Raw genomic sequence first — 57,671 nt, forward strand, 5'->3', positions numbered from 1 at the left:
ATTATGATCGCACAACGGGTGCAGGCCATAGCGCCATCGGAAACCATGAAAATATCAGGTCGCGCAAAAGAACTGCAGCGCGAGGGAAAATCGGTTATCTCTTTGAGTCAGGGCGAGCCGGATTTTAAAACCCCGCCGCATATATGCGAAGCGGCCATTCAGGCTATCAAAGACGGCCATCACGGTTACACAGTCAATACGGGAAATATTGAACTGCGTGAAGCAATTTCAGATAAGTTGAAATCAGAAAACGGACTTGATTACACTCCGGATCAGATCATCCTTTCCAATGGTGCCAAACAATCCATCGGATTCTCACTGCTCGCAACCGTGGATCCGGGTAATGAAGTAATTATTCCCGCACCCTACTGGGTATCCTATCCGGAAATGGTCAAACTTGCCGAAGGCAAACCGGTGATTGTACCAACAGCTTTTGAAAATGATTTCAAGATGACGCCGGACCAGCTCCGGAATGCCATCACGGATAAAACGCGCATGCTGATTCTCTGCTCGCCATCGAATCCTACCGGCAGCTGTTACAGTGCTGATGAGCTGAAAGCTCTTGCGGACGTTCTGCGTGAATATCCTGATATACTTGTGCTTTCTGACGAAATTTACGAATACATTGTATTTGACAGCGAGCACGTGGGCATTGCCCAGGTTGCACCGGATCTGAAAGACCGCATTCTGGTCATAAACGGGTTTTCCAAAGGTTTCGCCATGACAGGATGGCGGCTGGGTTATCTCGCCAGCTCCGCCGGCATCGTGAAAGCTGTTGCAAAAATTCAGAGTCAGGAAACATCCGGACCTTCTTCAATTTCACAAAAAGCCGGAGAAGCTGCCTACACCAGCCCGCGTGATTCCGTCAAGGAAATGGTTGCTGCTTTCAGGGAGCGGCGTGACTATCTGGTTGATGCTCTCAACAGCATTGACGGCGTGAAATGTTTTCTCCCGGGCGGAGCGTTTTATGCATTCCCTGATATTTCTTCTTACCTGAATTCCGAAACACCCTCAGGCAACCGTATCACGAACAGCACCGATCTTTGCATGTTTCTTCTGGAAGAGCGCGGACTGGCTGCCGTGCCCGGCGATGCCTTTGGAGAACCCGGCGGCATCCGTCTGTCCTATGCTGCTTCGATGGATCATTTGCATGAAGCCGTCAAACGGCTTCGGGACGGCCTGAAGGCACTTGAAAAGCAGTCGTAAACGTTTTTCGGAATCTCAGCGTTATTTTTTATCGGATAAACACTAATCTTTACCGAAATACTTGAGAAATGCCTACGTATCAGTACAAAAGAGAAGACGGGACTACATTTGAAATCATCCAGAAGATTTCGGATGAAGCACTGAAAACATGCCCGCAGACCGGACAAAAAGTGCGCCGGGTCATAACCGGTGGCGGCGGTGTCGTGTACAAGGGAAGCGGCTGGTATGTTACGGACTACAAGAATAAATCCAACGGCAACGGGTCAGCCGCACAAAAAGCATCCGGCGGTGATTCCAGTGCCAAAACATCCGGCAACGCTGCAGGTGCCGCAGGTGCGAATGGGAGTTCAACAGCATCATCTGATAAAGCTGCTTCTGAAAACGGATCCAAATAAAACCGCAAATGAACAACGTTGAGCTCGGCAAACTGGGAGAAGACCGGGCTGCGGCGCATCTTGAAACCGGTGGCTATATTATTCTTGACCGGAATTACCGGTTTCTGAAAGCCGAGGTGGACATTGTAGCTGCCACCGACAGGGAAATTGTGTTTGTGGAAGTCAAAACCCGGCGATCCCGGACCTTCGGCGAACCCGAAGACAGTGTTGATGATGCCAAAAAAAAGCAGCTTTTCAAGGTTGCTGAAGCGTGGCTGCATGAACGCCGCATGGAAGGATCACCCGTTCGTTTCGATGTCATATCCATAATGAATCCGGGTGAAAAAAAAGAGCAGGTCCGGCATATTGAGGGTGCGTTCTGGTATCTTTAGATTCGTGAAGCCCATATGTGCTTAATACCATAAAATAATTTATTTTATATGGTATTATCACAATTCCCGTAACCTTGTCTTCACTCTTCCCGAATGAACCTCCGATTCCTGAATCCATTGCGCTGGAAACGTCCTTTTCTCTTCGGTATTCTGATACTGATGCTGATTCTCTGGTTCGGATTCTTTGACACATTCAGTGTATGGACACGGATGCAGCTGAATAATGAAAAAAAAGAACTTATCAGGGAAACCGAACAGCTTCAGACCGAAGCAACAGAATTCCGTGAAAAAATGGAAGCACTTGAGTCTGACCCGGACCTTCTCCAAACCCTTGCAAGGGAAGAGTACGGCATGAGAAAACCCGGTGAGATCATTTACCGGGTTCAGGAAAAATAGATGAAGTATATATTGTCACGAGATTCTTCAGCGGTACTTCTTCCTTTCCGGAATATCATCCTTAATCACTTATAAATCATTGCTGTCCGTACATTTTTTCCTGCAATCACAATCTGAAATAATTCTTTTAAACATGTTATCCATAGGTATTGATCTTGGCGGCACCAATATAAAATCTGCTCTAATACACCGTGATGAAGGGATTATAGCCCAGGATTCCGTCCCTACGGATGCCGGCCGCGGACCAGATTACGTTCTTGACCGTATTGCTGAGTCCGTTCAAAATACCCGGAATAAAGCCACGGAAGATCCGGTTGGTATCGGTATCGGATCACCGGGTATCATTTCCCTTGATCGTACCACAGTTTCTAATCCGCCCAACCTGCCGGGGTGGGATGTAGTAAACGTAAACGAAGAACTGAAAAAACGTACCGGACTGGATGCCGTCGTTGAAAACGATGCCAACCTGATGGCCCTGGGCTCTTCCCGTTATGGAGAAGGACAAGATCTTGACAGTCTTATCATGCTGACACTCGGAACCGGTGTCGGTGGCGGGATCATCATCAACCGGGAGCTCTACCGCGGTGCTACCGGAGCAGCAGCCGAACTGGGACACGTCATCATTAATTTTGACGGTCCATCTTCTAACAGCAAAGCAAAGGGTGGTGTCGAGGCCTACATCGGTCAGCGTTTCCTTATCCGCAACGCTTTGCCTCTCATCAAAAAGCACCCTGACAACACTCTGGCCAAAGAGTATCTCGACAAGCCGGAAGCGCTGGAGCCGGTTCACCTCAGCCGGGAAGCAGACCGGGGCAACAACCTTGCAGTTCAGATACTTTCTGAAGCCGGACGAATGCTCGGTTACGCCATCGTGAATTATATACATATACTTGATATACGCAACATCATCGTCAGTGGCGGCGTTGCCAAGGCAGGTGACTGGATCCTTGAACCTGCGCGGGCAGCGGCACGCGAACGGCTCCTGCCGCCATACCTGGAAGGTTTTCAACTGAGTTATGAATCGCTGGGCAATGACGCCGCACTCCTGGGCGCCGGCAGCCTTGCATTTGAGCTTCTCGCAAATCACCGCTAAGGTTTATTTTGTGCTCTCAGCACGTTTTTGCATCATAGTATTTCTGTTCACCGTCACTGGAATCACCCTGGCGGCCGGGATAAGCCATGCCCTTCCGGCACTGCACGATACCACCGTGACTACTCCTCCCGACCGGACTGATGAAGCTGACAGACAAATCGACCCCGATTCACTTCAGGAGCAGCCCGGGATTATTGATGATCCGCCCGCCGCAGAGGATGACCAGGCCGGTGTTGATGACAGGACTATCTCCGGCACCGGGGAAACCGGACAACCCGCTGAAGGTGATGATCCCGTCCACTTCTCCTCCAGCGATTCGCTTATCTTCAGCAACCGTGAAGAACGAACGGCTACGTTGTTCGGAAATGCCCGCGTCGGAAATCAGATGGGTGAACTGACGGCCGGCGAGGTGATACTCAACCTGGACAGGAACCTTATGAGTGCGCAGGCCGGCGAAGCTGCTGACACACTTTCGGAACCTGTACTGCAGCGTGGTGAAGACCGCGTCCGCAGCCAGAAAATCCAGTACAATTACAAAACAGACAAAGGCAAATTCGATGTTGCCAGAGTGTCACTCGATCAGGGAAATGTGACCGGCACCCAGGTAAAGCGCACGTCTCCGGATGTCGTCTTTGTAGATGACGGCATTTACTCTACCTGTGATCTCGACCATCCGCACTTTTATATCCGTGCAGACCGGATGAAGGTTGTTGGCGAAGATGAAATATTTTTTACCCGGGCACGGCTCTTTATTCTTGACATCCCCTATCCCCTGGTCTTTCCTTTCGGATTTGTTCCATCGCGGATCAGCCGTAAACAATCCGGTATTCTGGAACCGGAATTTACCTACCAGGAACAGCAGCAACGCGGAATTGGCCTGCGTAACCTGGGATGGTTTCAGTACTTCAACGACAATCTGACCGGTCAGGTCGACATGGATATCTTCACTTCCGGGACTTACCGTATCAGTACCAGAATGAACTACCGCAGAACCGACCAATACAACGGATCCGTTCAGCTTGAATTTTCCCGTGACCAGGGACTTGAGCCAACGGATCTGGATTTTACCAGAAGTGACCAGCGCAGGCTGGCTATTGACCACAGTCAGACCATAAACCCGTTTTCTTCAATATCAGCCCGGATCAATCTGCGTACTGCAGACTTTTACAACCGAAATTCCTATGATATTGACGACCGGGCGGAGGTCAGCACCAGTTCGCGGGTATCCTACAACTACAGTCATCCTGAAGGCTCTTACTCCTTTAATGTTTCATCAAACGTAAATCAGAATTTTGCGACTGATGCTACAACACTGACCGGACCTGATGCCCGTTTTTCCATGCGCAGAATTACGCCGTTTCAGTCATCCGGCCCCGGCCGCGACGAATCGTGGTACGAATCTTTAAGCATTCAATACAATGCACGGATTCAGTCCCGCTACAATTTCCGTCCCCAGGATACGGATATCGGATTCTTCGAGGCGCTGCTCAGTCCGTCAAAGCACGAAGAGGCTACCGGGGACTTCCGCCATATCAATGCCGGACTCCGTCAGGAGGCTTCTGCCAGTCTGCAGCTGTTCAGCAATGAATTCATCAATATGAATACCAATGTGCAGGCGCGGGAGTACTGGTATCCTGATTCCTATCGCGAGGAATGGGATCCGGAAGAGGCGCGCGTGGTCTCCAGCATGGAGCGCGGTTTTACTGCAGGACGTGATTTTCAGACCAGTGTTTCGGCCAACACAGCGATATACGGGATCAGTCCTACGGGCATCGGCCGGTTCCGCAGCTTTCGTCATACCATAGAACCCTCACTCAGCTTCAGCTACCGGCCCGATTTCAGTGATGACTTCTGGGGATTCTACCGGGAGGTTCAGATAAATGAAGAAGGAGATACACGACAATATTCAAAATTTGAGGGCGGCGTTGTTGGAGGCCCCGGAGCCGGGGAGCAGCGGTCACTCGGTATCAGCATATCCAATCGTCTCGAAGCCAAGGAAGTCCGGCGGGACACCACCGGTGAGCGCAGTGAACGGAATGTGCGTCTGATTGACCGGCTGAACCTAAGCACCAGCTACAATTTTGCCGCCGAGAATTTCAATCTCGCGGATCTTTCTGCGTCAATGACCTCTTCCTTCTTTCCCAATCTCAATCTCAACGCCAACGCCAATTTCAGTTTTTATGATACGGATGACGACGGTAACCGGATTGACCAATATTTATGGGAAGAGTCCGGGCGATTTTTGAGGATGACCCGTTTTACTTTTTCAGCGAGCACCAGTTTCAGCAGCAGCAGAGGCGGGCGAAGGGACGGCCAACGAACCGAATGGCATCACCCCGAGCACTATGATCCCTTCGACCAGGCCCGTTTTCATCCGATCGACCGTGCGATTCACGAGGGGCGGGTACAGCGTATCGATGTCCCATGGTCTTTCAGCGTCAACTTCAATTACCGGTGGCAGGAACTTCCCGGTGGTGATTCGCGTCAAAATGCCACGCTCAATGTAAGAAACATTCAGTTCCGGCTCACTCCGGAGTGGCAGGCAGGAACAAATATCGGGTATGATTTTGTCGAAAAAGAACTGACGCCTTCGAACTTCAGCATTACCAGAAACCTTCACTGCTGGGACCTGTCATTCCAGTGGAATCCGTTCGGCGATACCAAGTACTTCATGTTTCGCCTGACCGTCCGGGATTCTCAGATTCAGGGATTGCTGCAGAAACTGCCGGGGCTGAATAACCTTGAACGGACTTCCGGTCCAATCAACCGGTTCCCCCGCTGACAGCGGTTCTTCTGAAAATTCAGGCTCATCTCCGGAAGAACACTACCATAACGCTGCTGTTGACGATCTCCTCCGCAGACAACCTGGCCTGTCAAACCGACGTTTTCCCATCCGACAGGCATTTTATCGCACGCTCAAATTCCTGCATATTCACTGCTGTGTGAAACCTGAATCACGAAGCAGTTGCTCGGTCACACCTTCCCCGCTGCCTTTTTCTCTGTTTTGCATGTAGCGCAGCACATATTTGCCAAGAATGTCAAACTCGAGATTAACCCGGTCACCCTTTTTCCGGCTTTTCAGCACCGTATGATCCCACGTGTACGGAATGATGGCAATGGTGAAGACCTGCTTTTCTTCCCTTGCAATCGTCAGACTGATCCCGTCGACGGCAATGCTTCCCCGGCCTACCACCAGATCCTTCCACCCGGGATCGTATCCTATGGTAACCAACCAGTTCGTTCCCTCTTTCCGGATATCCTCAATTTTCCCGGTGGTGTCCACGTGGCCCTGCACAATGTGACCGTCTATTCGCTGAGACAGTGATAATGAACGCTCTAAATTCACTTCTGCTCCGGGCTCCAGATCACCCAGTGTCGTTTTACGGAGTGTCTCCTCAACCACCTGGACAGCGACATGATCCGGTTGCTGACGTACCACGGTCTGGCAGACACCGTTCACCGACAGACTGTTGTCAACTTCCAGTGAATCCGCAATTTTGCAGGAAATACCTATTTCTTTCCCTCCGCCGATATCTTTCACCGTAGTTACCTTTCCAAGTTCTTCGATAATTCCGTTAAACATAGCGCATCCGCTTTAGCTGATTATTGTTTGATAAGGTGTTACGCTGCTGGTGCTTTGATGTATGCCGCAATGGTTTCAGTAATAACTTCAGCAGTCATGGTGCTGATTTTTTCGGTCAGGTTCAAAAGTAGCCGGTATAGAGCATGTCATCTCCGAACTTTTCCCACCTGCCTTCACGAAACCCGATAACCTCGCTCATTCGTTCAATTCCCAGTCCCAGAAAACTGCGTGTTCCGCCCCCCAGCATCTTCGGAGCGATAAAAAGCTGGAGCTTGTCCACCAGATTTTCCCTGACCAGAGCCGATGCAAGACTGCTCCCCGCCTCAACAAGAATCGAGTTGATTCCCATGTCTCCGATTTTATTGATGGCCTGTTCCAGATTGCAGTGCCCGTTGATTTCGGAAACAGCGATATTGGCACCTCTGAAGTAGTCCGGTTGCAACATGCTGAGCGCCGGATCGGGCTGATTGTCTGCGAGCGACCGGTTATAGGTCACTCGTATGGTTTTATCCTCATGGATGTCACTGAACAGGTGAAGGTCATCGGGAAGAGTTCCCGGGCCGTCGATGACGATACGTTTCGGCTGCCGGCCGCTGACATGCCGCACGGTTAGCTTCGGGTTGTCGAGAAGCGCGGTATTGCGGCCCACCATCACAGCATCGTACTCGCTGCGCCACTTATGCACCATTTTACGGGCTTTGTCGCCGGATATCCATTTTGAACCACCGTCAGGAGCAGCAACGTACCCGTCCAGCGTCTGGGCCACTTTCAATATCACATACGGCTTGCCAAACCTCGTATTGAAGATAAAGACCTCATTCAGCCGCCGGGCTTCATCCTCAAGCAATCCTGTTTCCACCCTGATGCCTTTGGATTTGAGATGGGCCATTCCGTTGCCGTTTACCTGCGGGTTCGGATCTTTCATGGCTACAACCACCCGCTTCAAAGGATATTTCCCTAGTGTCTCGGCACAGGGTGGTGTTTTCCCGTGATGAGAGCATGGCTCAAGTGTCACATATACCGTTGCATCCAGAAGGTCTGAGGGGTCTCTGACCTTTTCCAGAGCATTGATCTCAGCGTGAGCTTTTCCGTATCGCTCATGGAACCCTTCACCTATCACACGCCCATCTTTTGAGCAGATTACACATCCGACCAGAGGATTGGGTGCAACGTACCCCTTTCCCTTCTCAGCGAGCCGCAAGGCTCTCCTCATTCTTTTACTATCATCGTTGGAAAAACTCATGATGCAGATGATATCATTTTTTTAGCAATCTCTTCACCGATACGAAATGCCGCTGTGGCAGCCGGACTCGGTGCATTAATGACATGCAGTTGTCTGTTCCCGGTTATCATGTGAAAATCATCTATAATCCGGCCGCCGGGATCTATCGCTGTTGCACGAATTCCTGGTGTGGTCATGACCAGATCGTCCTTTTTTAAATCGGGAACCAGCTCCTGCACTGCCCGGGTGAATGCTCTTTTGGAGAAAGATCGTTGCACTTCTTTCAGGCCGGTCTTCCAGTATTTTTGGGCAAGTTTGCGGAATCCGTTGTAGGTGAGCGCATCTTTTAAATCTTTTTTGTTAACATCCCACCGCGAATACCCTTCACGGGAAAGTGAAAAAACGGCATTGGGGCCGCACTCGGCTTCTCCATTGATCATACGTGTGCAATGGACACCAAGAAAGGGGAACCGCTCATCCGGAAGGGGATAAATCAGATTGCGGACAAGGTGCTGTTTCCCGGATTTGATTTTGTAGTATTCGCCCCGGAAAGGTATGATTCTTGCCCCGGGATCCTGTCCCGCCATAAGGGCGATCCGATCGGACTGAAGGCCGGCACAATTAATCAGAAACCGGGCATTCAGATCACTTTCACCACCACCGGGATGATTGACGGAACGCAGTTTCAGGCGAAGCCCGTCATGTTGTACAGCAACATCCGAAACTTCCTTTTCCAGATAAATACTTCCTCCATTCTGTCGAATCAATTCGGCCAGTTTTTGACATATTAGGCTGAAGTCGGTGATGCCTGCAGATCCCACCCTGATGGCAGCTGCTCCGCTGCAACCCGGCTCCAACGAACGCAGCCTGCGCGCATCCAGCAGTTCAATATCTTCAATTTTGTTTTCTTTGCCGCGTTCATACAGCTTATGAAGCTGATCAGTCTGAGACTTGCGGGTGGCAACTATGACCTTGCCGCACATCTCAAAGGGGAGGTTGTGCTTTCTGCAGAAGGCCACCAGCCGGTTCTTTCCGTCACGGCACCAGGAAGCTCTCTTTGAATCCGGACGGTAATAAATGCCTGAATGAATGACACCGGAATTATGTCCGGTCTGATGTGCGGCCGGACCTGCTGCTTTGTCCACTACCGCAACATGGTCACAGAGTTTGTTATCAAGCAGATGCCAGGCTGTGGCCAGGCCCACGATACCGGCTCCTACGATAACTGGGCCATCCACCACAATTTCATTGTTTGAACCGGTCTTGTGCACTCACAATCGGATTATTCTTCCGTGAACGGGATTACATTGGCCCGGCCGGAGCCTGAGGCTGCGCCATCCGCTGTTGCGTTCTGAAATCACGGATGTCCGCATCGTGCTTGATGCGCTCAGTCCACACATCTCCGAAAGCAGTATTTTTTCTCTGCTGCAGCTCTTCGCGAATCTGACGGCGCTCTGCTGTTGTCATATCACCCGGATCGGCCATTCTTCTACTGTCAACAGTTAGCACAAAAACGGCATTGTTGCCGGCTATAGCCGATGACAGCTGCCCTTCAGGCACTGAAAATGCAGCTCCGACCACTTTTGGTTCACGACCGGCTCCCGGCACCGTTGCCGAGCTAAGGCGCACCCGCTCAGCTTCCTGAATCGTTTTATCCTGCTGTGCGGCCAGTTCGTCCAGACTCATGCCCTCCTGCAGCATTTCATTTACTCTTTGGGTCAGAATTTCTTTGCGCTTCTGATCCCGTACAAGTGATTCAACCTGTGACCGTACTTCGTCAAGCGGACGCGTACCTTCCGGAATAACTTCATCAACGCGGAAAATCAGAAATCTGTCTTCGGTTTCGATCACATCAGAGATATCACCCCGTCTCATGGTTGCCAGTTCATTAAGGATCATCCGGCTTTGGCCCAGTCCGGAAATAAATGGATTGCCTTCCGTTGCCACGGCTTCATTCACTTCATAGCCGCTTCTTTCGGCTTCCTCCCTGAACCCGTCAGCTTCAGCGAAGTACTGAAAGTCTTCGGCGTCATTGGCAAGCATTTGTACTGTTTCAAACGGGTCTGCCTCGATATCCTGACTCAGATCCGCAAAACGGATATCCCTGTTGGTCCGGTCGACAACCATGTAAATAAAAATGCCGTCCTCATCCTCCATCGGATCAAGCAACGTTCCGGGCGAGGCATTGAAAATTGCGTTTGCACGTGCTTCCGGCTTGTCATCTCTGGTGATGTAGCCCATGTCACCGCCGTGCTCGGCTGAGCCGCTGTGAGTTGAGTAGTTTTCGGCAAGTCTGCTGAAGGATTCACCATCCCTGATCCGGTCTGTCAGGTCTGATGCAAGCTGCCGCCCCTCATCGTCAGCTGACAACCTGATTTGCCTGACTCTGGTATATGTCTGATCTGCGGGGCGCTCTTCAAGGAGCCTGAGCATGTGTGCGCGGTTTCTGTAAATAAACGGCTCGGAAACCTCGTCAATATCCAGTTCGAATGCCCGGAGGTGTTCACGTCTCACTTCAGAAGGCCTGAGAAAACTGTCATAGTAATCGGTTTCAGAATAATTCTGGGAAAGAAAGCTCTCGACATCCTCGGCTTCTCTGAAGGCATCCCTCATTTCTTCCATTGCCTGAAGTGTCCTGGCAGTATCCTCGGCAGTGGGGGAAATATCAAAACTTACATAGGAAAATTGCCAGGATTTGCTGCGCTGGAACCGGTGTTCATTATTCCGGTAAAACGATCGTATTTCGGAATCGCTGACTTCAATTTCATCTCTGCTGACATCGGAAAATGGAAACCGGACATATCTGAAGTCGGCCCGGCTGTTCTGCCCCTTGTAGTGCTGCTGAATTTCAAAATCACTTACTCTCAATGATGCTTCCAGATACTGATTCAGTTTTTGCTGGCGGCGCTGTTCGCGCAGCTGCTGTTCGATCATAATCCAGATTTCACGATTTTCAGGAGCTTCGATGGCATTTTGAAGTGCGGCCCGGTCAAGTGTTCCGTCTTCACGGGTGAACTGCTGACGGATGAACGGGTCCGGATTGTCACCGGTCACCATTTCAATGAGTTCGGAATCCGTTACGGCTATGCCCATATCGTGCATTTTCTGCTTGAGGATTTTGTCGACAACCAATTCATCCCAGGCCATTTCTTCATACTGTGCCCGGACCTCGCTGTCAGGGCTGGCTCCCGTCCGCTCTCTGTGCTGCTCTGTGTACAGATTTACCCTCTGATTGAATTCTGCCCATGAAATGGGCTCTTTGTTGACTTCACCCATATTTTGCGGGCCTGCCATCATGGCATCAAATACCTGCGTATCTGCAAGAACCCAAAGCAGTCCGAATGACAAGATGAGGATCCAGATGATGTATTTGGTTCCTCCTCTCAGTTTTTGCATCAAACCCATAACTTACCTCTGAAACGTGAAATTGAAAGATGATTTCGGCAGAATAATCTGACCATATAATAGCTTGAAAATATACGGGAATTACCGCGATTTACAAAGTCATTAGGTATAACGTCTGCATTTGTTGTTTCTTGTGATTTTACCCCGGAATACGGGATTAAGCCCCGTTAAAATATGTCAATTAACCTCATGTGTTTCAGGAAGTGATGAGGATCTTCCTCCATTTTCCTGGAGATGTTTTTGAGATTTATGGCCAGACTGTCAAGATTCTCATACAGTGACGGGTCCTGTATCAGCCTGCCGACCGTCCCGTCCCCGCTGTTAATATTCTGCATCATGGTGTTAAGTTCGGTGCTGACCCCTCCCAGTTCTTCCGAAATCAAGCCCAGCTCCTTGCTTGTTGTTTCCAGGTTGATGAGAATTTCATCCAGCTGGGTTTGCCGCCCATGACTCAGCGTATCGAGATTGGCCATGAACTTGCGCAGACTGACAATGGACTGGTCCAGATCTTCGCTTCTGCGTTCCAGCAGCGTGTTGACCTGCTGTGAAGAGCTGTTAAGTGCCACCAGTGCCTGATTGATATTTTCACGGCCACCGTCTTTCAGAAGCTGATCCACTTCTTCCAGTACTTCGGCAAGACTTTCGGTCGACCGCGTCACTCCCGGGCGAATTTCATCAGCAAAATGTTCCAGTTCTTCAATTCCGGTCCTCTCATACACCCCTTCAATATATCCGCCGTCTTCAACCATTTCGGTTTCGCGGGAAAACTGAATCCGGATGCGTTTTCCGCCGATCAAATCGGATGATTCGATAAAAGCTTTGGATCCCACAGGCACACCTTCGGTATAGGACAGGTTCATAACCACCAGAACACTGTCGGGACCTTCGAGTCTTACCCGGTTTACCGATCCGATTTTAACACCCGACATATATACGGAACTTCCTGCACTGATTCCGTCCACACGTTCAAATGACGTATTCAACTGCAGGCTGGGTCTGAATATGGGGATATCCTGCATCAGACGGAATCCGATGATGGCTATCAGCATCGCGATGACGATCGTCAGACCAATTTTTATCTCGTTATGAATCTTTTTCAATGTATGCTCCGGTAACTTTTAAATAGAATATTCGCTTGCCTTAATAAACTGGTTGAGGGACTTGTGGCTGCTGTTCCGCAACTCATCCAGCGTGCCGTACCAGCTCAGTTTCTGCTCATCCAGAAATGCCACCTTGTCAGCTACCCGCAGCACGCTGTGCATATCATGGCTGATAACAATGGATGTAATGTCGAGGGATTCGGCCATATTGATGATTAGATCATTTATTTCATCGGATGTCTGGGGGTCAAGTCCGGAAGTGGGTTCATCATACAGAAGATAATCGGGTTTGAGGACAATTGCGCGTGCAAGTCCAACCCGCTTCCTCATTCCTCCGGACAGCTCAGCGGGGGATTTGTTTCCGATTTTGCTCAGGTGAACCATTTCAAGTGATTCCAATACACGTTTTTCTATCTCATTGTCATCCAGATCTGTAAAGAAGCGAAGCGGAAACGCCACATTTTCAAATGCTGAAATCGAATCGAACAACGCCGCACCCTGGAACAGAACGCCGAAACGCTGACGCAGTTTTCTGAGCCGGGCATATCTCATGTGAAAAACATTGACACCGTCGATCAACACAGCGCCGGAATCCGGGTAAAGCAGCACATTCAGATGCTTCATGAGCACGGACTTACCGGAACCGGACTTTCCAATGATCGCCAGCGTCTCTCCGTCTTCTATGGTAAGGCTCACATCCTCCCAGATCAGATTGTTTCCGAAGCTTTTGGTTAGATTTTTAATTTCTATCATGGTAACAGATCAAACGTAAACTTATGGCGCGTAGCGTGTATAAAAGCTGTAAGTATTACAATAGCACAAAGGCGAGCACAAAATCGGCTATAAGTATGTAAATACAGCTCAAAACTGCGGCCTGGGTTGTTGCCTTCCCTACTCCTTCTGCACCTCCAGTGGCAAAATAGCCTTTAAAGCAGGAAATCGAGGTAATTATATATCCGAATACAAAAGATTTTATGATCCCGAAGCTGACATCCGCGGGTGAAAAGACCTGCCTTGCCCCGGTCATAAAATCGGCCACCGGCACTGTTCCTGTCATAATGCCTGCCAGCAGACCTCCTGTCATTCCGGCCACTGATGCCGCCACGTAAATCACCGGAAACATGAACACCCCGGCAAGCACCCTCGGCATGACCAGAAATGTCACAGAATTAAAACCCATGGACTCCAGGGCATCGATCTGCTCGCTTACGGCCATGGTGCCGAGTTCGGTTGCAATCCGTGCACCCACGCGTCCGGCAAGTACCAGAGCACTTATCACCGCCGCCAGTTCGATCAGGAGAGACTGGGAGACGATGGACCCGATTGTAGCCGGCGGTATGAATCCGGCCACGAGCTGATAGGAAGTCTGTATCGTCATTACCGCACCGGTAAAAAATCCTGCCAGCATGATAATCGGAAGCGAATCATAGCCGGTTTTGATCATCTCGGAAATCAGGTTCTTCCAGTACATGCCGAATTCCGTCGACGACCTGATAGCCTCGTAGATCAATCTGCAATAGCGCCCTACATCAACAAATAATTGCATGAAACAGCCGTTTACTTGATTATATCTTAAAGAGTAAATATAACGCCCGCCACAGAATTTTCTATAAAAGTTCTGCGCTTTCTCATATTTTCCTGTAACCTTCAGAAAAACATCCTGACACATTGAAACCCTACCTTCCGGATTTGAAGCACAAGGCCTGCACTATCCTCCTGATACTGTTCCTGTTGACCGGACTCAGCCCCGGGTCTTACGGCCAGAGCAGCAACGAAACGGTGTTCGGTTTTCTGAATGTTCCCGGCTCTGCCCGCACAGCTGCTCTCGGAGGCGAACATGTTTCTCTTAACAGTGGAGGAACAGCGATGTTTACAACCAACCCGGCGTATGTCAGTGGTGTCAATCACAAAGAGTTCAGTGCTTCCTATCTGAATCATCTCGCTGATATTTACATGGCCAATGCCCACTTTTCCTGGCATATCAATGAAATCGGCACTTTTTCAACCGGAATCCGGCTCCTGAACTACGGAAACATTACACGGGTTGACAGTGACGGTATTGAGGACGGTTCTTTTGGCTCATACGACTTTTCCTGGAGTGCTGCCTTTTCCCGCACCATTTTTGGCAATCTGCAAGGCGGCGCCGGCACGCGCATCATTACCAGCAGCTATGACACCTATCAGTCCACCGCCATAGCACTTTTTGGCGGGCTCTATTACACCTTTAATGATGATCTCACACATCTGGGAGTTTCATTCCGCAACCTCGGCTCCCAGCTTACACTGTTTGATGAAACCAGGGAAAAGCTTCCGTTTGATCTCTCTGCAGGCGTTACTCACCGCCTGATGCACCTGCCGCTGCGTTTTAACCTGACCCTCCATTCACTGAACCGGTGGGACCTGCCCGTCTTCGACGATGAAGAGGACCCGGGCATTTCCGAGAACCTGCTGCGAAGGATGCGTTTTGGAACCGAAATCCTGTTTTCCGATAATTTTCATCTGCGCCTCGGCTATGACCACCTGAAAAATCAGGAACTGAAGGGTGACCGGCGTATTGACTTGTCCGGCAGCGGCATCGGTCTGGGAATTGAAATCCGGGATATCTCCATTGACCTCAGCCGAACTTCTTTCAGTGAGACCGGCGGACTGTTTCAGCTCAGCCTTGCCACACAGTTCTGACATTCCTGATACTCCGTACAACAGGCAAACACAGTTCTCAGGGTTTTTCCCTATATTTACAGCCTGTTAAAAAGCACTTTTCGCACTGCTTTACTGCCATCACCCTGATAAGTACTTGCCAATGATTCGATATTTAACTGCCGGAGAATCCCACGGACCTGAGCTGACCGGAATCATCGACGGGCTCCCTGCCGGTCTTCCGCTTTCTGAAGATGCCATATCCAGACAACTTTTCAGAAGACAACAGGGTTATGGCCGGGGCGGGAGAATGGCTTTCGAGCAAGACAAGGCTCAGATCGTTTCGGGGGTCCGCTTCGGAAAAACCATGGGTCACCCCGTCGCACTGAAAATGATCAACAGAGCTTATCACAAGGACAAAGACAACTGGCCCGTGGTTATGTCCTCAGTTCCCGTCAAAGACCAGATTGAAAAAATCACTTTGCCCAGGCCGGGACATGCCGATCTCGTCGGAGTGCAGAAGTTTCGTTTTGATGATATCCGCCCGGTAATAGAGCGTTCCAGTGCAAGGGAAACCGCTATGAGAGTTGCCTGCTGTGCCGCTGCCCGTGAGCTGCTCGGCTTTTTTGGCATACAGATCGGCGGTCATATCATACAAATCGGGGAGAGCGGATATGCCTCCTGGGAAGCCGTCAGGGATACAGCAGATCCGGTCATTTCCGAAGGTGGCAATGCGCTCTCCGAAACAGCCGACAAATCGGAGGTTCGTTGTATTGATTCCGGAATATCTGAGCAAATGGTCGCTGAAATCAAAAAACGCCGGAAAGATGGAAGTTCCCTTGGTGGTATTTACGAGATTGTCGTTACGGGCCTTCCTGCCGGAATCGGAACGTACACGCAATGGGACCGCAAACTTGAGGGGCTTCTTTCGCAGGCTGTCATGAGCACCCAGGCAATGAAAGGTGTGGAAGTCGGAATCGGATTTGAAGCCGGTAAGCGCCACGGCCGCAACGTACATGATGAAATTACCTGGGAAGATGACCAATACGGCCGCAGGACCAATCGTGCCGGAGGACTCGAGGGCGGCATTACCACGGGTCAGCCGCTGATTATCCGCGGTGTCATGAAACCCATCCCCACCATGCTCAAACCATTGCAGACCGTGGATATTGTTTCGAAAGAGTCTCGTGAAACACGTTATGAGCGTTCGGATGTCTGTGCCCTGCCGCGGGCGCTGGTCGTTGTAGAAAATGTTATTGCCCCGGTACTTGCCAACGCTTTCCTGGAAAAATACGGCGGTGACTCCGTCGGGGAAATATCTGAAAGGTACCCGGCCCGCAACTGAAAAGTATTCAATTGCATTATCAGAAATGAGTCCGGACTATCGTTAGTTTGATAATTAAATCGTTGCGAAATGAATCAATCCAGAATGCAAAAGCTGGTGGGTTTTCTGAAGGAAAATCCGCAGGACAGTTTTTCCAGGTTTGCCCTGGCGCTTGAACAGCTCAAAGCCGGAGATGTAAACAAGGCGAGGGAGCATTTTGAGTTCATCCAACTCAACGACCCGGGATATGTCGGTGTTTATTACCACCTGGGCAAATTGTATCAGAACACCGGGAACCCTGAAAAAGCGATTAAAACATTTACCAACGGCATTTCAGTGGCCCGCAATGCTCAAAACCACCATGCGGCAAGTGAACTGGAACAGGCACTTCAGGAAATTGAAACCGAAGAGTAATCAAAACCATGCGTTTAAGACTGATCTTCTTTTTAATACTGGTACTGGCAGCGGGATATACTTTTGCACAAAGCACGCACCATACCGTTCGGGCCGGTGAAACACTCTTCAGCATATCCCGCCAGTACGATGTCTCTGTACAGCAGCTCAGGGAGTGGAATGATCTATCCGACAACGTTATCCGGGTCGGACAACGCCTTGTTGTCAGCACTGTTGACGACGAGGATCCGGCAGACACGCCGGCTGAAGATCGTGCGGCCAGCGAAGATGACGAAGAAGTTTCCAGTCACACGGTCAGAGCCGGGGAAACGCTTTTCCGGATTTCCCGGATGTATGATGTTTCGGTGGATGATCTGAAAAAATGGAATAATCTGGACTCCAACACAATCTCCATCGGACAGGAGCTTGTTATACGCGCTGACGAACGCATGGATGAGCCCGATGAAACACCGGATGACGAAGCACTTGCATCAGATGATGAAGGCGCTGCGGAAACAGAAGATGATGAAGAAGCTGAAGAGACCCCGGCATATTATGAAGTGCGTCCGGGTGACACTATGTATGCCATTGCAACACGCCACAACCTGTCGGTTGATGAACTCAGGGAGATGAACAACCTGGATGATACGACCCTTCATGTGGGCCAGGAGTTGCGTATTCGCCGCGGACCTGCACCACCGCCTTCTGTTACGGCTGAATGGGATATGGAAAGCACTCCCCAGGGCAAGTTTGTCACTTATACCTTCTCCGAAGAGGATACCCTTGACCAGTTGCTTCAATATCATAACATGGACCAGAGTGAGTTCAGGGCTCTCAATCCCGGGCTTTCCCCTTCTGATATCCGCACCGGTGACGACATAACGCTCCTTCTTTCAGCAACTTCCCGGCAGAAAAACCCGTACCGTAAAGATATTTCCGGTGAGGAATCTGCAGAAATGAGAGTCACACGATATCCGGAAGAGAGACGCGGACAGACAACTACCAGCGGAGATCTTTATAACCCCAGCGCACTGACAGCCGCACATCCCAGCCTTTCCCTTGGTTCCGTCGTCTTCGTGAAAAACCCTGAAACCGGCCGCGGTGTGTTTGTCCACATCAACGACCGGACACCTGAAAACCGGCTGCTGCTTTCTGACGCTGCTTTTCAGGCACTGGGCTACCATGACTCAACCCAATTGACAGCAAGAATTCATCAGGCTGATGATAATTAATTTAATTTATTCAGCATGATTTATTAACTTAAGCGATAAGGTTGTATGAGTATCAGTACTTTGCAACCATTTTGGCTTTTACCGGAATTGTGTTAATCATTGCAGTGTTTTTCTTCAACAAAGCATTTTCAGCCAACAAACTAATCAATTGTTTAATACCCGATGGCGCATTTGACAAGGGAGGAGTTTCAGAAACAGCAGGACTTTAATGATGAAATTCTTCCGCACCTTGATGCTATTTACAATTTTGCCCTGAAATTGACGGCCAACAATGACGACGCCGAAGATTTGGTGCAGGATACCATTGTCAAGGCCTATCGTTTTTTCAACAGTTATGAAAAAGGCACCAATGCCAAGGGCTGGCTGTTCCGGATACTGAAAAATTCCTACATCAATAATTACAGAAAAGCTTCCAAACAGCCGGGCAAAGTTGATTACGACGAAATTGAGCCGTTTTACGAAAGTATACGAAGCGAACAGTCCAACACCACCGACCTTGAAAGTCAGATGTACGGTGACATGATGGATGATGATGTCACTTCCGCCCTGAATCGCCTGCCGGAGGATTTTCGCACCGTTGTTCTGCTCTGCGACATTGAAGGATTTACCTATGAAGAAATAGCAAACATGCTTGATGTGCCCATCGGCACCATTCGTTCAAGATTGCACAGAGGAAGAAATCTGCTCAAAGCGGAACTGACCGAATACGCTTCAAGACGCGGTTACAGCGGCGAATAATCCCATCTGATCTATGCCGCTTTCTTTCTCCGCCCGGCAGCCAGCTTTCCATTTTCTCCCAGAGGAAGTACCAGCCGGAACGTCGTGCCTTCCCCGGGCACCGACTTGTAAACATAGATTCTGCCCTTGTGATAGTCCTCAATAATCCGGCGTGTCAGACTGAGCCCAAGTCCCCAGCCACGCTTCTTCGTACTGTAACCCGGATTAAAAATCTCACTTCTCAGCTTTTTCTCAATTCCCTTGCCCGTATCCGTAACATCAATAATGTAGCTGTTGTTATATTCACGGGCTTCTATGTGCACACTGTCGTCGTTGTTTCCATTTCTGGAATCAATGGCATCCAGTGCATTTTTCAAAAGGTTTTCAATCGCCCAGGCGAATAATTCCTTGTTGACCGGTATCCTTCTCTCGGAATTCAGTTCCATCGAAAGTGTGACATGTTTACCGATCTGGGGCATTCTTCGCTCAAGATAGTCCATAACTTGCCTGATTATCGGGCCGGCTTTTGCCGGTTTCAGCTCAGGCTCAGAACCAATTTTGTTGAACCGCTCGGCAACCGTCTGCATGCGATGCAGGTCATTGGAAATTTCATGGGCGATGTTCAGCGTTTCCTGGTCATTGTTTTGCTGCTTGAGCAGCTCAATCCAGCCGTACAGACTGGACAGCGGCGTGCCCAGCTGATGGGCTGCCTCGCGGGCCATTCCTACCCACAAGTTGGACTGTTCTGTTCTCTTGATACTGCTCAGACTCATGTATCCCATGCCCAGAAACAGAGCAAGCAGACCGAACTGCACATACGGAAAATAGTGCAGCGTCCGGATGATCGCGCTGTCGCCATAATAGATAAACTGCTCCTGTTTCATGTCTCCTGACCCAAGCTCAATGCGTATCGGGTCATTCAGGGAAGCAAATTCAGCGATAATACCCTCCTCAAGCTCACGGTTGCCGGTGTTCCGGGAATGCAGAATTTCCTGATCTTCATCGACCACGACTGACGGAATTTCAAAACGGTTTTTGATAATCAGCTCCGATGCAACAAAGTCCAGTGAGGAGTTGGACAGGTCTGATTCAGCGCGTTCAAGTGTCCGGATCCAGCGGCTTCGAGTCATGGTATCAATACCATCCATGGCCGAGAGCTCCATCATTATAGATTTGAGGTCATTGCGGGTATCTTCATAGTGTGGTTTGCTGTGATACTCCATCGCCCTTGCCCAAAGCTCCACTCCGGAGCGCTCTTTATCACGGATCTTTTCGATGAGATACTGAGTGTATACAAACGAACCGATTGCTGTGATCACAAGGAAGAAGACAAGTACCCCCTTGATCCTGTTTGATGTGCTTTTGAAAAACATGGTTTTCAGGTGTTCGTAAATGTTTTAAATAACAGCCAAACTTCTGTGAACGGCACCCCGGCTTGTTTCCGGTGTATCGCCGTCTGTATGCCGTAAAACGATAACGAGCGGGCCTGAAAAACTATTTTCACACCTTAAGCAGGATCAGGTCATTTGTCCGGCTTTAAGCGGAGGCCTTGTGTTTTTTATATACCGGAGGTGCGTGAGATGCAATCGTGTCTTTTGTAATGATGCATCGCTCCACATTTTTCATGGTCGGGAGTGTGAACATGATGTCCAGCATGGCCCGCTCCATGATCGACCGGAGCCCCCGCGCACCCGTTTTCCGCTTCATTGCCTGACGCACAACCTCCTGAAGCGCCTCCTCCTCAAACTCCAGATCGACTCCTTCCATCCGGAAGAGCTTTTTGTATTGCTTTACTATGGCATTTTTTGGCTTGAGCAGGATATTGATCATCGCCTCTTCCGACAACTCGCTCAGGCCGGAAATAATCGGCATTCTTCCGATAAGTTCAGGGATGAGTCCGTATTTCTGAAGATCCTCCGGTTCAACATGGGTAAAGATTTCAGGATCGTCTTTGTCAAATTTGTCCTGATGATCTGCAGTGAATCCCATGTTGGATGATGAGAGTCTTCTCGATATGATCTCGTTAAGCCCTTCGAATGCACCACCGCAGATGAAAAGAACATTGCGGGTGTCTACGGTGATGAAACTTTGCTCCGGGTGTTTTCTGCCTCCTTTGGGCGGCACATTGGCTGTGGTGCCTTCGAGCAGCTTCAGAAGGGCCTGCTGCACACCCTCTCCGGAAACATCCCGGGTAATTGACGGATTGTCTCCCTTGCGGGCCACCTTGTCAACCTCATCAATATAGACAATGCCTTTTTGTGCTCGTTCTACATCATAATCTGCCGCCTGAAGCAAATTGGACAGAATGCTTTCAACATCTTCACCGACATAACCGGCTTCCGTAAGCGCTGTGGCATCAGCAATGCAGAAAGGCACGTCAATAATACCCGCCAGTGTCCGGGCCAGAAGTGTTTTACCCGAACCCGTCGGACCCAGAAGCACGATGTTGCTCTTTTCTATCACAGAGTCGTCGTCATCATCCAGCACCTGGGAGCTTATACGCTTGTAGTGATTGTAGACAGCGACAGAAAGTGTTTTTTTTGCATCCTCCTGGTCAATCACATAGTCATCCAGATAGGCTTTGATCTCGATGGGTTTCAGGTCATTGCGAAAATCGGTTTCCTTTTTTTGCTCTTTGCTGTCCGAAAGGTCACTTTCCACAATGCCGGAGGCATCGGCGATGCACTGGTCACAGATATAAACACTGGGTCCGGCAACCATGCTGTTGACCTCGTGGCTTGATCTGCCACAGAAAGAACAACGAATTTTTTTATTCTTGTCACTCATTTCGCAATGCTTGTTTTAACGTTCAACATGTAATAATAGCAGTACAACAGATCAATATGTTCCGGAAATCATCCATCTGCCGGAACCATGTGCTCCCGGTTACTTTTGCGTTGACGGGCGCTCGAGAACTTTATCTACCAGTCCGTAATCCAGCGATTCTTTGGCATCCATCCACTTGTTGCGGTCCGAGTCGCGAATGATATCATCGGCTTTTTTCCCGGTGTGACTTGCAAGTATATCACTAAGGGTCTGTTTGATCCGGATGATCTCCCGGGCTTCGATTTCTATGTCGCTTGCCTGACCCTGAGTACCTCCCAGCGGCTGATGGATCATGACCCGGGAATGAGGAAGCAGGTTCCGCTTTCCTTTTGTTCCGGCAGCCAGCAGTACGGCTCCCATGGATGCCGCCATTCCCATGCAAATGGTGGATACGTCACAGCGTACATGCTGCATGGTATCATAAATTGCCAGACCGGAAGAGACAACGCCGCCCGGACTGTTGATATACAGATTAATATCCTTTTCAGGGTCATCAGACTCAAGAAACAGCATTTGTGCAACGATAGTGCTGGCAACCGCATCATTAATGGGTGTTCCCAGTATGATGATCCGGTCCTTGAGCAGCCTGGAGTAAATATCAAAAGCGCGTTCCCCGCGGCTTGTGGTCTCAATGACCATGGGAATCAGGCTGTTCTGTGTTTGGGATCCGTCAAAGCTGTTGTCGTCGAACAGCGGTTGGTTGAATGGGTTCATGAGTCGTTCTCTTCGTTACGTTCTTTTTTCTTTTTTTCCTGATACGCCTCTTTGTCGAGTTCGTTCAGGGATATTTCATCAATTATTCTGTCAAAAAGCTTGTCGGTCCGGATATTCTGCCTGAGGTTTTCCAGCTGGTCACCGGACTGGGCATAGAAGTTTTTGACCATTTCCGTCGGAAGGCCGTATCTGGCAGCCTCGGATGCCAGGCGGGCGTCGATATCCTCCTCGGTAATCTCAAGGTCTTCGTGCTTTTTGCCGAGTTCATCCAGAATAAACGCCCAGCGGGCTTCACGCTCGGCATCTTCCCTGACAGACTCCTTGTACTCCTGCTCATCAAAGCCGTCCGGCAGCGGCTGACCCTGTTGCTGCTGTTTCATTCGTTCCAGTAACGAGTCCTGGACTTTTTCCACCAGTGCCGTCGGCACCTCCATATCCGAGTGAGCTTCGATCAGCTTATCCATGATTTCCTGCTTCACCATATCAGCTGATACCTGATCATAGTAATCCTGGATTTGACTGCGGAGTTTGCTCCGGTAGTCATCAACACTCGACAACTGCCCCTGGGTTGCCCCCTTCACAAATTCTTCGTTAAGCTCAGGAATGACTTTCTCATATACCTTTTTGACGGTAAGCTGGAAAGTTTCCGCATCGTCTCCTTCACCCAGGGTGACCTTTACCTCATCGCCTGCTTTTGCACCTTTCAGACCCTTGCGAAAATCGGCGTTTTCGTCATCGTTGAGATCCAGTTCTTTGTCGGTATCCTGCTCATCGGCCTTCGGCTCGCCTTTTTCATCAAGGGGAACAGCATCCACGGTGACCTTGCTTGTTTCCTCAACCGGCTGATCCGACTCCTTCCACGTTGCAGCGCGCTCAAGTGAACTGTTTAGCTCCTCATCAACCTCTTCATCCGTCACGTCGTGTACCATCTTGTCGATTTCAAGGCTTGACAGATCGGTCATTTCAAAATCAGGTTTGACACCAATCCCGATCTTTACTTCCAGCTGCCCGTTCTCCCAGCTCATATCCTCAAAGCGCGGCTCACCAACCGGCTCATATTTGGGTACAATTTCATCACGGAATACTTCCTGGACATAATTGTTGATTTCTTCGGATTCAATCTCTTTGCCGAACCTTTTTTTAACAATTGAAACGGGTACCTGACCGGGGCGAAAACCGGGCATATTGATCTTCTTCCGGTACTCCCGAAACGCCTTTTCAAATCTCGGTTTCAGATCTTCCTCGGTGGCTGTGATCGTAATAACTTTATCAACCTTGCTTTTGTCTTCTACGGATATATTCACTTATATAAGAAATTAGGGTTCACGTATTAAAAAAGAATGTCGTTATGTATCTGCCAGTTAACAGTTTCCGCACCCGGAAGGGTTCCGCCAAGTACGAGAGGGGGGACTCGAACCCCCACGCCTTTCGGCACTAGATCCTAAATCTAGCGTGTCTACCAATTTCACCACTCTCGCATCACTTTTCCGGCCCGTCCTGCCTGCTGATTACTGACGGCCTGTTCTGCCAGTACCTGTATCGAAATTAGCCTGTTAATATACTTAAAAGAACGCCATTTATCAACGAATGGGGAGGGTTGCAGATTTTGTGATTTGTCGTGTTTTGTGTTACTGGCTGAATCATTATTTTTTCATCAGCATTTTCTTCTTTCTGTTTTGCCTGTTCATAAAACCTGCGGAATCTTTCACCAAGGAAAAACACATGAATTATCTCTTTGTCTACATCACAGCATCAGACAGAAAGGAAGCAGAGACCATAAGTGACGCACTGATCAGCGAACGGCTTGTCGCATGCACCAACATTATTGATACCATGAGCGCCCTGTTCTGGTGGGATGGCGGGGTGCAGAGTGAAGACGAGGTTGTACTGATCGCAAAAACAACTGCAGAAGCATTCCCGAAACTTGAACAAAGAGTACTGGATCTTCACAGTTATGAATGCCCGTGCATTATTGGTATGCCCATTGCTTCAGGCTATCAGGGATATCTGGACTGGATCAGCGAGGAGGTCCGGCCCGGATCGAAACGTCAATCATAACCGCTAACAACTACCGCCCGTGGCTGTCGTAGAAGTAAAGAAAAAAAAACATATATACTGGGCTGAGATCAACCGCCCCGACTCCAACAACTCCATTGATTTCGAGGTTATGGACATGCTTGAGAAGCTCCTCGATGAAATGGAAAAGAACAACCATATCCGCGTTCTTGTTTTCAGCGGTGCCGGGCAGGATTATTTTGTTTCTGGTGGCAATATCAAGGCGTTTTCATCCCTGAAAACAGAAGAAGAGGGACGTGAGATGGCAAGCCGCATGGCTTCCATACTGGAAAGGCTGGAAAACAACCGGTTCTGGACTCTGGCCTGTGTGAATGGAGAAGTTTACGGGGGCGGATGTGAACTGCTGCTCGCTTTTGATTTTGCCATTGCCAGCAAAACCGCGACTTTTGCCTTTACGCAGTCCCGTCTGGGCATACCTCCGGGATGGGGCGGTGTCACCCGGCTGGTGGAGCGGGTAGGACGATCCAGGGCTCTTGAATGGCTGGGAAGCAATCAGACTATCAGTTCTGATGATGCACTTCAAACCGGATTGATAAATAAACTGTCCATCACATCTGAGCTGCGGCGAAATACCTGGGAGTGGGCGCTGGAGTTGTCACGTGTTGAACCCGATCTGATCGAGGAGCTCAAAAAGGGTAGTAAATACGCCCTTGATGCACCGCGGGATGAGTCCCTGAAAAGAGAGCTGGATCAATTTGCCCGTTTCTGGGGCACAAACCAGCATCATGAAAAAGTGGCCGACTATCTGGCAAGGTCCCGGAAATAACCGCACTGTCTCAGTTTTACCGCACTGTCTCAGTTTTACCGCACTGTCTCAGTTTTACCGCACTGTCTCAGTTTTCAGGGTTTTCCTTGTCACGGATCAGCGGAGAAAAATAATCTATCAGATCATCAATGGACTTGTCCAATGGTCCGCCATGCCATCCCCCGGCAGCATTAAAATGACCCCCGCCCTGAAAATCACGCGCCACCTTGTTCAGATCTATTCTGGATTTTCCGCGAAAGCTGATTTTATACCGATCCTCTCTCTCATACAGCAATAAGGATACCCATACCCCATTTATGCTAAGGGCGTAATTGACAAACCCCTCAATATCATCCTGACTGCATCCGGTATCCCGGAGCATCTTTTCTGTGACATAAGTTACGGCCAGCCTGTCGTTGCAGTACAGTGATATATTGTTCAGCGTAAGTCCCAGCAAATGATACTGTGAAAGGGATTTACTATCGTAGATCTGTTCATATACATCACTCGGCTTAATCTTGCCGAGTGAGATAATTTCACTTATGGCAGAATGGGTCTCGGCTGTTACAGAATCAAACCGGAATGACCCGGTATCGGTCACGATTCCGGTGTAGAGCGCCTCGGCAACTTCCTTGTTGATTAAACTGCGGTCAACGGCAGTAAACAGCTTGAATACAAGATAGGCGGTGGAACTGGCTTCCGGATTCCAGCAGTGACCGGCAAAAAAGTTCTCCGGAGGATCCAGATGGTGGTCTATCAGGTAAATTGGCTTATCGGTTTTCTCAAAATAGTCTGACATGTTCCCGAATCTCGACGGGTGATTGCCGTCAATAAATACGAAGGCATCGCATTCGTCAAGTTTTTCTTTTTCCGGGACCGTGATTTTTTCCTGATGTGTCAGCCACGTCAGATTGTCCGGCACAGGGTCATCATTGAACATCCGGGCCTCAATCCCCTGTTTCCTGAACCAGAAATAAAGAGCCAGCTGGGAACCAATCGCATCACCGTCCGGACTGATGTGCGTTATCAGGCCGGGCTTTTTGAGGGATGCCAGAGTTTGGGCAAATGTTTTATACATGTTGTTTATTTTGTTCTGATTACTGCATCTTCATATAATCACGCTTTCCCGAAATAATTCAAAATTTATAAAAATCGTTTTACCGGCTTTATGCAATTTCTTGTAGTGGCCAATGGTGAAAGACCATCACGCGGACTTTTTACCATGCTTCATCAGTATTGTGATTCCATGATCGGCGCCGATGGCGGGGGCCATACCGCGCTTGCCTACGGATACCGGCCCGACGCAATAGTCGGTGACCTGGACAGCTTTCCGGAAACCGGGAAGCTGACCTGCGAGATTATTCACAACCCCGATCAGGAAACCAACGATCTTGAAAAGGCTCTGGATTACGCCCTCACTCACGGCGCCACGCGGGTTGATGTCATCGGAGCCACCGGTCTGCGAACCGACCAGACTCTGAAGAACCTGTCGGTCTTGCAGCAGTTTTCACCCCGGTTCGAACACCTGGCTTTCTGGGATGACCAGCTGTACATGCGCATTGTGCCCAAAAGTTTTTCAATAGAACTGCCGCCCGGAAACCTTGTTTCACTTTTCCCGATGTCAGGAAAAGTAAAGGGAATCAAAACTTCCGGACTGCGTTATCCTCTGAATAATGAAACACTCCGGAACGGGTACCGGGACGGTTCATCAAATGTCGTGATTGACGGAAGTGTTACCATAACCTATCAGACAGGCGCGCTGCTGTTTATGACTGCCACCGGCGAACATCTGGTAAAGACTAAAAAAGATTCCTGATCCCGTGCACGGCATCGACTTCATTATTATCGCCGCGTACTTCACCGGCCTGCTGGCTCTTGGATTTTTCAGGCGGGGTTCAACCGAAACAGAACAAAGTTTTCTGCTTTCAGGCCGCACCATTTCTCTGCCGGCATTTGTAGCAACGCTTGTTTCAACCTGGTATGGGGGAATACTGGGTGTCGGCGAATACAGCTATCAGTTCGGGATTTCACAATGGGTATTGTTTGGACTGCCTTATTATGTATTTGCACTTCTGTTTGCCGTTTTTCTGGCGGGAAAAATACGCGAAAACAAAGCACTCACCATTCCCGAAGCCCTTGCCAAAACCTATAAATCCAAAACCGGCAATGTCTCTGCGGTTCTGATTTTTCTGCTGGTCAGCCCGGCCCCTTATATTCTTATGCTGGGGATGCTTTTCCGTTTTGTGACCGGCTCTGATGCTCATCTGCTGATTTTCGCATCCCTGACAGCCCTGTTTTCGGTACTTTATGTCAGCATTTCCGGATTCCGGGCCGTCATCCGAACCGATATTCTGCAGTTTGCCCTGATGTTCATCGGATTCATCGTTCTGATTGCCCTTGCCATCCAAAGTGCAGGCCCGCCCCGGGATATCTGGAGTCAGCTGTCGGAAACACATCAGGATCCCCTTGGCGGACATAATATTCAGTACCTGCTGGTCTGGTTTTTTATAGCTCTCTGGACCTTTGTCGACCCTTCGTTTCATCAGCGCGCCGCAGCTGCAAAAACCCCGGCTACTGCCCGGAAAGGAATTTTTCTCTCTGTAGGCTTCTGGTTTTTGTTTGATATTCTGACTGTCCTTGGCGGCCTGTACGGATTTGTTATCCTTGGTGAAATTGACAACCCGGTACTTGTATATCCCGAACTGGGAGCTTATCTGCTGCCCGCCGGGTTGTCCGGAATCTTCTTCCTGACGCTTCTGGCCACAATTATGTCGACCCTTGACAGCTTTCTTCTTATTTCCGGTCAGACAATAGGAAGGGACCTGGCCGCGAAACTCTGGAAACCGGAGAAAAGTATTTTGCTTACCCGATGCGGTATGCTTCTGTCTGCCATACTTGGCATCATTCTGATTGTCATCTACCCGAGTGTGGTAACGTTATGGTATGTAATCGGTTCTGTTCTGATACCGGGATTGCTGTTTCCGGTTCTGGGTATTTATCTTCCTGTTTTCAGACTGCAAAGGGACAAGGCGACTCTTTCACTGATTATTCCGGTGCTGGTTTCTTCGGCCTGGATGATGCTTGGCACACTCACTGCTGACGACCTGTACAGTTATGCCTTTCTTGGACTGGAGCCCTTTTACCCCGGTTTGATTAGCGCAGCGGCACTTTGGTATTTCGGACGTCAGCAAACGGCAGAATAACACAACTGCGATCTGGCTCCGATTAGCCTCCGATCAAGCTGTTCATGAACCTGATCATGTATATGCTATATGTACATTCTGCAGGTATGCCTTTTTCAGGAACCGGACCTCCCTGTGTTCCGGAAAGTCAGAACTTCTTAGCTAAACGTTTTTCAAAAGGTGGGACAGATTCAGCTTATGAATCGGAATCAGGTATTTTGTTTCAAAAGCATCTTTATGGATGCCGTACTCCCCCGTACCGCGAAAATCGACAATACAGAAACGGTCTACCACTTTCAGAATCTCCCCGATCCCGTAAAATTCGGGACATGGTCCGTAATAGACAAGATCTCCGGTGTTCAGGTCATTCATTGCCCTTCTGTGAAAGGGCAGAATGACCGGCAACCGGTCGATGCGATATGGCAGCCGTTTAGTTTCCATGCTTTATCTGAAAAATGCAAAAATACAAAATTCAGTCCTGACGATGAATTGAAATTTCTCTGATTTGTTCACTGACGTGGGTTATGCTGACCTGCCAGAGGCCGTCCGGCAGCAAGCCGGCGATCTTTTCCGGCCACTCTATAAGAGTAATCCCGTTACCGTACAAATATTCATCAAGTCCGAATTCGAGAGCTTCATCAGGATGATTCAGTCGATAGCAGTCGAGATGATAGACCGGGATCCGCCCCTGATATTCGTGGATCAGAGTAAACGTAGGAGACTGCACCTCGGCGTGCGGAATATCAAAAAACTCAGCTATGCCTTTAGCGAAGTGTGTTTTCCCGGCACCGAGATCACCTGAAAGCAGAACGATGTCTCCTCTCTGCAGCTGTGCGGCGAATAATTTGCCTGCCTCAATGGTCTGCTCTTCTGATACAGAACGTGTATGGAACTGTGGGTTTTCAGGTTCGGGATTAGCCGAATTACTGGCTCCGGTAATTCTCTTGTTGCTGGGTGACGTCATCCTGAATAAGAGTAATCACTGCAAGACAGCAGTGCTGTGATAAACTGGATTATTATGATTTCGGGGTCAGATGAACCAATGGCAGGATCATCTCTTCCATGGAGGCTCCTCCATGCTGAAATGTATCCCGGTACTTGTTTTGAAATTTGTTGTAGTTGGTCGGATACACAAAATAGTAATCTTCTTTGGCAATGATGTAATTGGTATTCATGTTTGCCCTGGGCAGGAAATAGTCTCCCGGCCGGGTGATATGGATGGCCGCATCATCATCACATTTAAGGTGTCTGCCGAACTTGTACCTGAGACTGGTGGATGTGTCGCGATCACCAAGCACTTTGGTATCCCGCATGGCACGAATGGATCCATGATCTGTGGTAATGATGATGTTGACATCCTGCTCCGATAACTTCTTGAGCATCTGGAACAGCGATGAATGGGCAAACCAGGTCTGGGTCAGCTCCCGGAAAGCCGTAACATCCGGCGCAATCTCCTTGAGCACCTGAGAGTCAGACCTGGAATGGACAAGCGTGTCCACAAAGTTGATCACAAACGCACTGAACTGAGACTGCGTGTAATTCAAAATCTTGTCCGAGATCTTCTTTCCTTCGGCAGTCTGGAGTATTTTTTCGTATTTGGGCCTGATACCCGTTTTCTTTCTTTCAAACTGTGCCGCAAGCAACTCTTCCTCATGCTGATTCAGTGACGTCTCATTTTCATCTCCGTGTGTCCACAGCTTCGGATAGTGCTTCTCAATCTGAGAGGGATACAAGCCTGCAAAAATGGCATTTCTCGAATACGGTGTTGCCGTAGGCAAAATGGAGTAGTAAAAGTCGGTGGTTATCTGATAATAAGGACGCAGCATCTTCTCAAAAACCAGCCACTGATCATATCGCATGCAGTCGATCAAAAACAAAAAGGTACTTTTTCCTTCATCCATTTTCGGCATCACCACCTCGCTGACCAGGTCCGGAGACAGCATCGGTCTGTCCTCCCTGCTGGCCCTCAGCCAGTCATAGTATTCGTTTTCGATAAACTTTCCGAACTCCAGATTGGCGGTTTCGAACTGATCCTGCAGGACCTGCTGCAACCCTTCTTCCGAACCCTGAAGCTCCATATGCCAGTTCGTCAGCCGCTTGTAGATTGTGATCCACTCGTCCCAGTCCGGCTGCTCGTTTATCATCATCGTGATTTCATTGAAACTGCGCAAATAGGTCTGGGCGGACTTCTCATCCCTGATGCGTCGGCGGTCCAGAATCCGCTTGACAGTCAGCAGAATCTGATTGGGATTGACAGGCTTTATGAGATAATCGGAAATCTTCCCCCCGATGGCATCTTCCATGATCTCCTCTTCTTCGCTCTTGGTGATCATGACAACGGGTATTCCCGATTTCAGCGTTTTGATCTCATTCAATGTGGCCAGCCCGTCCATTCCCGGCATCTGCTCATCCAGAAAGATGATATCATAATCCTGCTTTTCAATCAGTGCAAGAGCGTCTTCGCCGTTTGTGACGGGTGTCACATTGAAGCCCTTGTTCTCAAGAAATATCATGTGCGGTTTGAGCTGGTCAATCTCATCATCAACCCAAAGAATCGAAATACTCATTAACTGTCCGTTTGCTGTGGTTTAATCTGGTTTTTCCTTTATATCAAAAACTATGTACTCCCGAATATTTTCTAATGTAACGGGGCCAATGCCCGAGACGTTCAATAAATCATCCGGCCCGGAAAAGTGTCCGTTTTTATTGCGATATGAAACTATACGCTCCGCAGTGACCGGACCGATTCCCGGAAGGCGCGTCAACTCATCTGCTTCAGCACTTTGAATATTCACCGGTTCCGTCTGATCACCGGCATCATCACGGTCATAACCGGCGGAACCCTCCGAATCCAACTCCTCCTTTATTCCATCATCTGAAGTTGCATTGCGGTGAGAGAAATTCGCTGACGCAAGTTCTTCATTCTGAAGACGCTGAAATTCCGGGTTTATTGTAACAACAGGTTCGGACGGAACGACCGCTCCCGACTGCTGCACAGCTTTTTCAAACACTTGCCTGTTGCGAAGTGGAAAATATTGCGCCAGGACAAGTTGCCGCTCCCGCTCTTCTATCCCTGACAGGCGCTTGAACTCAGCAATTACGGGTTCATAATAACTCATATCATAGACAGTCCGGGATGGCATGACATATGTAAACCCGCTTATTATCAGATTGGCTGATATGAGTAAAAGGATCACCCGCCGCTCCCCTGCAGTAATCTGCAACTCCTCCATCCAGAAAAAAAACTGTCTTTGCCACATTGCACTTATTGGGTTTGTTTAGGGTTGTCTGTTGATCAGAACACGGTGTTCTACCTGTTCGTGACTGTCAGACAAACAAACCCCGCAGCCCTTACATCCATGGCAAAAAATGGTACAAACCGGAAGGCTATTTTTTGAACCTGAGCAGGTTTTCCTCCCCGACAGCCTCAACGGCCGTATTGAGCGCATACATGCTTTCAAAAAGCACAATCGGATGCCCTTCAATGTCAAATGTCACATTGGTTGAATAAGCGGCTTTAAGTTTGGCTATCACCTTCTCATCATCCGGCAGCCAGCGTGCGGCAATATATGTCGTAGGCGTCAGGTTTATTTCTGCCTTGTACTCTGTTTTCATGCGATGTTCGACAACCTCAAACTGCAGCGCACCGACTGTACCGAGCAGCAACTCATTGCCAACGCCGCCGGGCACTTCAAAAACATTGACCACACCTTCTTCTGAGAGCTGTTTGAGTCCTTCCCGCAACTGTTTTCTTTTGAACGGGTCTTTGGAGGTAGCCTTGCGGAAATGTTCCGGAGAAAAAAGCGGAATCACGTCAAAATTTACCGGCTCACCATAATACAAGGTACTGCCGATCCGGAAATCACCCGGATTGAAGAGTGCCACAATATCACCGGGATAGGCCGTGTCCAGCAGCTTACGCTCCTCTCCCATAAGGCTGTGCGGAGTGGCCATCCTCAGCTTCCGGCCGTTATCTGCCAGCTTCACCTCCATTCCGCGTTTAAACATGCCCGAAGTAACCCGGACAAATGCGGTACAATCGCGGTGCTCCGGATTCATGTTTGCCTGGAGCTTGAAAACGAAACCGGAGAAATCCTTTTCCAGATTGTGCAGCTCACCTTTGTCGTTTTCGTAGGGTTTGGGCGCAGGGGCAAGCTCCCGGAAATAATTCAAAAACAGATCCAGTCCGAAATTGTTGAGCGCCGAACCGAAGAAAACCGGAGAGGCCTCGCCGTTCTGAAACTGGCCGCGATCCATGGCATCAAACTCATCGCCGATGAGCTCAAGCTCTTCGAAGTACGCTTCTCTCGCTGCCTGGCCCAGGGTGCTTTCTTCCAGTCCCTGTTCCAGAGGCAGAAGCTCAGCATCGGCTTTCAGTGCGCCATGCTTGTTCTTTTTGTAAAGGTTCAGTTCTTTGCCGATGAGATCATAGACGCCCTGGAAATCGGCGCCGTAGCCAATCGGCCAGCTTGCGGGTATGGCAGTCACCCCCAGCTTTTCTTCAATATTGCTCAGCACCTCCAGCGGCTCCATACCCGGACGGTCGCACTTGTTGACAAACGTGATCACCGGAATTTTTCTCAGCCGGCATACTTCAAACAGCTTTTCAGTCTGCTCTTCGACACCCTTGGCAACATCTATCACCATAAGCGCACAATCCGCAGCAATAAGTGTTCGGAATGTATCTTCGGAAAAGTCTTTGTGACCGGGGGTGTCCAGCAGGTTATACCTGATACCGTCTTTTTCAAACCTCAGCACCGAGGAGGTTACGGAGATGCCACGCTCCTGTTCGATGGCCATCCAGTCGGAGGCAGCGTGCCTGGCGGCTTTTCGCTGCTTGATGGATCCGGCCTCATGGATGGCGCCGCCATAGAGAAGCAGCTTTTCTGTCAATGTGGTCTTACCCGCATCGGGATGGGAAATGATGGCAAACGTTCTGCGCGACGCGACTTCCCCGGCAATTCCGTTTTCTTTCACTTTGGTCTGGACTTCAGGCATATGTAATAATCAATTTTTGACAACTGGGCAATATACGAAAAATTGGAATTATTCTCCCGCTTACCGTAACGCCTAACCGGTTTCAGCCGCCGGAACCGGCATCCGGTATCCCATATCCGCCATCCCGCAATTTTTTACATTGAAATTGGTTCCCGTTTCTGCCATATTCAACTCTGCATTTATAGAAACAGCATGTTCCATTACAGGGACGTACATGGAACCACATCAGGCCGCTGATCAAAAGTATTGCGATCGCTTTGCGGTTATCTGATAACTATTAATAAAAATGTGAGGTATAGTGACGTGGACGCACAGGGCATGGTTTCGACCTTGACAACACTGGACTGGATGCTGGTGGCATCCTATTTCGTACTTTCACTTGGCATAGCACTTTATTTCTATTCCCGTGCCGGTCGGAATACCACTGAATTCTTCCTTTCCGGACGCAACATGCCCTGGTGGATTATCGGAACAAGCATGGTTGCTACCACGTTCGCCGCCGACACGCCGCTGGCTGTCACGGAGATGGTGGCCGAAAACGGAATTGCCGGAAACTGGCTTTGGTGGAACTTCCTGATGGGTGGCATGCTGACCGTTTTCTTTTTTGCCCGACTGTGGAGACGAAGCGGCGTCCTGACCGATGTCGAGTTTATTGAACTTCGCTACAGCGGGCCTGAGGCAGCATGGCTGCGCGGACTCAAGGCTATATACTTCGGCCTTCTGATGAACGTCATCATTCTGGGATGGGTCAGCCTCGCTATGGAATCCATATTCAATGTCCTGTTTCCGGGCATGACCTTCTTCGGACATGAATACTTCTCGTTTCTGGGTGTCACCGTGAGCGCCCCGCTGGCACTGGTCGGCTGCCTGATCATTTTCGTTGCCGTTTACTCGCTCATCTCCGGGCTTTGGGGAGTTGCCGTGACGGATATCTTCCAGTTTGTCATCGCACTCGGCGGGACCATTGTCCTCGCCTTTTATGCCGTCAACATTCCGGAAATCGGCGGTATTTCCGGCCTGCAGGAGCAGCTTCCGGATGAAACCTTCAGCTTCCTTCCCACCGTCGGCCAGACTGCCGAGGGGGTCGCCGTACTGACACTCAGCGTCGGCGCCTTTGCCGCCTACTTCGGTGTCCAGTGGTGGTCCAGCTGGTACCCCGGATCTGAGCCCGGCGGCGGCGGCTACATCGCCCAGCGCATCATGAGTGCAAAAGATGAAAAACACTCGCTCTTTGCCACACTTTGGTTCAACATCGCTCACTACTGCCTCCGGCCGTGGCCCTGGATTATAGTCGCCCTTGTATCACTGGTGCTCTATCCGGACCTCTCCGATTCACGGGAAGGCTTCGTGCTGGTGATGCGGGATGTACTGCCGCCCGGCCTGCTCGGGCTGCTGTTTGCAGCTTTCCTGGCTGCCTTCACCAGTACCTTTGCTGCTCATCTGAACTGGGGGACATCCTACCTGGTAAATGACTTCTGGCGGCGGTTTATCAAGTCGGACGGCACTGAAAAATATTATGTCGCTGTATCCCGTATCGTGACTTTCCTGCTTGCCGTTACCGCTTTTATCGTCACCACACAGCTCGACACCATCAAACAGGCATGGGGGCTGGTGCTGACAGCATCCGGCGGACTTGGACTGGTGCTAATTCTGCGGTGGTACTGGTGGCGGATCAACGCATGGAGCGAGCTGGCCGCATCGCTTACACCCATTTTCCTGGTGATACTGGTTCTTTTCGGTGTGCCCGTACCCGGCCTGACCGATCCGTTCCCGCTGAATCTTTACTACGTAGTGGCAATTACCACCGTTGTCTGGCTTCTGGTCACGTATCTGACAAAGCCTACCGAACACAAAAAGCTCACTCATTTTTACCGTCGTGTCCGGCCGGGCGGACCGGGATGGAAGCCGCTTGAAGCTGAAAATCCGGACATTTCTTCTGACGGGTCGCTCTGGCCGCTTCTGGGCAACTGGGTTGCCGGTGTCGTTCTGGTCTACATGGTTCTGTTCGGGTTCGGACACTTCCTGTTCGGAAACTACGGATACTTCCTGATCTGTGCTATATTTGGATTGGGCGCCATCGGATTCCTCTACTGGGATCTGAGCAAACGCGGTTTTGATACGGTGATAGAACATGATCCGTCCGGAAAAGACGCTGGCGGCAATGACAAAACAGACTCTGGCAGTTGATTTATTCTTGATAATTACGTATCACGGGTAATAATACTTTTATTGTATTGGGGATCGTGACCATCAACCGGGCCAAACTATTCTCGTGTATACACCTGAACCACAAATATCTGTCATCTGCGTTTTTCGGAACCGCAAGGAGTCGATCACGCCTACTGTCAAAGCTCTTTTTTCCATTAAGGAAGTCCCTTGCGAGTTTATTATTATTGATGATGCCTCCACTGACGGCAGTACGGAAAAACTGCGGTCACTCATGGAGTCTTATCAGAACGAACAGACCTATTTTTTTGAACTGGACTCTCCGCGTGGCCGCGGCAACTGCCTGAATATGGCACTTGAGCACATTCGCGGACGGATTATCTGGATCCCTGAAAGTCTGCACACCGTGGATCAGGAGCTGCTTGCAGCAGCAGCCGGGGAACTCAGATCCTCAGAGAGTCCCCTTGCAGTGGCCACAGAAGAACCCTTGCCCGGGTCTGCCATTGACTGGCTTCAAATGCTCAAGAATGATCGTATTCCCTTCGACCGGAACTACCTTTTTGATATCGAAAAAATCCCGCCCGCTCAGCAGTTTGCCGACCCGCACTGGTCCTCAAGGCATGCTTCGGAATGGGCAATGCGGCTGCATTCAAGGCATGACATTATTTCCGTTAAACCATTTGCCGACGGAAGCAGCGACCATCTTGCCATGGATGACCGCACCCGGAAAGAATGCGTTTATTCGCTGCTGCGCGATCCGGAACTGTCGTTTTCCAGTCAGGAAAAAGCCTTCCGGATGCTTCGGAGTTTCGGCCATACGGATAGTGAGCAGGACGCAGAAAGCTCTGAAATTTTATACAGCCAGGCTCAATCCCTGTTCAAAACCGGTGACAGTGTGTCGGCCCTCGATCTGCTAAACCGCATTCTGGCCAGCGATCCCGGTCACAAAAGGTCGCGTTCATTCAAGATCTCTATCCTTGAAAAAATGCGGCGTTATGTTGAAGCCGCTGAGGAGAAACACTCAATCCAGTCCCGTGATTCATCGGAAGAGGTCCCCGATGAGCAGGAAGCCATTCCGGAACTACAGGATTCCTCGCAGAAGGAACCGGCAGAATCCGGTCAGGATTATTCTGAAGAAACCGGACAGACTCCGGAATCTGCTGAACCGGCAAGCGAAACTGAAAAAACATCAGTACAAGCCGATCCTGCAGAAGAAACTGAAAAGATTCCGGAGGCTCCTGAATCAGCGGACGATATTTCAGATTCAACGGAATCAGCTGAGCTGACCGACTCCACCCAGGAAGACACTGCCTTCAGACGACAAGGTGATGCGCGGGAAGATGAAACAACCGGACAACACCACACTGCTGCCGGCACCTCTGTCAGGGTGAACTATCGCAAGGAAATCAGCAATCAGCTACCTTTAACCATCATTATCCCCACCTCAACCATCAGGCGGCAGGTGCTTGAAGACTGTCTGACCTCCGTATTCCGGTACACCGCCTCCGGGCAGACAAAGATTATTGTCATCGATAACGGATCCGTTGACGATACCGACGAGTACCTGGACTCACTTATCCGTGAAAATCGTCCCGTCACCGTTCTGAGCAACGAACGAAATCTCGGATTTGCCGCAGCTGTCAACCAGGGACTTGCAAAAGCCGGGGATGGAATTGTTGTGGTCATGCACAATGATGTTATTCTGCGCGGACCTGTACCTGCGAGGCTGGCACGGGTGCTTGATGAAAATCAGGACATCGGACTGGTAGCACCAAAAGCCGATCGCACATGGAGTCCCCTTCAGCACCTGAACGGTATCGGTGATGACACCCGGCAAAATCCTGAAACCGATTCTGACAGTCCGTTTACAGAAGTGGATCTTGTCGACGGATACATGATGGCCTTCCGTAATGAACCCGGACTCACAATGAGCAAAGATTACGGGCTGGCTTACTTTGATGATGCGGATTTCTGTTTCCGGCTGCAAAAAAAGGGATACCGCATTGTCATTGACAATCGTGAAACGGTTACTCACTTGTACGGGCAGACAACCAGTGATCTCGGGCTGAATATGCGCGGCAAGGCTTACTGGAAGAACGCCGCATTGTTTCAAAGCGAATGGAGCCTGGAGCCGCAGTTCCCCGCAGAAAATACCGTTGACGACTCCATCCGCCAGTTCATTATCATCGGTGAACTGATCAACCCCTTCTATCCCGAAAAGCATCTTCTCGACTACTTCTGGAAACTGTTCACCAGCGAACAGAAAACAAGAGTTTACAATTCGGATTTCCCGTCCGGCGAACTGAAAGCGATGATCAGGGTGATGATGGCGGCAAACCAGCGTGAAATCCTGCGCCGGCTTGAACAGCAGCTGAATTCTTATCCGCCGGATATGCAGCTTTATCATGACCTGATCGTGTTCTACTTTGACCGGACGATCTATTCACGATGCAAGCTCTATCTGGACAAAATCGGTGATCATGAGATGCCCTCTGATCTGGCCATCTACCAGCTGAAAATTGCAATCGGTGAAAAAGATTACGGAAAGGCTGCAAAACTGCTGGAAAACCTGATGGAGGAACTTCCTACTCATCCTGAGATCCTGCTGTCGGCTGCGGAGATCCACAGAAAAAGCGGAAACAGGGAACAGTCTGAGAAGTTCATGTCACTTGCCAGGACCTTCAATCCGTACATCCGGCCCTGACCGCAAGTCTGCACCGAACCTCAGGACCCGGCCGTCTCAGCAGGCAACAACGTATTCAAGCAGACGCTCAAGCTCTCTCACCCTTTGTGTGCAGCCTCGCTTTTCGTAGCTGATTTTCAGATTTCGTATGGTTCTGGCCAGCATATCGGTTTCCAGTGCCCTCTCAAAATGGACTGACTTCGGAACAATCCCGCTTTTCCTCAAAAAATAGGAGCACTGATCCAGACTGACAATCCGGCCGCCATTATAAGGATCTATAAATGTGGAAGTGCTTTCGGTTTCATATTTAATGAGAAAATGAATCGGCATGTTGACGCCGTACAGCGGCATATCAAGCCGGGAGGCTACAAACAGCATCACCATACTAAGCGACAGCGGGATACCCTTCCTCCGCTGAAGCACTTTGTGAAGGTAAGAGTTGTCCGGACTCGTGTAATCTTCGGTATCGCCCTTGAAGTATTCGTTTTTGAAGAAAAAGGAGATAAACGTCTCGAGCTTCTCGCCGGAGGTAAGACCGGCACCGAGCGAAGGCTCAAGGCGGGCAGCCATCCTGTCCAGCTGGCGTTTGTACAGATCGGTCCGCAGCGTGGGATTGTCCAGACGGCAAAGCATCAGCTGGATGCGTTCCAGGGACCCCGGAGAATCGAGTCCGAGATCCATCAGTTCGGCAAACTCCTGCTCAAACGACGGGAATGTGAGCTTGTGGATCAACCCGGAAAGCCGGTTCCTGAGGGAAGTGTCGCTGATTTCTTCTCTGATCTCATCGAGCAACGGCACATCCTGTTCTCCGAGCAGTGACAGCTGCTCATTGACCCTGGACTGTACAAACGTATCGGGATCATCCATGAGAGCAACAATAGCTCTCAGCTCGTTCCTGGTAATTTCCCTGGTTGATGTCTTTGCGGTAATCACTTTCGCGCCACTGGGACTGATTTATGGTTCGTATCGAGGTAACATATCTGCAATCAGAATCGTTTAAATTGATTTTGAGCTTTATCATACACCCTTTACCTTTGACTTCTGCTGTGTCATTCACTTTATGAGCATTGATAATGTGCAGCAGGGGTCTGGTTCAAACCGCCGGAACCGGAAAAACGCAATACAGTTACATCCATACCTAAAACCGCATCGTCCCCCACAATTACATATTTTCATGAAGCTGCATGTCTATTCCGAAACAGGGCCGCTCAGCGCAGTGATTGTTCATACTCCCGGGAAAGAGGTCTCGCTTGTAAATCCGGAGTTGCGAGAACAACTTCTTTTCGATGACATCATATTCGAGGCGGATGCCCGGCAGGAGCATCTCGAAATGATCGAGATTTTCAGAGCCGCCGTTCCCGACAGAAAAAATGTATTTGAGATCTGTGACCTCGCAATTGAAACACTCGCAATTGAACGTGCGCGGATATTCTTCATTGATGAGCTTATCCGCTCCCTCCCCGGTTCGAACATCCATCCGCTGCGCTCTGAGCTGCTTGACCTTGACGCTGCCGGCCTGCTGGAGCTGATTGTCACCGGCATGACCGCCAGCCTGCCGAAGCTCACGCTCGATCCGGCACCAAACATGCTGTTTACCAGGGATCTGGCTTCCGTCGTCAATGACCGTATTATTCTTTCACGTGCCGCCAAACCGGCGCGGGTCCGGGAATTCCTGCTGATGGAAACCATCGCCCGGTTCCATCCCCTTTTTGACTCGCTGAAGAAAAACATCATACACATCGGGAAGCAGGACAGTGTGGAAGGCGGGGACATCCTTGTTGCTTCTGAAGAGGTGGTACTGGTGGGCATAAGCGAACGTACTACGTTCAGCGGCCTGCTGAGCATCACGGAAAAACTGCTCCGGGACAGTGTCCGGCATGTAGTGGCGGTGGATATGCCGAAGCAGCGCTCATCCATGCACCTGGACACCATTTTCACCTTCGCACGTCAGGATGAATGCATTGTCTTCCCCCCGGCAATAACCGAGCGGCGCAACAACATATCGGTTTTCAGCCGCGTCGGCGACCGTATTGTAGTAGAACGAAGGGAGACCCTGCAAAAAACGCTTGAAGAACTTTTCGGGCACCCGGTGACCTTTATAAAATGCGGTGGAGAAAACCTGACCAATCAATACCGCGAGCAATGGACCGACGGCGCCAATGTCTTTGCACTTGCACCCGGGGTTATTGTCGGATACGAGCGAAATACCGAAACGTTCAAAATGATGAAAAAACATGGTTACCGCATCCTTAACCAGAGGGAGTTCACCGAGGAATGGCGCGACAAACCCTTCCGTCCCGGGCCGGATGAAAAACTCGCCATTACTTTCCAGGGCAACGAACTTTGCCGCGGTCGCGGCGGGGCCCGCTGCATGACTCTGCCCATAATCCGCCATAAGGCATTTTAAAATGAACCCTCTGACTGCCCGGATCATATTTCGTCATTCACTTCTGTTCGTCCTGACATTCCTTTCAGCATCGTTTACCGGTGCCCTGTTTGTCGGACATACGTCCGGTCTGCCTGATGAATTCATCCTTTTTTCCGGCGAAGGGCTGGCTTTATACATTACGGAGGTTGTTATCTGGGAAGGCGTTCTCTTTGCCACCCTTCTGCTTGCCTTTCTTGGTGTGCACGAATTCGGACATTACTTTGCTGCGGTCAGACATCGCATTGATGCCTCGCTTCCCTATTTCATCCCGTTCCCGATATCACCTATCGGCACCCTCGGAGCGGTCATCCGGATTCGCAGCCGCATTCAGAACTCGATCCACATGTTTGATGTCGGGGCAAGCGGTCCCATTGCCGGGTTCATAGTTGCACTCATCATCCTGATTTACGGTTTTTCCACGCTGCCGGATCCTGATTACATGCAGAACTTTGCCGGACACGAAACCCTCAATGAGTACATTGAAGAACATGGCACTTTTCCGGACGAACCCGTGACTGACACCAGCCAAAATGAGGCCGAAGTCATGGTGCTTGGCAACACCCTGCTCTTCTCCCTCATCGCATCTTTTTTTGATGATGTGCCGCCGATGTGGGAGTTGTATCACTATCCCTTCCTGTTTGCCGGATGGCTTGGATTGTTCTTTACGGCGCTGAATCTGCTGCCGGTCGGACAGCTTGACGGCGGCCACATACTCTACACCCTGATCGGATACCGCCGGCACCGGCTTGTGGCACGGTGCTTCCTGGTCCTGGTGATGACACTTGCCGGTCTTGGCGCCCTGCCACTGATCCAGATGATTGCATCGGAATACGACGTCCCGGAAAAGCTGGTTGCCTGGGTGCTATGGGGAATACTTGCCCTCACATTGCTGAACCGGGCTTTTCGCGGCAACCTGGTCTGGACTTTCATCAGCTGGAGTGTGGTACTGCTGGCGAATCTGGTCCTGCTGACTGTCTTTGATCCAACCGTATTTTCCGGGTTCACCATCTGGATTTTTTGGGCTTTTTTTATTGTTTTCCTTGTCGGAATCGAGCACCCGCCTGTCTTGTACGAAGTCCCGCTGACTCCTGAAAGAAAGGCTCTCGGATGGATCTGCATGGCGATCTTTTTGCTGTGCATCAGTCCAAACCCTATTTATTTTACTCAATAATCGTAATAAAAACTTTCCTGCTATGCGTACCATCCTTTCATTGTTACTGGCAATTGTCATTGCCTTTGCCGCCGGCTGCAGTCCGGATTCCGAATCCACGGAACAAGCTGTCAACCAGCTGTCAGAAGAAGGCGAATTTGAAGAAGCACTTGATCTGGCCAGAACCAAAGCGGATGAAACCGGAGATGAAACACTGCTCATCGAAACACATCTTGCTTATGCAAATTACCTGACACATGAAGCCGACCACCTGGCCATGGGTGAGAGGATGGGCGATGCCCTGGCTCATTACAGAAGAGTCCTTGAGCTTGACGAAACCAATTCACAGGCTCAGTCACACATTGAGCTTATCGAGGGGATCTACGACCAGATGGGTCGCGATGTCCCGCAGGGCGTTGCCGAATAAGTCAGATTATTTAGTATCTTTCTGCACAATGCAAAATTAACAAACAGAAGCAGCCCGTGGCATCCGGAAAAAAAAAGGAACAGAAAACAGGCACCCCGTCAATAAAAAACAGGAAGGCATGGCATGAATTTTCCATAGAGGATTCATTTGAGGCCGGCCTGGTACTTACCGGGACCGAAGTCAAATCCCTTCGCAATGGAAATGCCAGTTTTGGCGATGCCTTTGCCTATCTGAAATCGGGAGAGGTATGGCTGAAAGACCTGTATATCAAACCGTTTGAACAGGGATCCTACAACAATCACGATCCGAGACGGGAACGAAAGCTGTTGCTGAAACGTGATGAAATACGCAAACTCGACAGGGCGGTCAATCAGAAAGGGGTAACCCTGGTGCCTCTCAAGCTCTATTTCACCAGAGGACTGGCAAAGATTCAGCTCGGTCTTGCCAAAGGCAAGAAAAAATATGACAAGCGGGCCAGCATTGCGGAGAAAGATGTCAAGCGGGATCTGGACAGGGAGCTTAAAAAAGCCCGTATGGGCTGACCCTTATTAAAAAAAGAACGACAGGATTGCCTGTAAGCCGAATTCTGTGATCTGCAGCCGCAGGCGGATGCAGACCGGTAATCATTTGTCTGGCCTCACCATTGCTGATGAGGTCTTGCAGTCTACCCGGCAGTGTTGTGACGGACGGCACACTGCCATGCTTGACCTTGCACCCCGCGGGGTTTACCCTGCCCCGTTCTGTTACCAGAACAGGCGGTGAGCTCTTACCTCACCTTTTCACCCTTACTCCGGACAAATCCGGAGCGGTCTGTTTTCTGTGGCACTATCCATCTTTCACAAAGTGAAAGTCCCCGGATTTCCCGGGGCGCGGTGTCCGTCGGTGTTCGGACTTTCCTCTCTCACCGGTAAAACCAGGCGAGAGCGATTACCCGGCAATCCTGTCCGTAAGTAAAAAACGGACAAAACATATTCTGAAGTATCCCTGCTTGCACAACTGTCCCTCTACTGACTGCAGCCTCAACGGATTCGGATGCCGGGCCGTCAGTTCAGGTTCAGCTGTTTCCGGGCTTCATCGAAAAAACTCGGGTCAACTACAATGCGGCCCGAATTCTCGTCAAATATGATCTTGTTTTTTCTTCTGACTTCAACCTGAACCTGCGGGGGGAGCATCATGCCCAGACTGGATCCTTTTTCCATGGGCACAACGGCCATGCCGTTATTGAGGCCTTTGCGGAGCCGCTCATAGCTGCGAAGATATCTTTGATCGAGTTTTTCTACGGCTTCTTCCCGCTTTTTATGGAGCTCTTCCTCTTCTTTCCGGGTGCTTTCGATAAGTTTGTCGAGGTTCTCCTTTTTCTCTTTCAGAAGATTCTTCGTTTCCTCGAGCTTGACCTCATTTTCGGCAACGGTATTCTCTAACTCTTCCTTCTGAAGGGCGATTTCTTCCAGGCGGGACTGTGCATTTTCCTTGATCTTCTTCTGTGTCTCGATTTCCTTGGTCAATGCATCATACTCACGATTGTTCCGCACTGTAAGCTGCTGCTCTTCGTATTTCTCAACGAGGGAATCCGCTTCCGTGATTTCAAGTTCAAGATTTGAGTTTTCTACAGTAAGATCCTTGATTTCCGCCTTGGCCCTTTTGATGCGGGTTTCCAGACGGGTGATCTCTGTTTCAATATCCAGGATCTCCTCCGGCAGGTCACCGCGCAATCGCCTGAGTTCGTCAATGCGGTTATCAATGAATTGCAGATTGGTCAGATTTTGGAGTACTTCTACCATAGGGTATGTTATTGCTGTTTACTGGGCTTATTGTTTAAAAAATAGCTTACGGGGTTGGTATTGACCTTTGTTTCAAGAACCCCGATTCCGGGAAAACGTTCCTGCAGCCGGTCGCACAGTGTCCCGACAATGGGAACCTCTGTTTCATAGTGTCCGGCATCCACAAGTAAAAAAGATCCGGTTTCGGTGAAAAAATCATGGTACTTCAGATCGGATGTAACAAAGGCATCCGCCTGCTGCCTGAGCGCTTCTCCCGCAAGAAATGATCCCGCGCCGCCGCAGACAGCTACTTTGCGGATGTATTCGGGCGATCCGCTGTATCGTATTCCCCCGCAATTGAGTTTTTCTGAAACAAGCGAGAGGAAATCTTCAATGCTGACCGGTTCCGGGAAGCTTCCGATGGCACCAAAGCCTGCAGGCTGCCTGTTTTGCCCGACAGATGCATTTCCCTCATCCCCGGCAGGGATCTCTTCTTTCAGGAACTGAACTCCCTGCAGACCGAGTCGTTCAGCCATTACATGGGAAACACCACCGGGAGCGGCATCCAGATTGGTATGGGCCGCAATGAGGCTTATATCATTACGGATCAGTTTGTAGATCAGCGAACCGGTCATGTCAGACCGGGTAATGCGGGAGAGCTTTTTGAAGATAAGGGGATGATGCGCAATGACAAGATCTGCGCCGGCAGCTGCTGCCTCGTCGGCAACATCCTCCGTAACATCAAGACAGGCAAGTATTTTACTGACGTGCTGGTTATGGTCCCCTACAAGTAATCCAACATTATCATATTCGAGCTTGGTGCTTTGCGGCGCCCATTCTTCCAGAAACTCGAGGATATGATTGTTGGTGTACTTCATATTCTCGAGGAGCAGCCCCCTTCCTGCCCTGTGCTTGTTTCGGCAACGGCGGGTTCGTATCTGTAAATGGTGTCTTTGTTGCAGTACACGATAAGTGACACAGTCAGTATTTTTGAATCAGACACGCAAGATAAAAACTTTTACACTTATATAAAAGTCAGCGAATCTGTATCTTTCCAATACCATGAACGCCGATGCTGTTTACGGTAGTATCATGAGCGTGAAAGATGTTTTATACATCACGGAAACACCGAAAAATACCATTACAAAAAAATCAGGTTCTTTAGTTGTGATCGGGAAAAACAGAGATTTTATCCGGCAGACCATCAGCGATATTTGTGACAAATGCGGCCGGGACCCCGGTGATATCCGCATTATCGCTGTAACCAAAACCCATCCCGCCGAAGTTATAGAGAATGCGCACCAGGCCGGATTGCGGGATTTCGGAGAAAACAAGGTACAGGAACTGGTGCCGAAAATGGACCGGCTGCCCGATGACATTATCTGGCATATGGTCGGCGTCGTTCAGACCAACAAGATCAAGGACATGGTGCACCGTGTAAACTGGATCCACTCCATCGCAAAAGCTAAATATCTGAAAGAGATCGAAAAACGTGCTTCGCGCGTGGACAGAGTCATAAATGTCCTTATTCAGGTTAACATCAGCGGGGAGGAACAAAAAAGCGGATGTGACGCCGGAGAGCTTGCAGGCATCCTCGAGTATGCTTCCGGGCTGCAGCATGTATCCGTGCGCGGACTGATGGGCATGGCCTCCCTGACGGCCGACCGCGATGAGATCCGGAAGCAGTTCCGCATGCTGCGCCAAATCCGGGATGATCACAGACTCCTGGAGTCCGGCAATGTCAGCCTTGACGAACTCTCCATGGGAATGAGCGGAGATTATGATATCGCAATTGAGGAAGGGGCAACCATGATCAGGCTGGGTACATCTCTGTTTGGCAGCCGGAATTACGAAAAACAGTAGGCGTAAACAGGGACACTGATATTCATCGGTGTCCGAAAATATGTATCTTGCAACCGGGAAGCGGATTCTGTCGTAATACCGAAAAAGCTATTGCCGGCAGCGTTTTGTCTGTATGAGCATCATATCCATGCACATAAAAGAAACATCTACGGCGCTGACATCCATGCCGAAATACAGAGATCATGTTCAACTCCATACTTATCACCCCGCTTGAAGCTCTCGTAGCCATTGTAGCCATTATAGCCGTGTTCGGACTTTCAGGCTACATCATTTTAAAAATTATTCAGCTGATTGCTGAAGCGATCCGAAGCCGCCGCCAGGTCCATACCGGCGGAGATCTTATTCAAAGGCTGGAGCAGTATGAACTGCGCCAGGAGCAGCTGCTTAAGCGGATCCAGAACCTGGAAACCATCATTGTCGATGCCGACCTGGGTAATCCCCGGTTGAAAAGCCGGCAATCAGAAGATCAAATCACTGAGGGACAAAAAGAAGCTCCGGACCGTCCGTTGAAAAATAAGCTCAGAAAATGACCTTTTTATTGTGTTGAAGTACTTTGTCTGTTAAATTGATACAATTAACCCAAGTATAGAAGCCCTCATTTATGAAATTATCAGCTCTGGAAATCAAACAGCAATCATTTGCCAAATCAATGCGGGGTTATGATGTTGCAGAAGTGCAGTCTTTCCTCAATGTCATTTCCAATGAATGGGAACACTTGTCGAACAAGTGCAAGGATCAGGAGCGTGAAATACAACGCCTGTCCGAGAAGCTGACGCACTATCAGAAAGTGGAAGAAGCCCTCCACGAAACGCTTCAGACGGCGAAAAAATCCGCTCAGGAACGCGTCGACTCTTCCAAACAGGAAGCACAGAACAGAATTGCCAAGGCCAATCTTGAGGCCGAGCGAATTATTCAGGATGCCCAGCACGAGCGGCAGTCCATCCGGAGAAGCATTCAAAGACTCCTCGAACGACGTTATGAAATTATCCGGGGAATGCAGTCCTATCTCGACATGGCATCCGAATCACTTGAGTCCTTCAAAAAAGACGATGCCCATATATACGCCATCCCCACTGAAGATGAGTACGACACCGATTTTCCCTCCGGGCAACCTCCAAAGACCAATGATTTCGGCAACAACCCGGAATCATCTTCCCCGGATGAGGAAACGGAAGATCTTGACGATCTTGTTGATGACCTCGACGACAAATAATCAGTGCAGCCATGCCCCATTTTGAAACTATTGAATCTTCGCGAACCAAAAAGCAGGAAGCGCTCGGTTATCTTAACGCTCAGACCGATTTCAAACCCGATTACCTTATTATTCTCGGTACGGGGCTCGGACGACTGGCAGAGGAAATCCGGGTCGAAACAACCGTATCATATACAGATATTCCGCATTTTCCGGTTTCAACCGTTGAGAGTCATGCCGGCAGATTGATCTTCGGCACGTTAAGCGGCAAGAAGGTGATCGCCATGCAGGGCCGATTCCATTATTATGAGGGATATACGATGCAGCAAATCGTCTTTCCCGTCAGGGTGGCGCACGCACTTGGTGCTCATACCATGCTGGTTTCCAACGCCTGTGGCGGCATGAACCCGCATTTCCGCCGGGGTGATATCATGTGCATCACCGATCACATCAACCTTCTCGGTGACAATCCGCTCATCGGTCCCAACGATGACGACCTTGGTGTCCGGTTTCCGGATATGAGCGAACCCTATTCTGCTGAACTCATTTACCTTGCAAGGGAAGTTGCACTGCAATCGGAAATCCGCATGCATGACGGGGTCTACATTGCCGTGGCCGGACCAACCCTGGAAACCCGGGCAGAGTACCGCTTCCTCAGACAGATCGGCGGTGACGTTGTCGGGATGAGTACCGTTCCCGAGGTCATTGCAGCCGTTCATATGCGGATGAAGGTTCTGGGCATTTCGGTAATTACCGACGAATGTTTCCCGGACGCACTGGAACCCGTAAAAATGGAAGATATTCTTGAAGCTGCCGATATGGCCGAACCCAAAATGACACAGGTCATGAAAGGAGTGCTTGAAAAATTGTAGCAGGTGACACTTTCGCGGATAATGCCGGTAATTCAAAGCAAAAGCAGCACACTAATCAACCAGTCACATTCGTAACACTAAACGATTGACAAAATATCGTTGTCAGATTTTCGATTACCACTGCTGAGTTAATTTTTTTCAGAAGCGAGCCTTTTTCATGTATTCATTTGGTGACCAAAATATTTGGGACGAACACGACTGGGAGTCTCATATCAATGAGATGACACGCCGGCACGAAAAACTGCGTAATCTCATCGAGACGGATCACGACAAGTCCCCCAGATGGCTTGAACACCTGAAAAACACACCCACCAAACTCGACGCTGTGGACGCCTTTATCGAGGAAGAGCTGCTCATTGAAGAGTCCCACTTTCCGATGGATGAAGAAGACATGGATGAGGACGAGGAACTTTTTCCTGATGAGGAGGATGAATGGGAGCCCGATGAAGAAAACGGTGATCTGTTTGAAGAACAGGGCGAAGGCAATGATCTATATGATGATGAGGAAGAGGAAAACGACCATCAGGATGACGACGACATAGAAAACCTGTTTGAGGATATTTTTGAGGATGAAGCAGCCGAAGCATCCCTTTATGATTACACATCCCTCGAAAATATTGCCATCTATACCGATGCCCGGGATCTTTCCGCCGACCTGCTGGTTTTCAGCGACAGCCATCCCGGCTACATGAGCCATCCGGGCTTTCTCGGGCTTGTTTCAGACACACTGATTATCAGTTCCAAACTTGCCGCTGCCTATTCCATGGGGTTTGATCTGGAAGTTTTGGGTGCCAATATCGCTTACTGCAAAAAGGCGCTTGCCCGGGCCAATGAGGCACTGGAACATCTGCAGCGTCTCAAGGACGACCCGCTGCAGGCCTCCGAATACTATGATATTCACCGGCGGCTTTTTGAATTGCGAAATAATATTGCCATTCATATACAGGATACACGACGTTTTTTCAACAGTCAGCTGTAATCTGACGGTGAGTATGCTGCCCCTTTCCTGCGTTCGGGAATTCACGCTGCACTGATGCACAGAAGCTTTCCCGGCGCGCTATCCTCCTGGCCTGTTTTTGAGATTTCTCCCCTTTTTGTGTGCCGGCATGTAAGGACGCATCCTCCCGCATCTCTTGTCCTGAAACAGCCTCTTTAAAATATATACGGATGGCCGGCAATGTCAGGAGAATCCAGAATTGCGTTTCGACCGGGCTCATTTCCCGCCTTGCGGGTCGCTCTGTTTTTTGCGGCAGGAATCGTTGCCGGAAACATGGTTACGATTTCCGGCGAACATCTGCTCCCGGCCTGCCTGATTCTGTTTGCAGCTGTTACCTTTTGTCTGATGCTTCTTGTGCTCAAATCACGCAGCACGTTTTTTTCCGGCCTGCACTCGCAGGCAGTTTCCGCAGTCTATTTACTGTGCATCAGCGGCACGGGTTTTATTCATTTCCACAATCAAAGCCAATCGGCCGACCCTGAAGAGCTTCTGCTCCGGCATTTTGACAGCAGCGACCTGGTTTTTCACGGATCTGTTTTGTCCGACAGAGCAACCAGAACAGGAAACCGGATGCTCCGCATAGAGATTGATTCTGTCCGGATTCATGAACTGCCCACCTGGCATGTTTCTTTCAAAACAGAAGCATTGATGCGCTCCGGGGTATATGACGCGTCGGCGGACAAAGAATCGCCGGTGACAGCCGGCCGGTATATTCACTTCCGGGGTGATCTCCGTCAGCCCAATAAACCGACCAATCCCAATCAGTTCGATTATGCCACCTTCCTTGCGCGTCAGAACATCTATACTCAAATTTTTATCACAAGCCTGGAAGACAGTTACCCTGATCCCGGTTCTGCTTTTTGGCTGAAACGTCAGATACATATTCAGTCGGCCATTTCGAGGCTTTTTTCCGAAGACAATGCTCCTCTTGCCAGAGCCATCATACTTGGAGACAGATCCGATCTGGATGCGGAGCTGCGGACGGCTTTTTCGCGGGCCGGCCTTGCCCATCTCATGGCTGTATCAGGCATGCATGTCGGATTTATTCTGCTCCCTGTCTGGTTTGTTTTGCCTTGGTTTCGCAAGTCGGGATACTTGAAATGTATTGGCCTGACTGCAGGCGGCCTGCTGCTTTTGACTTATGCCGGAATTACGGGGTTCTCTATTTCGGTTTCCAGGGCCTCGCTTATGGCTTTCTTCCTGATGCTCGCCCGGCTGTTCCACAAACCGGGTACATCCATGAACATTCTCGGAGCCGCCGCTTTTATACTGCTTTTAATTGATCCGCTTTTTCTTTTTGATGTCGGGTTTCAACTCTCTTTTGCAGCTGTCATGATCATCCTTACCACACTTCCGGGAACCCGCTTCATGCTGCCCAAAAAACATCGCTACCGGTACACCGGCGCACTGTTTCAGTTTGTTATGGTCAGCGTACTCGTCCAGGGCGGTTTGTACCCTGTTCTTATGATCTACTTCAATGAATTCTCTGTCGCCGGCCCGCTCAGCAACACACTTGCGGTACCATTTGTGCAGTTCATGTTTCTCTGGTCCTTCATAGCACTTGGTATTTCCTTTCTGGAACCGGCAGCAGGCATACTGCTCAACATGCCGGGAGACTGGATTTTATCCGGCCTGACCGGTTATGTCCGCTACATCGGATCTCATCCGTCCTCCTGGATTGAAGGAACTGCCGGATCCGTCTGGATCTTCGGGATCTGGTTTTTTGCGGTATGCCTTCTGGCCTCACTGCGAATGCCGGGCCTCAGATGGAAAATGGCAGCCGGTGTTCTGGTTTTTCTGTTGCTGATCCGCGCCGAAGCGGCTGTCAACCATTTCCGCACACCCGCTCTTTCCCTGACATTTTTCGATGTTGGCCAGGGAGATGCCGTTCTGATGCAGACACCGGGCGGGCTTAACTATCTTTACGACACCGGCGTCTGGACTCCGTCGTACGATTCGGCTGAACGAACACTGCTAACCGAACTGAAAGCCAGAGGCATTTCCAGGCTTGACGGCATCATACTTTCCCATCCCCATGCCGATCACATCGGTGGCATAGTTACACTAATGGAGAACGTTGCCATTGACACCATTTACCAGTCCCCGGTAAAATACGAATCAAGATTATATCACCGCTACATGAAGCTGGCCGGTGAAAAGCAAATTCCGGTCAGACTGCTGCAAACCGGCGACATGATCACTACAGACCCCTCCATGCCCATGCTTGTCCTTGCCCCTTCGGATGATATCACTGCCCGTGACGCCAACAACATGTCCGTTGCAGTGCAGGTACATTACGGTGAAAGTGTGCTGCTGCTTTCCGGAGATGCAGAAAAAGAAGCCGAGGCATTTATGGTATCCAGGTTTGGCGATTTCCTGAAATCGGACCTGCTGAAAATCGGTCATCATGCAAGCCGCACCAGTTCAACAGCTTCATTCCTTGACCGTGTAGGTGCCACCAAGGGAGCGGCATCCCTGGCATTGAACAACAGGTACGGGCATCCTCATGAAGAAGCTGCCCGAAGACTGCAGAATGCCGGCGTTCATACCCGGTACACCAGTCTTCAGGGTGCTGTCAAATTCAGGAGCTGCGGCAAACGTTTCAGGCACATCGACTGGAGAGCCGGACCGGCTTTTCCATGAACCGTGCCCGGGCCGGAAACTCCGGTTCCCAAAAAGCTGTTCTCAGTATGTCATGCCGTGCACGTTTTTATGATCCTGCACGTTTTTTGACCCGAATGTCAGTCACATGTGATTCCTGACCTCAGCTGTCACATTGCAGCCACTATAACGCTTATACAAAGATGGACCGGTTTATCCAGTTTTTGATTTTTTTTGTCATCATTTCCTCCGTTTTCGGATTCATGCAGTGGTATGTCATCCGATCCTACTTCAGGTGGGTCCGGCTGGCTTTTGCACAGGAATCAGTGAAAAAGATTCGCACGATCACAATTTTGCTGCTCATCGCGGCAAATATTCTATTCTTCCTTCGCTTTCCCTCCACCGAACTGGGATGGTATGAGCACACGCTGTTTCAGGCCGTGGTTATTTATCCGGGCGGAATTTTTTTCGGGGCTGTTGTACTGGCATTTCTTATCCTTCTCCCATTCAATACCTCCGCATTTTTTTACAGGATCGTCACCAGAATATCCACGTATCTTGACAGCTTGCGGAATCGCATCCGGGGTTCTGCTGTCAACCGAAGCCAAAAACAACACGAAAATGCACCTTCTGAAACGGCAGCGTCTGCAGATGAGACCTTCGCTTCAGAAACAGAGCTGAACGATCATTCGCCGGCAGATTCTTTTCCGGTTTCACAGTCTTCAGGCGCTGCTTCGGGCTCAGCCATGTCAGATTTCATCAGCAGAAGAGACTTCATCAAAACCACGGGAACGGTGCTGTCAGCTGCTCCGCTTGGAATCACAGTCATGGCCTCGGCAGCCACTGCTCACGATTATCAAATCACGCGCAAGACGCTCTACTATCCGGATCTGCCGTCGGGCCTCGAGGGGCTCCGTATTGCTCAGCTAAGTGATATCCATTCCGGAATCTACATGACGGAAAACCAGATGCGTGATATTTTCCGGCTGACCAATGAGGAGAATCCTCACCTGGTAACGATTACCGGAGACCTGGTCGATAATTCTGTTTCCGAGATTCCGGCCCTGTATCGTGCTCTGGAAGACCTTAAAGCGGAATATGGAATTTACGCATGCCTTGGCAACCACGATCACTATGCTTCGGCCGGTGCCGTCAGTGACGCGATGATTGAAAGGGGTTTACACATGCTCACAAATACCCACGAATCGATAGCTATAAACGACGAGACGGTTTCCATATTTGGTGTCGACGATCATGAATCCGGCTGTCCAAAAGAGCTGCGCATGCAGAATGCGACTGCCAACATGCCTGAGCATGGATTCCGTGTGCTTCTAAGTCACCGTCCCGATCTTTTTGATGATGCCAGAAACTACAATATTCAACTGACACTGGCCGGACACACGCACGGTGGCCAGGTTGGTTTTGATGTGCTGGGTATGCCGTTTTACCCGATACATCTGTTCCACGAATATGCCAAAGGGCTCTACGATTACGGCGCTCACAAAGCCTATGTCAATGTTGGTATCGGCATGGTAGGCGCCCCTGTACGGCTCGTCAAGCCCGAGCTTTCTGTATTCGAGCTGACGGGAAATCCCGGTAAAGCAGCCTCCTGATTTTGGCCCGGGACTTATTTCATCCTGCATCCATCCCGTTCCTTTTGCATGCCAGTTAGTTCGGACCGCGCAGAATCGTCATTTTGTGGGTATCAACATGGTCACCTGCATGCATTCTGGCAATATAGACGCCGCTGGCGAGGTTCTGATTCTGAAATGAGATAGTAGAAACACCGGCCTGCAGCTCCTCATTAAAAATGGTTCCTACCCTTCTGCCGGTTACATCGTACAGCTCCACCCGGACCCGGATTCTGTCTTCCACTGTGTCAGGAATATTGATATCAATTTCCGTGCTTTCAAAAAACGGATTGGGATAATTTCTCAGCAATTCAAATTTGTCCGTTTCGACCATTCCGGGCGTATCTTCATCAACAGGCACTCTGCTAAGAATACGTGTGTTCATCACCAGATTTTTATGGTCGTTATCATTATCGATATCGTCATCTCCCATCAGTCTGGACCATCCTACACCACCATCGGCATCAAACCCGGCAAGCAGTGTACGAACCGGATAGTAATTGGCATCCGACTCATCATTTGATCCCTGATCGAATGCAAACAGCAGGCTGGCGTCATCGGATTCATCCATCACTTCAAACACAAAATGGTAATTGCGTCCGGCCTCCATTTCGATCTCAAAATCGGAAAAATCAACTTCGTTGGTTGATGTCGTCAGCTCATCGAAATCAAGATCCACATAGGCGATGGCATCAGACGGTGCAAATACGGCACCCGTTCCACTGCCACTGATCTGTTCCGATTCAGTAAGGGCAACACGAAGCACACCGCTTCCCTCTATGGCATCATCAGTGTGCCAGAGGTCAACATCGACTCCGCGCAGTTCGCCGTCGTATTCAGGATCCACGCGTACCGAAATGGCCCGGAACGTAGTCTGTTCATCAAATTGCATTGGCATGGGTACATAACCTGCCAGCGGATTGACCGCATAATTAATATCCACAACCCTGACTTCTCCGGGTGTCCATTCCGCATCGTAGCTGAACTCACGGCTTCCGTAGTTGGAAGCGGACTGGACTACAGGGTTCACAGACACCAATACAACCGATACGTACATCCCGCTCAGAGAAATTTCATCTCCATCAACAACCATAACTTCCCTGTCACCGTGCTCATCCTGCGCAACCACATAATGGCGTATTTCCGAAGGTGAATTGAGAGTGATGGTGAGATCCTCCACATCGCGCCAGTTGGTATATTTTGCCCCACCATACCGCAGCCTGACCGGTTGGTTGGTTACCCACGGGCGATCGCCGCTGTCAAATCTTCGTCCGGGCGTGGAAACTCTGACACCAGAGAACTGGGGAAGCGTGTATCCATACAGTCCGTTCCCGATTTCAACATCATTGAGCCAGTTGGCAATGTAGAAATCCGTCAGCACCTGCCGGAATTCCAGGTCTTCCTCAGCTTTGTCAATTGCGCGCTGATACTGCACCCACGGTGACCCGGAGGCACTCTGTGTTATGCCGCCAACGGCCTCCAGGCCGATTCTTTCGTAGAGATAGCCATGAAAAAGCTGCGCCCGCTGATAATCCTCAAGCACCTCGGGTTCTCCGGTCCGCCACCGCAGAAAACCATCCTGTTCCTGGCTCTCGACATTTCCGCTGACTTCATCCGGATCATTCAGGAATACCATGGAACGGGAACCGAACCCGTTGAAGATTTCAGCTATTTCGGACTGACCTTCATCCATAAACGTTATCAGATTTCCGCGTCCGGCCTGGATAAGGTGCTGAAACTCATGAGCAACCGTGCTGAGAGGCCGTGAAGGATCCGTGGGCATGTCATCGGTATAAATTCCGGGATAGGAGTTTATATACAGGATAGCCGCTTCGTTGCTGTTACTGTTTGATGTTCTGGGGGCCAGGTCGCCGGGGTTGAAGAAGCCGGCTGTGTAACCTCCGCCCGTATCCGGATCCCAACCGTCCTGTATATCTGAAATCAGAACTTTAACCTTGCCGGTACCCGCAGGATCGGGGACAAGGCCGGGATTTCCCTCTGCAAAAATATCAATATTGTTCAGAATGATTCCCTGCTCCGGATTGACAGACCGTGGCGGCGTACGCTCTTCGAGAGCGATCATCATCGAATCCACCACACCATCGTCGATTTTCCCCGGCTGATACTCATCCTGCTCAACCCAAATCTCAGATTTCTCACCGATGGCACGAAGCTCGAAAAGTATCTCGTCAAAAACGGCTGCGCCGGGTTCGCTTTCCTCAAGATTGTAGACAAAAAACTCACGGGTGTCACCCACTTCATAAACGACTTCGTCCTGCATCACCTGAAGCTCATGCGGCGCCTGGTCTCTGAGCCTCAGGTATTCCTCATACGCCTCCTTAATGGACGGCTCCCTGTATAGATAATCTGTCAGGTGAATAATCTTATCTTCATCACGCGCATGACCCTGTGCATGCATATCCAGCATGCCGTGGGAAGACTCCAGCTGGCCGGACCGGCCGTCGGTCTGAAACAGGGCGTCCGTGTGAAAAAGGGTTTCAAGTGAACCCGGATGTGTTATAACGGGTGTGCCGGGCGGACTTTCGGGACTCTGCTCTCCGGGTTGAGCCGCCGGTATGGAATAGCCGGCAAATAAGATTGTAAGAACAGCAAAGGTGAATGCTCCTGCCGGTCGTGTCAGTAAAGCTTTTGAAGGCATGCTGTAGCGTAAATTTGATTCTCATTTTCCGGAATGCAGGCTGATCGTTGCAAACAGGTAATGTTGCGGAAAAATCATCAGTCCGTGCCGGCGCAACTCATAATGGTACGAAATAACAGTGAAATTGAAACGGACAAAACGGGCATTGCGTATTCGGATGGTCAACGTATTATCGTCATTTTCCGGGACTTTTGTATAGTCTCAGACCTTGTTTCCGGCCGGAATTTCATCCTGTAGAGATAAACACCGCTTGCCATTCCCGCTGTGTTAAAATGCAAAGTATGCGTTCCAGGTTCAAGTACGCCTTTATCTGTCCGCTTTACCTTCCTTCCGTCAGCTGTAAAAACATCAAGAACCACACCGGAACGTTCCGGAAGTTCAAATGGAATATTGGTCTGATCGTTAAACGGGTTCGGATAATTTTGACGTAAACGGAATGTTTTTGGCAGACTTTCACTGTCCTCCCTGTCTGCATCCGTCTTTGCCGGACCGAACACAGCAACAATCTCCATGTCATCTTCGGGATACCAGCGAAGCCCGGCACCTGTGTGAGAAGAACCATTCTCAAATCTGATATCTTCTCTGTCCAGCGGCCGGCCGTTTTGGTCACGCCACTCTATGAAAATGTAACCCTCTGCAGGAACAGCGGTTATATCCACCGGAATATCGTTGAAGTACATTCCTGTCCACTGCGAAATATCGTCCGGAACACCCTGCGTCCCGGAACGAATATCCGTGCTGTCCAAACGTACATGTCCGGCTGTTTCACCGTCGAGCCCACCCTGAACAGCGATATTCAGGTCCGCTGTTCCGCCCAGATCAAAGTGATCCAGAATGTGAGACCGCATATAGCCGGGGCGTTTTTCTGCAAATTCAAGCATGACGTCAATGTGCTCATTCCATCCATCCGGGCTTCCTCCGGCGCTTCGCTGATGACGCCGTATGTGTTCTTCGATTTCCGGCCGGTAGGATTTACGGAATGCGTCAATCCGTTCTGAAACATGCGATGATGCAAACCGGGTATTCAGGTCCGTAGCCATCAGATTGACAAAGCGCCGGCGGAATTCCTCGTTTTCAATCAATCCTTCAAACAGATCATTAACCCACTCAGAAGGGGCCCTCGGATTCCCCGTTCCCGTGATCCATTCAAGCATATTGTGATCATATTCAGCCCACCATGCATTTTCACCGCCATATGGAAATCCGAAAGTGGCATCGAGGTCAAAAATCATCCAGCGCCACCTGCCGTCCGCACCGTAAGACGCATCCGGACGAAATTCATCAGTACGCTTTCGCCAGAAACGGATATTGTTGTGCGGCCAGTCCGCATTGGCTGCATATACCTTCATCATCAGATACTTCAGATAGTTTTCGACATCCATCATGCCGGCTACATGATCAAAATGATCCGGATCGGACAGGTCCTGGTCACGGGCATAGTCCCTCATTTCCAGATAGTGATCCCGGTCATCCGGATTGCCCCGGTTCACCTCGGCATTTCCGGTCAGAATCACCACATCATCACGGTGAATGCCGTAATTGGTCTCCACATACCAGCCGTCGTACCGCTCACGGATGTTGTGAATGCCCCAGTATTCGCCGTTGATGAAGACCACCGCGGGTCGGT

At 50.0% G+C, this 57,671-nt stretch carries 50 protein-coding genes, 1 tRNA gene and 1 other RNA gene (1 of these 52 only partly in view); 28 read left to right on the top strand and 24 right to left on the bottom strand.

Annotation, left to right across the window (positions count from 1 at the left end):
* Positions 1-3 precede the first annotated feature (3 nt).
* From NATSA_RS09080 to NATSA_RS09105, 6 genes are all read left to right on the top strand, one after another.
* Positions 4-1,206: a pyridoxal phosphate-dependent aminotransferase gene (locus NATSA_RS09080; protein WP_210511869.1), complete on the top strand. Its 1,203-nt coding sequence runs from the start codon at positions 4-6 to the stop codon at positions 1,204-1,206.
* 68 nt (positions 1,207-1,274) lie between these two features.
* A complete protein-coding gene (locus tag NATSA_RS09085) occupies positions 1,275-1,601 on the top strand; it encodes an FmdB family zinc ribbon protein (protein ID WP_210511871.1) in 327 nt (108 codons plus the stop codon).
* Between the two features lie 8 nt (positions 1,602-1,609).
* Positions 1,610-1,972: a YraN family protein gene (locus NATSA_RS09090; RefSeq protein ID WP_210511873.1), complete on the top strand. Its 363-nt coding sequence runs from the start codon at positions 1,610-1,612 to the stop codon at positions 1,970-1,972.
* Between the two features lie 93 nt (positions 1,973-2,065).
* Complete coding sequence (locus tag NATSA_RS09095; RefSeq protein ID WP_210511875.1) at positions 2,066-2,368, top strand: FtsB family cell division protein; 303 nt, start codon at positions 2,066-2,068, stop codon at positions 2,366-2,368.
* A 133-nt stretch (positions 2,369-2,501) separates the two neighbouring features.
* Positions 2,502-3,461: an ROK family protein gene (locus tag NATSA_RS09100; protein WP_210511877.1), complete on the top strand. Its 960-nt coding sequence runs from the start codon at positions 2,502-2,504 to the stop codon at positions 3,459-3,461.
* Positions 3,385-6,243: a putative LPS assembly protein LptD gene (locus NATSA_RS09105; protein ID WP_210511879.1), complete on the top strand. Its 2,859-nt coding sequence runs from the start codon at positions 3,385-3,387 to the stop codon at positions 6,241-6,243. Before NATSA_RS09100 ends, NATSA_RS09105 begins: the two co-directional genes overlap by 77 nt.
* A gap of 150 nt (positions 6,244-6,393) precedes the next feature.
* On the opposite strand, the gene NATSA_RS09110 is transcribed toward NATSA_RS09105, so the two are convergent.
* The 7 genes from NATSA_RS09110 to NATSA_RS09140 form a co-directional block, all read right to left on the bottom strand.
* On the bottom strand, positions 6,394-7,044 hold the full coding sequence (locus NATSA_RS09110; RefSeq protein WP_210511881.1) for a riboflavin synthase: 651 nt from the start codon (positions 7,042-7,044) through the stop codon (positions 6,394-6,396).
* A gap of 121 nt (positions 7,045-7,165) precedes the next feature.
* Positions 7,166-8,287 carry a bifunctional diaminohydroxyphosphoribosylaminopyrimidine deaminase/5-amino-6-(5-phosphoribosylamino)uracil reductase RibD gene (gene ribD, locus NATSA_RS09115; RefSeq protein ID WP_210511883.1) on the bottom strand — a complete coding sequence of 374 codons (1,122 nt, stop codon included), beginning with the start codon at positions 8,285-8,287 and terminating at the stop codon, positions 7,166-7,168.
* Positions 8,284-9,537 (bottom strand): L-2-hydroxyglutarate oxidase, encoded by a 1,254-nt coding sequence (lhgO, locus tag NATSA_RS09120; protein WP_210511885.1) that lies wholly within the window; start codon positions 9,535-9,537, stop codon positions 8,284-8,286. Before lhgO ends, ribD begins: the two co-directional genes overlap by 4 nt.
* A 31-nt stretch (positions 9,538-9,568) precedes the next feature.
* Entirely contained in the window at positions 9,569-11,671 is a 2,103-nt protein-coding gene (locus tag NATSA_RS09125) for a peptidylprolyl isomerase (protein ID WP_210511887.1), read from the bottom strand.
* A 167-nt stretch (positions 11,672-11,838) separates the two neighbouring features.
* A complete protein-coding gene (locus NATSA_RS09130) occupies positions 11,839-12,771 on the bottom strand; it encodes an MlaD family protein (protein ID WP_210511889.1) in 933 nt (310 codons plus the stop codon).
* Between the two features lie 18 nt (positions 12,772-12,789).
* Positions 12,790-13,524: an ABC transporter ATP-binding protein gene (locus NATSA_RS09135; RefSeq protein ID WP_210511891.1), complete on the bottom strand. Its 735-nt coding sequence runs from the start codon at positions 13,522-13,524 to the stop codon at positions 12,790-12,792.
* Positions 13,525-13,579: 55 nt separating this feature from the next.
* Positions 13,580-14,317, bottom strand: coding sequence for an MlaE family ABC transporter permease (locus tag NATSA_RS09140; RefSeq protein WP_210511893.1), 738 nt, complete (start codon positions 14,315-14,317; stop codon positions 13,580-13,582).
* 122 nt (positions 14,318-14,439) lie between these two features.
* Here NATSA_RS09140 and porQ point away from each other — a divergent pair, with 122 nt between their 5' ends.
* The 5 genes from porQ to NATSA_RS09165 all read left to right on the top strand — a co-directional run bounded on the left by porQ (position 14,440) and on the right by NATSA_RS09165 (position 19,095).
* Positions 14,440-15,450: a type IX secretion system protein PorQ gene (porQ, locus tag NATSA_RS09145; protein WP_210511895.1), complete on the top strand. Its 1,011-nt coding sequence runs from the start codon at positions 14,440-14,442 to the stop codon at positions 15,448-15,450.
* Between the two features lie 121 nt (positions 15,451-15,571).
* Positions 15,572-16,753 (top strand): chorismate synthase, encoded by a 1,182-nt coding sequence (aroC, locus tag NATSA_RS09150; protein ID WP_246481767.1) that lies wholly within the window; start codon positions 15,572-15,574, stop codon positions 16,751-16,753.
* A gap of 69 nt (positions 16,754-16,822) precedes the next feature.
* On the top strand, positions 16,823-17,146 hold the full coding sequence (locus NATSA_RS09155) for a tetratricopeptide repeat protein (RefSeq protein ID WP_210511896.1): 324 nt from the start codon (positions 16,823-16,825) through the stop codon (positions 17,144-17,146).
* A gap of 8 nt (positions 17,147-17,154) precedes the next feature.
* Positions 17,155-18,357, top strand: coding sequence for a LysM peptidoglycan-binding domain-containing protein (locus NATSA_RS09160; RefSeq protein WP_210511899.1), 1,203 nt, complete (start codon positions 17,155-17,157; stop codon positions 18,355-18,357).
* Positions 18,358-18,519: 162 nt separating this feature from the next.
* Positions 18,520-19,095: a sigma-70 family RNA polymerase sigma factor gene (locus tag NATSA_RS09165; RefSeq protein ID WP_210511901.1), complete on the top strand. Its 576-nt coding sequence runs from the start codon at positions 18,520-18,522 to the stop codon at positions 19,093-19,095.
* A gap of 11 nt (positions 19,096-19,106) precedes the next feature.
* Here the strand turns inward: NATSA_RS09165 and NATSA_RS09170 are convergent, their stop codons facing one another.
* From NATSA_RS09170 to NATSA_RS09190, 5 genes are all read right to left on the bottom strand, one after another.
* Entirely contained in the window at positions 19,107-20,447 is a 1,341-nt protein-coding gene (locus NATSA_RS09170; protein ID WP_210511903.1) for a sensor histidine kinase, read from the bottom strand.
* A 163-nt stretch (positions 20,448-20,610) separates the two neighbouring features.
* Entirely contained in the window at positions 20,611-21,861 is a 1,251-nt protein-coding gene (gene clpX / locus NATSA_RS09175) for an ATP-dependent Clp protease ATP-binding subunit ClpX (protein ID WP_210511904.1), read from the bottom strand.
* A gap of 99 nt (positions 21,862-21,960) precedes the next feature.
* Positions 21,961-22,614 carry an ATP-dependent Clp endopeptidase proteolytic subunit ClpP gene (gene clpP, locus NATSA_RS09180; protein WP_210511906.1) on the bottom strand — a complete coding sequence of 218 codons (654 nt, stop codon included), beginning with the start codon at positions 22,612-22,614 and terminating at the stop codon, positions 21,961-21,963.
* Positions 22,611-23,918 (bottom strand): trigger factor, encoded by a 1,308-nt coding sequence (gene tig / locus NATSA_RS09185; RefSeq protein WP_210511908.1) that lies wholly within the window; start codon positions 23,916-23,918, stop codon positions 22,611-22,613. Before tig ends, clpP begins: the two co-directional genes overlap by 4 nt.
* 92 nt (positions 23,919-24,010) lie before the next feature.
* Positions 24,011-24,092, bottom strand: a tRNA-Leu gene (locus NATSA_RS09190).
* Between the two features lie 244 nt (positions 24,093-24,336).
* Here NATSA_RS09190 and cutA point away from each other — a divergent pair.
* The gene (cutA, locus tag NATSA_RS09195; RefSeq protein WP_210511910.1) at positions 24,337-24,672 is read left to right on the top strand and encodes a divalent-cation tolerance protein CutA; all 336 of its coding nucleotides are present in this window, start codon (positions 24,337-24,339) and stop codon (positions 24,670-24,672) included.
* 19 nt (positions 24,673-24,691) lie between these two features.
* The gene (locus NATSA_RS09200) at positions 24,692-25,456 is read left to right on the top strand and encodes an enoyl-CoA hydratase/isomerase family protein (RefSeq protein WP_210511912.1); all 765 of its coding nucleotides are present in this window, start codon (positions 24,692-24,694) and stop codon (positions 25,454-25,456) included.
* 67 nt (positions 25,457-25,523) lie between these two features.
* On the opposite strand, the gene NATSA_RS09205 is transcribed toward NATSA_RS09200, so the two are convergent.
* A complete protein-coding gene (locus NATSA_RS09205) occupies positions 25,524-26,513 on the bottom strand; it encodes a DHH family phosphoesterase (RefSeq protein WP_210511914.1) in 990 nt (329 codons plus the stop codon).
* Positions 26,514-26,603: 90 nt separating this feature from the next.
* Here NATSA_RS09205 and NATSA_RS09210 point away from each other — a divergent pair, with 90 nt between their 5' ends.
* Both NATSA_RS09210 and NATSA_RS09215 read left to right on the top strand, forming a co-directional pair.
* Positions 26,604-27,251 (top strand): thiamine diphosphokinase, encoded by a 648-nt coding sequence (locus tag NATSA_RS09210; RefSeq protein ID WP_210511916.1) that lies wholly within the window; start codon positions 26,604-26,606, stop codon positions 27,249-27,251.
* Between the two features lie 4 nt (positions 27,252-27,255).
* Positions 27,256-28,638 (top strand): sodium:solute symporter family protein, encoded by a 1,383-nt coding sequence (locus NATSA_RS09215; protein WP_210511917.1) that lies wholly within the window; start codon positions 27,256-27,258, stop codon positions 28,636-28,638.
* Positions 28,639-28,779: 141 nt separating this feature from the next.
* Here NATSA_RS09215 and NATSA_RS09220 read toward each other — a convergent pair whose 3' ends face one another.
* The 5 genes from NATSA_RS09220 to NATSA_RS09240 form a co-directional block, all read right to left on the bottom strand.
* Entirely contained in the window at positions 28,780-29,058 is a 279-nt protein-coding gene (locus tag NATSA_RS09220) for a hypothetical protein (protein WP_210511919.1), read from the bottom strand.
* A gap of 31 nt (positions 29,059-29,089) precedes the next feature.
* On the bottom strand, positions 29,090-29,581 hold the full coding sequence (gene tsaE / locus NATSA_RS09225) for a tRNA (adenosine(37)-N6)-threonylcarbamoyltransferase complex ATPase subunit type 1 TsaE (protein WP_210511930.1): 492 nt from the start codon (positions 29,579-29,581) through the stop codon (positions 29,090-29,092).
* A 52-nt stretch (positions 29,582-29,633) separates the two neighbouring features.
* Positions 29,634-31,184 (bottom strand): T9SS response regulator signal transducer PorX, encoded by a 1,551-nt coding sequence (gene porX / locus NATSA_RS09230; protein ID WP_210511932.1) that lies wholly within the window; start codon positions 31,182-31,184, stop codon positions 29,634-29,636.
* A gap of 21 nt (positions 31,185-31,205) precedes the next feature.
* The gene (locus NATSA_RS09235; RefSeq protein WP_210511934.1) at positions 31,206-31,877 is read right to left on the bottom strand and encodes a ComEA family DNA-binding protein; all 672 of its coding nucleotides are present in this window, start codon (positions 31,875-31,877) and stop codon (positions 31,206-31,208) included.
* 127 nt (positions 31,878-32,004) lie between these two features.
* On the bottom strand, positions 32,005-33,615 hold the full coding sequence (locus NATSA_RS09240) for a peptide chain release factor 3 (RefSeq protein ID WP_210511936.1): 1,611 nt from the start codon (positions 33,613-33,615) through the stop codon (positions 32,005-32,007).
* Between the two features lie 318 nt (positions 33,616-33,933).
* Between NATSA_RS09240 and NATSA_RS09245 the strand changes: the two genes are divergently transcribed.
* Together NATSA_RS09245 and NATSA_RS09250 are read left to right on the top strand one after the other, a co-directional pair.
* Positions 33,934-35,802 (top strand): sodium:solute symporter family protein, encoded by a 1,869-nt coding sequence (locus NATSA_RS09245; RefSeq protein WP_419539866.1) that lies wholly within the window; start codon positions 33,934-33,936, stop codon positions 35,800-35,802.
* A gap of 85 nt (positions 35,803-35,887) precedes the next feature.
* Positions 35,888-38,485, top strand: a complete 2,598-nt coding sequence (locus NATSA_RS09250; RefSeq protein ID WP_210511939.1) for a glycosyltransferase — start codon at positions 35,888-35,890, stop codon at positions 38,483-38,485.
* A 36-nt stretch (positions 38,486-38,521) separates the two neighbouring features.
* On the opposite strand, the gene NATSA_RS15475 is transcribed toward NATSA_RS09250, so the two are convergent.
* A complete protein-coding gene (locus NATSA_RS15475; protein WP_210511941.1) occupies positions 38,522-39,397 on the bottom strand; it encodes a transglutaminase family protein in 876 nt (291 codons plus the stop codon).
* A gap of 241 nt (positions 39,398-39,638) precedes the next feature.
* Between NATSA_RS15475 and NATSA_RS09260 the strand changes: the two genes are divergently transcribed.
* Genes NATSA_RS09260 through smpB form a run of 4 tightly spaced genes read left to right on the top strand, consistent with a single transcriptional unit; the run spans position 39,639 to position 43,011 of the window.
* Positions 39,639-40,871, top strand: coding sequence for an arginine deiminase (locus NATSA_RS09260; RefSeq protein WP_210511943.1), 1,233 nt, complete (start codon positions 39,639-39,641; stop codon positions 40,869-40,871).
* Between the two features lies 1 nt (position 40,872).
* Positions 40,873-42,063 carry a site-2 protease family protein gene (locus tag NATSA_RS09265; protein WP_210511944.1) on the top strand — a complete coding sequence of 397 codons (1,191 nt, stop codon included), beginning with the start codon at positions 40,873-40,875 and terminating at the stop codon, positions 42,061-42,063.
* A 22-nt stretch (positions 42,064-42,085) separates the two neighbouring features.
* Complete coding sequence (locus NATSA_RS09270; RefSeq protein WP_210511946.1) at positions 42,086-42,469, top strand: hypothetical protein; 384 nt, start codon at positions 42,086-42,088, stop codon at positions 42,467-42,469.
* A gap of 56 nt (positions 42,470-42,525) precedes the next feature.
* On the top strand, positions 42,526-43,011 hold the full coding sequence (gene smpB / locus NATSA_RS09275) for an SsrA-binding protein SmpB (protein ID WP_210511948.1): 486 nt from the start codon (positions 42,526-42,528) through the stop codon (positions 43,009-43,011).
* Positions 43,012-43,028: 17 nt separating this feature from the next.
* Here the strand turns inward: smpB and rnpB are convergent.
* The 3 genes from rnpB to NATSA_RS09290 form a co-directional block, all read right to left on the bottom strand.
* An RNA gene (gene rnpB, locus NATSA_RS09280) (RNase P RNA component class A) lies at positions 43,029-43,412 on the bottom strand.
* Positions 43,413-43,512: 100 nt separating this feature from the next.
* Positions 43,513-44,250 (bottom strand): zinc ribbon domain-containing protein, encoded by a 738-nt coding sequence (locus NATSA_RS09285; protein WP_210511950.1) that lies wholly within the window; start codon positions 44,248-44,250, stop codon positions 43,513-43,515.
* A gap of 8 nt (positions 44,251-44,258) precedes the next feature.
* Positions 44,259-45,107, bottom strand: a complete 849-nt coding sequence (locus NATSA_RS09290) for a Nif3-like dinuclear metal center hexameric protein (RefSeq protein WP_210511951.1) — start codon at positions 45,105-45,107, stop codon at positions 44,259-44,261.
* A 214-nt stretch (positions 45,108-45,321) separates the two neighbouring features.
* Between NATSA_RS09290 and NATSA_RS09295 the strand changes: the two genes are divergently transcribed.
* The 7 genes from NATSA_RS09295 to NATSA_RS09325 all read left to right on the top strand — a co-directional run bounded on the left by NATSA_RS09295 (position 45,322) and on the right by NATSA_RS09325 (position 53,367).
* Positions 45,322-46,092, top strand: a complete 771-nt coding sequence (locus NATSA_RS09295; protein WP_210511953.1) for a YggS family pyridoxal phosphate-dependent enzyme — start codon at positions 45,322-45,324, stop codon at positions 46,090-46,092.
* Between the two features lie 182 nt (positions 46,093-46,274).
* On the top strand, positions 46,275-46,622 hold the full coding sequence (locus NATSA_RS09300) for a hypothetical protein (RefSeq protein WP_210511955.1): 348 nt from the start codon (positions 46,275-46,277) through the stop codon (positions 46,620-46,622).
* Between the two features lie 71 nt (positions 46,623-46,693).
* Positions 46,694-47,305: a DivIVA domain-containing protein gene (locus tag NATSA_RS09305; protein WP_210511957.1), complete on the top strand. Its 612-nt coding sequence runs from the start codon at positions 46,694-46,696 to the stop codon at positions 47,303-47,305.
* Positions 47,306-47,316: 11 nt separating this feature from the next.
* Positions 47,317-48,156, top strand: coding sequence for a purine-nucleoside phosphorylase (locus tag NATSA_RS09310; protein WP_210511959.1), 840 nt, complete (start codon positions 47,317-47,319; stop codon positions 48,154-48,156).
* A 157-nt stretch (positions 48,157-48,313) separates the two neighbouring features.
* The gene (locus tag NATSA_RS09315; RefSeq protein WP_210511961.1) at positions 48,314-49,135 is read left to right on the top strand and encodes a hypothetical protein; all 822 of its coding nucleotides are present in this window, start codon (positions 48,314-48,316) and stop codon (positions 49,133-49,135) included.
* Positions 49,136-49,333: 198 nt separating this feature from the next.
* Positions 49,334-51,796, top strand: a complete 2,463-nt coding sequence (locus tag NATSA_RS09320; RefSeq protein WP_210511963.1) for a DNA internalization-related competence protein ComEC/Rec2 — start codon at positions 49,334-49,336, stop codon at positions 51,794-51,796.
* 161 nt (positions 51,797-51,957) lie between these two features.
* Complete coding sequence (locus tag NATSA_RS09325) at positions 51,958-53,367, top strand: metallophosphoesterase (RefSeq protein WP_210511965.1); 1,410 nt, start codon at positions 51,958-51,960, stop codon at positions 53,365-53,367.
* Positions 53,368-53,422: 55 nt separating this feature from the next.
* Here the strand turns inward: NATSA_RS09325 and NATSA_RS09330 are convergent, their stop codons facing one another.
* Positions 53,423-56,044 (bottom strand): T9SS type A sorting domain-containing protein, encoded by a 2,622-nt coding sequence (locus NATSA_RS09330; protein WP_210511966.1) that lies wholly within the window; start codon positions 56,042-56,044, stop codon positions 53,423-53,425.
* Between the two features lie 161 nt (positions 56,045-56,205).
* Positions 56,206-57,671, bottom strand: the 3' portion of a protein-coding gene (locus tag NATSA_RS09335; RefSeq protein WP_210511968.1) for a CotH kinase family protein. 1,309 nt of this gene lie beyond the right edge of the window; 1,466 of the gene's 2,775 nt are visible here — the last part of the coding sequence; the start codon falls outside the window, past its right edge; it ends in the stop codon at positions 56,206-56,208.

The organism is Natronogracilivirga saccharolytica, from assembly GCF_017921895.1.
GTDB lineage: Bacteria > Bacteroidota > Rhodothermia > Balneolales > Natronogracilivirgulaceae > Natronogracilivirga > Natronogracilivirga saccharolytica.

Coding starts and splice junctions, on each gene's coding strand:
- NATSA_RS09080 (WP_210511869.1), top strand. CDS start 4: ATGATCGCACAACGGGTGCAGGCCATAGCGCCATCGGAAACCATGAAA.
- NATSA_RS09085 (WP_210511871.1), top strand. CDS start 1,275: ATGCCTACGTATCAGTACAAAAGAGAAGACGGGACTACATTTGAAATC.
- NATSA_RS09090 (WP_210511873.1), top strand. CDS start 1,610: ATGAACAACGTTGAGCTCGGCAAACTGGGAGAAGACCGGGCTGCGGCG.
- NATSA_RS09095 (WP_210511875.1), top strand. CDS start 2,066: ATGAACCTCCGATTCCTGAATCCATTGCGCTGGAAACGTCCTTTTCTC.
- NATSA_RS09100 (WP_210511877.1), top strand. CDS start 2,502: ATGTTATCCATAGGTATTGATCTTGGCGGCACCAATATAAAATCTGCT.
- NATSA_RS09105 (WP_210511879.1), top strand. CDS start 3,385: ATGAATCGCTGGGCAATGACGCCGCACTCCTGGGCGCCGGCAGCCTTG.
- NATSA_RS09110 (WP_210511881.1), bottom strand. CDS start 7,044: ATGTTTAACGGAATTATCGAAGAACTTGGAAAGGTAACTACGGTGAAA.
- ribD (WP_210511883.1), bottom strand. CDS start 8,287: ATGAGTTTTTCCAACGATGATAGTAAAAGAATGAGGAGAGCCTTGCGG.
- NATSA_RS09125 (WP_210511887.1), bottom strand. CDS start 11,671: ATGGGTTTGATGCAAAAACTGAGAGGAGGAACCAAATACATCATCTGG.
- NATSA_RS09135 (WP_210511891.1), bottom strand. CDS start 13,524: ATGATAGAAATTAAAAATCTAACCAAAAGCTTCGGAAACAATCTGATC.
- NATSA_RS09140 (WP_210511893.1), bottom strand. CDS start 14,317: ATGCAATTATTTGTTGATGTAGGGCGCTATTGCAGATTGATCTACGAG.
- aroC (WP_246481767.1), top strand. CDS start 15,572: ATGATTCGATATTTAACTGCCGGAGAATCCCACGGACCTGAGCTGACC.
- NATSA_RS09155 (WP_210511896.1), top strand. CDS start 16,823: ATGAATCAATCCAGAATGCAAAAGCTGGTGGGTTTTCTGAAGGAAAAT.
- NATSA_RS09160 (WP_210511899.1), top strand. CDS start 17,155: ATGCGTTTAAGACTGATCTTCTTTTTAATACTGGTACTGGCAGCGGGA.
- NATSA_RS09165 (WP_210511901.1), top strand. CDS start 18,520: ATGGCGCATTTGACAAGGGAGGAGTTTCAGAAACAGCAGGACTTTAAT.
- NATSA_RS09170 (WP_210511903.1), bottom strand. CDS start 20,447: ATGTTTTTCAAAAGCACATCAAACAGGATCAAGGGGGTACTTGTCTTC.
- clpX (WP_210511904.1), bottom strand. CDS start 21,861: ATGAGTGACAAGAATAAAAAAATTCGTTGTTCTTTCTGTGGCAGATCA.
- clpP (WP_210511906.1), bottom strand. CDS start 22,614: ATGAACCCATTCAACCAACCGCTGTTCGACGACAACAGCTTTGACGGA.
- cutA (WP_210511910.1), top strand. CDS start 24,337: ATGAATTATCTCTTTGTCTACATCACAGCATCAGACAGAAAGGAAGCA.
- NATSA_RS09205 (WP_210511914.1), bottom strand. CDS start 26,513: ATGTATAAAACATTTGCCCAAACTCTGGCATCCCTCAAAAAGCCCGGC.
- NATSA_RS09210 (WP_210511916.1), top strand. CDS start 26,604: ATGCAATTTCTTGTAGTGGCCAATGGTGAAAGACCATCACGCGGACTT.
- NATSA_RS09220 (WP_210511919.1), bottom strand. CDS start 29,058: ATGGAAACTAAACGGCTGCCATATCGCATCGACCGGTTGCCGGTCATT.
- tsaE (WP_210511930.1), bottom strand. CDS start 29,581: ATGACGTCACCCAGCAACAAGAGAATTACCGGAGCCAGTAATTCGGCT.
- porX (WP_210511932.1), bottom strand. CDS start 31,184: ATGAGTATTTCGATTCTTTGGGTTGATGATGAGATTGACCAGCTCAAA.
- NATSA_RS09235 (WP_210511934.1), bottom strand. CDS start 31,877: ATGTGGCAAAGACAGTTTTTTTTCTGGATGGAGGAGTTGCAGATTACT.
- NATSA_RS09240 (WP_210511936.1), bottom strand. CDS start 33,615: ATGCCTGAAGTCCAGACCAAAGTGAAAGAAAACGGAATTGCCGGGGAA.
- NATSA_RS09245 (WP_419539866.1), top strand. CDS start 33,934: ATGGTTTCGACCTTGACAACACTGGACTGGATGCTGGTGGCATCCTAT.
- NATSA_RS09260 (WP_210511943.1), top strand. CDS start 39,639: ATGAAGCTGCATGTCTATTCCGAAACAGGGCCGCTCAGCGCAGTGATT.
- NATSA_RS09265 (WP_210511944.1), top strand. CDS start 40,873: ATGAACCCTCTGACTGCCCGGATCATATTTCGTCATTCACTTCTGTTC.
- NATSA_RS09270 (WP_210511946.1), top strand. CDS start 42,086: ATGCGTACCATCCTTTCATTGTTACTGGCAATTGTCATTGCCTTTGCC.
- NATSA_RS09285 (WP_210511950.1), bottom strand. CDS start 44,250: ATGGTAGAAGTACTCCAAAATCTGACCAATCTGCAATTCATTGATAAC.
- NATSA_RS09290 (WP_210511951.1), bottom strand. CDS start 45,107: ATGAAGTACACCAACAATCATATCCTCGAGTTTCTGGAAGAATGGGCG.
- NATSA_RS09295 (WP_210511953.1), top strand. CDS start 45,322: ATGAGCGTGAAAGATGTTTTATACATCACGGAAACACCGAAAAATACC.
- NATSA_RS09300 (WP_210511955.1), top strand. CDS start 46,275: ATGTTCAACTCCATACTTATCACCCCGCTTGAAGCTCTCGTAGCCATT.
- NATSA_RS09305 (WP_210511957.1), top strand. CDS start 46,694: ATGAAATTATCAGCTCTGGAAATCAAACAGCAATCATTTGCCAAATCA.
- NATSA_RS09310 (WP_210511959.1), top strand. CDS start 47,317: ATGCCCCATTTTGAAACTATTGAATCTTCGCGAACCAAAAAGCAGGAA.
- NATSA_RS09315 (WP_210511961.1), top strand. CDS start 48,314: ATGTATTCATTTGGTGACCAAAATATTTGGGACGAACACGACTGGGAG.
- NATSA_RS09320 (WP_210511963.1), top strand. CDS start 49,334: ATGTCAGGAGAATCCAGAATTGCGTTTCGACCGGGCTCATTTCCCGCC.
- NATSA_RS09325 (WP_210511965.1), top strand. CDS start 51,958: ATGGACCGGTTTATCCAGTTTTTGATTTTTTTTGTCATCATTTCCTCC.
- NATSA_RS09330 (WP_210511966.1), bottom strand. CDS start 56,044: ATGCCTTCAAAAGCTTTACTGACACGACCGGCAGGAGCATTCACCTTT.